Below are 57,671 nucleotides of genomic sequence, written 5' to 3'. Positions count from 1 at the left end.
ACCGGGCTGTATCACAGCCTGCTTGCGCCGACGCTCTTCAGCGACGTGGACGGCCGCTATCGCGGCATGGATCTGAAGATCCATTCGTTGCCCAAGGGTTATCACAACTACAGCACCTATTCGCTGTGGGACACCTACCGCGCACTGCATCCCTTGCTGACCCTGGTGCAACCCGAGCGCGTACCGGACCTGATGCAATGCCTGGTGCGCGGCGCCAACGAATGCCCGGACGGCGTGGGCATCTGGCCGCTGCAAGGCGTGGAAACCGGCTGCATGATCGGCTACCACTCGGCAGTGGTGCTGGCAGAAGCGCATGCCAAGGGTTTCACCGGCATCGACTACAAAGCCGCATGGCCGGCGTACCGCAAGCGCGCGATGGACGACACCACCCACGGTCTTGGCTACTACCGCAAACTTGGTTACATCCCTGCCGACAAGGTGGACGAAGCGGTCAGCCGCACACTGGAATACGCCTACGACGACTGGGCCTGCGCGCATCTGGCGCAAGCCGCCGGTGCCACCGACGATGCACGCGCACTGCGCAAGCGCTCGCGCAATTACCGCAACGTGTTCAATCGCGACAGCGGCTTTGTGCAGGCGCGCCTGGAAGACGGCAACTGGGCCAAACCCTTCGACCCACGCGGCATGGGCCACATCGCCAAGTGGCGCGATTTCACCGAATCCAACGCCTGGCAGGCCACCTTCCTCAACCAGCACGACCTGTACGGCTACATGGATTTGTACGGCGGCCGCGACGGTTTCGTTGCCAAATTGGACGAACTGTTTTCCACCAGCTCGGAACTGCCCGCCGATGCGCCGCCGGATATCGACGGACTGGTCGGCCAGTACGCGCACGGCAACGAACCCAGCCATCACGTGGCGTATCTGTTCGCCTACGCCGGCCAACCGTACAAGACCCAGGCGATGGTGCGCCGGCTGTTGCGCGAGCAGTACCACGACGCGCGCAATGGCCTGTCCGGCAATGAAGACTGCGGACAGATGAGCGCGTGGTTCGTACTCAGCGCGCTGGGGCTGTATGCGGTGGATCCGGTCAGCGGCAACTACATCGTTGGCAGCCCGTTGTTCAAGCGCGCAGAACTCGATGTCGGCAACGGCCATACCCTGCGCATCGTCGCCAACGACACCAGCGCGCAGAACGTCTACGTGCAATCGCTGAAATGGAACGGCAAACCGATCAACCGCGCCTGGCTGCGCCACGCCGATCTGGCCGCAGGCGGCACGCTGGAATTCAGCATGGGCGCAACACCGAACCTGGCCTTCGGTGCCAACAAGGAGGATCTGCCACCGTCGTTCGCGTAAACGACGCACGCTCCAAGCATCTTGCCCCCCGGCAAGCGGGGGGCTTGTTGTTTCCTTCTCCCGCAAGCGGGAGAAGGTGCCCGAAGGGCGGATGAGGGCCAACCCGCACCCCAACCCAAGCAAAACCCCATCCACCACGCGTGTCACCAGTCACTCGTCACCGCCGAGAATCGCCCATGTTGCGCACCACCCTCAGCCCCCTCGTCCTGGCCCTCGCGTTCGCGCTTCCCGTCACCGCCATTGCCGCCGACACCGAGCGCTGGCCCAGCGTCGGCACGCAAGGCACCCAGTTCGTGCGCGACGGCAAGCCGTATCAACTCCTCTCCGGCGCCATCCATTTCCAGCGCATTCCACGCGCGTACTGGAAGGATCGCCTGCAGAAAGCACGCGCGCTTGGCTTGAACACGGTGGAAACCTACGTGTTCTGGAACCTGGTCGAGCCGCAGCAAGGCCAGTTCGATTTCACCGGCAACAACGATGTGGCCGCGTTCGTGCGCGAAGCCGCCGCGCAAGGCCTCAACGTCATCCTGCGCCCCGGCCCCTACGCCTGCGCCGAATGGGAAGCCGGTGGTTATCCGGCGTGGTTGTTCGGCAAGGACAACATCCGCGTGCGCAGCCGCGACCCGCGCTTTCTCGCCGCCAGCCAGGCCTATCTGGATGCCGTGTCCAAACAGGTACAACCGCTGCTCAACCACAACGGCGGCCCGATCATCGCCGTGCAGGTGGAGAACGAATACGGCTCCTACGACGACGACCATGCCTACATGGCCGATAACCGCGCCATGTTCGTCAAGGCAGGCTTCGACAAGGCGCTGCTGTTCACCTCCGACGGTGCCGACATGCTCGCCAACGGCACCTTGCCGAACACCTTGGCGGTGGTGAACTTCGCGCCAGGCGAAGCCAAGAGCGCCTTCGACAAACTGATCAAGTTCCGCCCCGAGCAACCGCGCATGGTCGGCGAATACTGGGCCGGCTGGTTCGACCATTGGGGCAAGCCGCACGCCAGCACCGATGCCAAACAGCAGACCGAAGAACTGGAGTGGATCCTGCGCCAGGGCCACTCGGCCAATCTCTACATGTTCATCGGCGGCACCAGTTTCGGCTTTATGAATGGTGCCAATTTCCAGGGCAATCCCAGCGATCATTACGCGCCGCAGACCACCAGCTACGACTACGACGCCATCCTCGACGAAGCCGGCCATCCCACGCCGAAGTTCGCGCTGATGCGCGATGCCATCGCCCGCGTCACCGGCGTGCAGCCGCCTGCGCTGCCGACACCGATCGCGAGCGCTGCCCTGCCGGACACGCAACTGCGCGAATCCGCCTCGCTGTGGGACAACCTGCCCGCCCCGATCGCCATCGACACCCCGCAGCCGATGGAACATTTCGGCCAGGATTACGGCTACATCCTCTACCGCACCACCGTCACCGGCCCGCGCAAGGGTTCGCTGTACCTGGGCGAGGTACGCGACGTGGCACGCGTGTATCTGGACCAGACACCGGTCGGCAGCGTCGAGCGTCGCCTGCAACAGGTCGCCACCGACGTGGACATTCCGGCTGGCCAACACACCCTGGATGTTCTGGTCGAAAACAGCGGCCGTATCAACTACGGCCCGCGCATGGCCGACGGCCGCGCCGGCCTGGTCGACCCGGTACTGCTGGACAACCAGCAACTCACCGGCTGGCAGGCCTTCCCGCTGCCGATGCGTTCGCCCGACAGCCTGCGCGGCTGGACCCGCAAGCCCGTCGCAGGCCCGGCCTTCCATCGCGGCAGCCTGCGCATCGGCACGCCCACCGACACCTATCTGGACATGCGCGCCTTCGGCAAGGGCGTGACCTGGGCCAACGGCGTCAACCTCGGCCGCCACTGGAACATCGGCCCGCAACGGGCGCTGTATTTCCCCGCACCGTTCCAGCGCAAGGGCGACAACACCGTGGTGGTGTTCGACCTGGACAGCACCGCCAAACCCAGCGTGCGCGGGCTGAAACAGCAGGTGTGGATCAAGCCGACGGAATGACGGCACGGCCGGCACAGCGCGCCGCCGTCGCGTGGATGGCGGCGCACTGTGACGTCAGCCGTGACAGGGCCGGCGCTGTTTCCAAGCCATCGTTCGATGATGACTGCGGCAACGCTACGACGCCGACGATCTGTGCCCGCCCTTCGGTTCGATCGTGCGGCCGGCGTCCTTCGTCCTGAAAACCGTCACGTGTCCGCGCCACGCCGGTGCTGTACCGCTCGAAGCAGTCCCCATGCAGCCCGAACGCCACCGCCGATGCAGCCCCAGCGACAGCGTCATCCAGGTCACTTTGTTCGCTGCCGCTCCCGCCTCCCACCCACTGGCGAGCAGACCCAGGACAGCCACCAGCACGACAGGCCTTCAGACTGGCGCGCGCCCGCCGTTATCTGGACATCCGCTGCCGTGCAGCGTCTGCGACCTGTGCGGTATCGGACGGATCGCATTCCAGGCAAGATCACCGGCTCACGCCGTTGTGGAAGACAGTGGCGCATTCCCGTTGTTCGATGGAGCGACGGTCAGTTCGTGAGTTTCAGGAGCGTTTCATGTCGTCGTCCACCGTCACGCAAGACCTTGTCTCCGCGGTTCCGGAGCAGACCCAGCACGCCTTTGCCGAACACGTTCACAGCAAGCACGCGCCCAGCCAACCGATCGGCAGCATCGAAGCGGCCCACCTGATGACATTCCTGTGCCAGACCCACTCGGCCAAGCAGCCGCAGATCCTGCTGCCGCCGCAGGTGCGCGACGACAACGCGGCCTGAGCGTGACCGGCGCTGCAAGCCAGCGCCGTCACCCGCCAGTCGGGGCGAATGCTCCCACTAAAGAAAGTGCCCCACTGCCGCCACACGAACGTGGCGTACCGAATCGAAACAAACCGCACGCAACGCGCCATCTATCGCCGCACGGCAAGAACGAGACGCACACCGGCGCAAGCGCAAGCAGGCGCTGGTTTCAGCAATCGGATCTGGCTACATCACTATTGCCGCTGCGAAAGAACCGATTAACGCGCCCCAGCTCCGCTATTGAACAACTGGCACTCGCGGATATGCACCGTGCGCGGCGACTGCGGCCGCCTGGGCTAACCTGCGCATATAGTATTTAGAGCAGCTAACAAAACCTGGCGAGCGAGCGCCTCTCAGTGAGTGCAGTGGTTTTGTCGGCCGCATCTTGGTGGATGCAGTCAGAAGTCCAGATCAAACACTGAGTGGGTCGAATGCGCGGTGCCCTCACCGCTGGCGGGACACGCCGTGAATCCATCCCTGGAGGCTCGGTGGCGGCATCCATGCCGCCACACGGTCCCGCAAGCGGCGAGGACACCGCACCAGTGACTCCGCTGGTTGCTTGGTTTAAACCCATGCATGCCGACCATCTCGACTGGTCCTTGCCCGCCCAGCGTCGCGGGACCTTACGCGGCATGGATGCCGCGTAAGCGCTGACAAGGACGTACTTGCAGCGTGTCCCGCGACGCTGGGCGGGCAAGCGCCCTGCAGCCAGGCCGCAGATCAGCCGGCCTGCAGTAGGCTGACGCGAAGTCGTTTTGTTAGCCGCTCTTAATAGATAATCAAGAGGTATCTTTAAAAAATCCGCACAGCACTGGACCCAGATGCATCTGCCTCGTCTGCTGACCTGCCTTGTTGCCAGCGTTGCCGGCTTCGCCGCCCAGGCTGGATCGCCCACGCCGGCACCCTCGCCCATCGTGCTCAGCGAGTTCATCGCCGACCCGGCACCGACGCCGCAGGCACATGCTTCCACGCTGCTGGAAACCCGCAACGGCACGCTGCTGGCAGCCTGGTTCGGTGGCGCGCACGAAGGTGCGGCCGATGTCGGTATCTGGCTCACCCAACGCGGCCCGCAACAATGGCAGCCACCGCGACGCATCGCCGATGGTGCACACGCAGGTCCCGGCGGCACGGCGCTGCCGGCGTGGAATCCGGTGCTGTTTCAGTCCAGCACCGGGCCTGTGCAGCTTTACTACAAGCTCGGCCCCAATCCCCGCCAGTGGTGGGGCCTGCGCATCACCTCATCTGATGACGGCGCGCACTGGTCGCCGCCGCAGCGTCTGCCCGACGGCATTCTCGGCCCGATCAAGAACAAGCCGATACAGCTACCGAACGGCCGCATCCTGTCACCCAGCAGCAGCGAAGACCGTGGCTGGCGCGCGCATCTGGAATGGAGCGACGACGATGGCGCGCATTGGCAACGCGGCATGCCGCTCAACGACCCGGCGGTGATCGGTGCGATCCAGCCCAGCCTATTGGTGCACGCCGATGGCCGCGTGCAGGCACTCGGCCGCAGCCAGAAGAACAAACTTTTCAGCACGTTCTCACATGACGGCGGCCAGCATTGGCAACCGATGCAGTTGCTGGATGTGGAGAATCCCAACAGCGGCACCGACGCCGTGATGCTGCGCGACGGCCGTGCCCTGCTGGTCTACAACCCCGGCATCGCCGGCAAGGACTGGTGGGACGGCCGCGGCACCCTGGCCGTCGCGCTATCGGATGACGGCGTGCATTGGCAGCGCGTGCTCACGCTGGAAGACAGCGCCAAGGACGAATTTTCGTATCCAGCCGTGATCCAGACCCGCGATGGGCTGGTCCACATCAGCTACACCTGGAAGCGCCAGCGCATCAAGCATGTCGTGATCGATCCGGTGCGACTTGGCAGCAACGCGGATGGCAAAACGCCATAGCCACGGCTGCACAGTCCGGAATAAGTCGAGTGCACGGTGTCCTCGCCGCTCGCGGGACACGCCGGGAAGACACAAAACAACCGAAGTTTCGAAGCAAAGCGTTGTTCAGGTGCAGTCAAAAGCTCAGTGAGTCGAGGGCGCGGCGAGGACACCGCACCAGAAAATTTGCTGGCTGCTTTGTTGAAAAACATGCACACCGACCATCTCGACTGGTCCTTGCCCGCTCACCGTCGCGGGACCTTACGCGGCATGGATGCCGCGTAAGAGCTTACAAGGACGTACTTGCAGCGTGTCCCGCGATGGTGAGCGGGCAAGGGCCCTGCAGCAAACTCACAGTGTCGAGGGCGCGGTGCCCTCACCGCTCGCGGGACACGCCGTGAACCCATCCCTGGGGGCTCGGTGGCGGCATCCATGCCGCCACACGGTCCCGCAAGCGGCGAGGACACCGCACCAGAGACTCCGCTGGTTGCTGTGTTTAAACCCATGCATGCCGACCATCTCGACTGGTCCTTGCCCGCCCACCGTCGCGGGACCTTACGCGGCATGGATGCCGTGTAAGAGCTACATGGACGTACTTGCTGCGTGTCCCGCGATGGTGGACGGGCAAGGGCCTTGCAGCCGAGCAGCAGATCTGCCGCTCTAGGCCTCACGTCCCCTGCAACAACCCCACAATCCGCCGCACACGCGCCACATCGGTCTGTTGGTAATCGCCGCCCAGATCGGTGATATAGGCATGCCGCGCATGCACCTGCGCCGCAACCGGCCCACGTGAGGAGGCATGAAATTCGCGCGCACCGGTGTTGGCACGCAGTGCAAGCACATTGCTTTCGGAGACACCGGCGCCCGGCATGATGCTGATGCGCGCGCCCGCCTGGCGCACCAGTGCCGCGATGGTGTCGCTACCTTCCAGCGCGCTCGCACGCGCACCCGACGTCAGCACGCGCTCGCACCCCAATGCGATCGCATCTTCCAGGACACGCGACGGATCGGCACTGACATCGATCGCACGGTGGAAGGTCACCCCGAGCGATCCGGCGGCGGCGATCAACACGCGCATCGTGGCCATATCGACCTGCCCCTGCGGATCCAGCGCGCCCAGCACCACGCCATCGCAGCCCAGCCGCACGCATTGCTCCACATCCCGGCGCATCGCCTCGACTTCGTCGGCATTGAACACAAAGTCGCCCACCCGCGGGCGGATCAACACATACAACGGAATCTGCAAACGCTCACGCACCACCGCCAACGTGCCGTACGAGGGCGTCAACCCGCCGCCATCCAGTCCGCCGCACAACTCCACCCGAAGCGCACCGCCGTCCTGCGCGGCCAGTGCCGACCCCACCGAATCGGCAGCCACTTCCAGTCCCAGCACGCTCACGCGGCAGGCTCGGTGGTGTAGTGGCTTTCGCCGGGCACCAACAGATCCTGACGCTGCGCATCGCATACCGCGTAACTGAAGCCTTTCTGGATTGCGAACGCGCCGACGTCACCGCGCTTGTTCATCGCCAGGAACCCCACCTGCAAGGTGCGGGTGAGTTCGGGCTTGCGACGTATCAGCCGCATCACCACCTCGCGGCAGGCATCGGCAGGTGACTTGCCCTGACGCATCATTTCCACCACCGCAAAACTGCCGACGTTGCGGATCACTTCCTCGCCCACACCGGTCGAGGTCGCACCGCCCACTTCGTTGTCCACGTACAGGCCGGCACCGATGATCGGGCTATCGCCGACGCGGCCATGCATCTTCCACGCCATGCCACTGGTGGTGCACGCACCGGACAGGTTGCCGTGCGCATCCAGTGCCAGCATGCCGATGGTGTCGTGGTTGTCCTTGCCGCCCGGCAATTTGGCATCGCGCCAGGCGCGGTTCTCGATATTGGCTTCCGGCGAATACTTCGAGGTCTTCAACCACTGCTTCCAGGCCGCCTCCGAACTGGGGGTGAGCAGCTTGGTTTTCGGAAAGCCCTGCTCCAGCGCGAACTGGCGCGCACCATCGCCAACCAGCATCACGTGCGGGGTTTTTTCCATCACCGCGCGCGCCACCGAGATGGCATGCACCACATCTTCGAGCGCCGCCACCGACCCGCAGTTGCCGAGGTGATCCATGATGCAGGCATCCAGCGTCACCCGCCCGTCGCGGTCGGGATAGCCGCCCAGGCCCACGGTCGGATTGTTCGGATCTGCCTCGGGCACGCGTACGCCGGCTTCCACCGCGTCCAGCGCAATGCCGCCGGTGCTGAGGATCTTCCAGGCTTCCTGATTGGCCGCAATGCCGAAATCCCAGGTGGAAATCACCCGCGCCCCACCGCGCGGCAGCGCTGCGACCCGGCCGCTGCTGCCGACGCCGACGCCGACGGCCGCCTGCGCGCGTGCGCCCCAGCCAGCCAGACCAGAAGCGAGCGCGCCAAGCGTAGCGCTCTTGAGGAAGTGACGACGTTGGATCATCCGGGCGAACTCCATGACGAAAACGGGTAGCCGCATCACACGGCAGCAGCGCCCATCATGCGACAGCCGCGCGTGCGGATAAACCGCCTTACGGCATCCACCGATGCGGATCCACGCACAACGCAGGCTGTGCCGGCGGCGGAGGATGAAAGGCGTTTCGCCTTCCGGGGCTTGATCGCCTTCATGGCGCGATGCGGTGGAGAGCCGAGATCATGCGAGTGCGCCATTGCATCGCACTTCCACCGCACTGCCATTGCAGCATCGTCGCCGTACGTCCCCGTCACTCGAGCCAGCAACATGCACCGCTCGCTTGCCAGCGGAGCGGCTGCAGGGCGGCACGGCAACGTGACCCGCGCAGCGCTCTACTTCTCGCCGCTCTACTTCTCGCCGCTCCCCTGGTCGTCGTCGCGCAATTTACTGGTCAGCACATGGTCGCGCCAGACGCCATTCAATTGCAGATAGCGACGCGCATGGCCTTCGATCTGAAAGCCCAGCGATTGCAGCACACGCGCACTGCGCAGGTTGTCCGGGACGTACTGCGCCATCACCCGATGCAGGCCGAGCGGGCCGAAGGCGAAGGCGATGCCCTGCGTGGCGGCCCAGCGCACCAATCCGCGCCCCTGATATCCCGCGTCAATGCCGTAACCCATGTGACAGGCCTGAAACGCACCGCGCTGGATCTGGGTCAATCCCACTGTGCCGATGACCTGCTCACCCTGCAGCATCACCAGTTGCAGTTCGCGCTCGCCGGGTACCGCACTGCGGTAGGCGATGCACAGGCGACGCCAGCCGTCGGTGGTATAGAACGCGGGCGGCCGCAGCGGCATCGCATTGGCCAGATGTGTGCGGTTACGCGTGTGGTAATCGGCCATTGCCGCCGGGTCGACCACGGCCAGGTCGCAGAGCACGATGCCATCGGCGTGCCGCAGCGGGGCGAACACGGGGATGCTCACGACGGCCGCAGCCGCGCGTTGGGCGTGTCGTCCGTGCTGCGTGTATCAGGCTGACGCATGCAGATCACGCCCCCGTAAGCGGTCTCCGAAAAGCAGCACATCGTCGCGACCCAGTTGCCGGATCGGCACCGACTGCATGCAGCAAGTGCAGTGGCCACACGCTGCGTGCACCGAGCCAGCCCGACACCCCATCGCATCGCATCCCGACACGACGCGCATGCCCGCTGCGTCGGCGTCCTGTCAGTCGCGCCTAGGCAGCAACCGCCGCAAGCGCCTGCGCCACCTGCGCTTCGATCGCATCCAGATTCGGCAGCAACGCGCTCTGCTCGCCCAGCAGCACACGCATGTGCACGCCGTCGGGCAGCGCCTCTTCGGAGGCGTCGGCCAACAGGCCGTCACGCGGCACCGAGATCAACTGCGGGAACGAAGCGGTCAGCAATGCGAAATACGGCAATGCCGGATTGCCACCCAATGCCTTGAGCACGATCACCTTGTTGTTGAGCGCCGTCGGTTCGTCGCCAAGGCCGCTCAGGCGCGCGAACGACAGCAGCGGCACCTTCCAACCATACCAATCGATGCGTCCCACCACCCAGCGTGGCATGTCGGCCAGCGGCTCGACCGCCACCCGCGACATCACCTCGGCCACCGTGGCATTGGGCAGCAGCACGCGTTCGGTGCCCGCCTGGATCAGGACGCCGCGGATTTCGTCATTGTTGGCGTAGCTCATCGCACCATTCCGATCTGAGAGGGAGCGCCCGGCTTATGCCGGCCAACGCTGTACCAACGCCTGCGCCAAGCGCGCCGGGTCGCCGGTCAAAATGCCTTGTCGGGCCAGACGCGCCGCAGCGGCCGGGTCGTAGCAACCATCGGCGGACTGCCCCGCCAACCAAGCGCCCTGCGCGGCCAGCGCCAGCGCCGCATCCACCAGCGCCTCGTTGGCGCCACTGAGCATCAGCACCGCACTGTCGGCCGGCGGCAGCGCGGCAATCAGCGCTGCGGGATCGGTCAGGGCAACAAAGGCCAGGCTGCCAGCACGCTGCTGCACGCCGACCTCTTCAGGCAGCACATACACCTTGCCGGCAACGATCGCCTGCCCCACTTCGCCCAGCTCGACCGGCAACGCAGACACGCGGCCCATCTGCCGCACCAGGTTGCCGTACTGGCCACCATCGAGCGTCATGCGCACCAGCACCGCGCGCGGAAAATCCAGCGGCAATGCGGCCAATAGACGACGAATCGCATCCGGCCCACCGATGCCGGCCATCACCAGCACCACACCGGTGGTCTCGCCGCTGTGCTCGATTTCCACCAGCGACAGCCCGCCGGTGGACAGCACAGCGATGTCCGGCTCGGCGCGCGGGCGCACCACCACGGCGACCTCATCGACCAGGCCCCAGGTGCTGGAATCGCCCAGCGTCAAACCGGGGGTGTCGTCCACAACGGCCGGCTCGGCAGCGCCGGCGGAGCGCGTGAACAAGGCGTCGTCCGGCATGCGTTCGAAGACATGCGCGGCCGCTTCCAGATGCTGATCCAGTTGCAGATCCGAATGCTGTCGTGGCGCCAGCGCCAGCCCCGGCTCCGGGTGCAGCGACGGTTCGGTTTCGGTGCCCGGCGGCAAGACGTCGGCATGGCCGTGCAGCTTGGCGGCCAGATGGCGCACCCAGCGCTGCGCTTCCCACCCCTCGCGGCGCACGGTCAGCTCGGCCTCGTCGAAGATCACCGTGACGCCGGGCATGTTGAAGGCGGGCTCCAAGGCTTCCAGGGCATCCTCGATCGATGGCTCCAGCGCCACCAGCACCGCGACCGGTTCGACGTCGCGCAGCATCTGCACATCCACCGCCGATGGTTCGTCTTCCAGCACGACCTGCGCGCCGGCCAGGCCGAGCGCTTCGCGCAGCCGCTCGCGTGCTTCACCGGGCCGGCCCAGCAGGACGACCGGCGTCCCCATTGCGCCATTAGTCTCGAACACGGGCGATCCCCAGCAGGTCATACACGTTACGCATCAGATCCAACTCTTGATAAGGCTTGCCCAGGTAACGCTGCACACCGATCTCGAAAGCGCGCTGGCGATGCTTCTCGCCGCTGCGCGAGGTAATCATCACGATCGGCACCGCCTTGAAACGCGGGTCGGCGCGCATGGCGGTCGCCAGCTCGTAACCGTCCATGCGCGGCATTTCGATATCCAGCAGCATCAGGTCCGGCACGCGCTCTTCGAGCAACTCCAATGCCTCGACACCGTCGCGTGCGGTGGACACATCCAGGTTGTGGCGTTCCAGCACGCGGCTGGTGACCTTGCGCATGGTCAGCGAGTCGTCGACCACCATCACCAACGGCACCTGGCGCTGCGTTTCGGCCTGGGTTTCCACCGCCGGACGCGCCGGTTGGGTGAGGTAACGACGCACCAGCGGCGCCACGTCCAGGATCACCACCACGCGGCCATCGCCGGTGATGGTGGCGCCGTAGATGCCCGGCACCGACGCGATCTGCAGGCCCACCGGCTTGACCACGATCTCACGGTTGCCCAGCACCTGATCGATCGCCACTGCCGCACGCAGATCGCCGGCACGCACCAGCAACAACGGCACCTGCGCCTGGCCATCGGCACGCGCAACCGGCTGGCCGACCAGCGAGCCCAGATCGTGCAGCACGTACTCTTCGCCCGCGTAGTGGTAACCACCCTCGCCCGACTCGTAACGGGTCCGCGAGATGCGGCCGATACCGCTGACCGAACCCACCGGCACCGCAAAGGTGGTCTCGCCGATGCGCACGAACACCGCCTGGGTGACCGCCAGCGTCTGCGGCAGGCGCAGGGTGAAGGTGACGCCCTGGCCGCGCACCGAGTGGATGTCCACCGAGCCGCCGAGCTGGCGCACCTCGTTGCGCACCACGTCCATGCCCACGCCACGGCCGGCCAGCTGGCTGACCTGCTCGGAGGTGCTGAATCCGGAGGCGAAGATCAGGCCATCGAGTTCGGCATCGTTGAGCACCTGGCCCGGCTCGATCAGGCCGCGCTGCTCGCCACGGCGACGGATCGCCTCGCGGTCGAGTCCGGCGCCGTCGTCGGCCACTTCCAGCACGATTTCCGAGCCTTCGCGGCGCAGACGGATCGCGATGCTGCCTTCTTCCGGCTTGCCTGCCTCGCGCCGCTGTTCCGGCGTTTCCAGCCCATGCGCCACCGAGTTGCGCAGCATGTGCTCCAGCGGCGCGACCATGCGATCGAGCACGTTGCGATCGAGTTCGCCGTGGGTGCCTTCCAGCGCCAGATTCACCTGCTTACCGGTATCGGTGGCCGCCTGGCGCACCACGCGGCGCAGACGCGGCACCAGGCCGTCGAACGGCACCATGCGCGCACGCATCAAGCCGTCCTGCAGCTCGGAGCTGACGCGCGACTGCTGTTGCAGCAGCCCATCGTACTGGCGCGAAAGATCTTCCAGCACGCCTTGCAAACCGCCCAAGTCGGCGGCCGATTCGTTCAGCGCGCGGCTGAGCTGCTGCAGGGTGGAGAAGCGGTCCAGTTCCAGCGGATCGAAGGTGCGATCGCCCTGGTCCTGTTCGCGCTGATAGCGCGCCACGATCTGCGCTTCGGTTTCCAGATCCAGACGCCGCAACTGGTCGCGCAGACGGGCATTGGTACGATCGAGCTCGCCCATGGCGCCACGGAACGCGCCCAACTGCTGTTCCAGCCGCGAACGGTAGATGGCCACTTCGCCTGCGTGATTGACCAGGCGATCGAGCAGGTCGGCGCGCACGCGCACCTGCTCCTGCTGCACGCGCGGCAGGAAGTCTTCTTCGGTCTGGCCTTCCACCGGGACCGGTGCCGACAGCGGCGCCGGCTCCACCGACGCCTTGGCGATCGCACGCACATCGGCGTCGCTGGGCGGGGCGGCGTTGCGGCCACGGGTACGGGTTTCGAACGCTTCCACCAGGTCGGTGGGCATCGCCACCGCGCGGTGCATGCCGGTGCGGGTCAGCAACTGGTGCAACCGGTCGAAGCCGCGTTCGAACAGGCGTACGTCGTCGCGGTCGATATCGGTGCGGTTGGCCGCCACCGCTTCGAGCAGCGATTCGATCGCATGGCCAAGGTCGCCGATGGCATTGATGCCGGCCATGCGCGCGCCGCCCTTGAGCGTGTGCAGGTCGCGCTGCAGTCCGTTGAGGACCTCGCGGTCTTCCGGTGCTTCGCGCATGCGGGCGATCAGGCCGTCGCAATGGTCCAGCAGGTCGCGGCCTTCATCGACAAAGATATCCACCAGCTCGCCATCGAGCTTGTCGAAGTTGAGCGGGCCGATATCGAGCGCGGCGCCGGCATCGCTGGCAGCGGTGTCGGCCGGTGCGACATCGTCCACCGGCGCGCTGAAGGCCACGGCTGCAGTGTCTTCGTGTTCGCTTGACGCGTCGGCCTGTGCGGCGTCCTGGATCCGGTCGGCGTGCTCGCCGTGTTCGGAAGGCGCGAGGTGATCCATCGCGGCGGTCGCGGCGGCCGTCGCCTCTGCAGCATGGTGCTGTGCGTGGACCTCGGCCTCGGGTTGGACATCTGCATCAGCAACAACGCCCGCATGCAGCTCCGGCGCCAGTTCCGACTGCGGATCGCCGGCCTCTTCGACCTGGTCGGCCACCTGCGCCATCTCGAAAGCCTGCACCGATTCGATGGTGTGCTCGGGGAGCGCGTCGGCAGTCTGCTGCGGTTCCGAGGCGGACTGTGTTTCCACACTGTGCTCGACTGCTGCAGCGTGCTCTGCCTCTGCGGTGTCCTCGGCTTCTGCAGCATGCTCCGCGTAGGCTAGGTGCTCGCCTTCAGCAGGCTGCGCTGCCTCTGCAGCGTCTTCGGCCTGGGCAGCATGTGCGTGCGCTTGTGCATCGGACTGCGCCTGCTCGTTCGAATGGAGGTGCTCTTGCGCTTGCGCAGTTTCGTACGAATGCGCGGGTTCCGGGTCCAGCTGCTCGCCCGAGGTTGCGGGCTCTTCGAAGGACGCTGTCTCACCCAGGTGCGCCGTGTCTTCGGCATGCAGCTGTTCGCCCGCCTGCACGTCGGCAGCGTGCGGCGACGCTGCATCGGTGTGCGGCGCCACCGTGTGGGCAGGCTGCTCACCGTGGTGCGCCTGCGCGTTGGCGTCATCGTGCGATGTGGCAGCACGCTCGTCCTGATCGGTCGATACGCCGTCCAGCAGGCCGGATTCGGGCGTCCAGTCGTCGGCTATCGAGGCCGGCGTCTCGTCGGCCACCGGCGGCTGCGCATGCACCGCTTCCAATGCCTCGGTGGTCTCGACAGGCGCTTGGTCCGTGGACGCTACGCCCTCGATCGACGGCGCCTCGGCGTCGTGCGCCGCTGCAGTGCCATCGCCTTGGTCGTGCTGGTCGTGCACGGTCTCGCGTTCGGTCGGCAATGGCGGCTCGACCTCTGCGCGCTCGGCATCGCCATGTCCGGTTTCCGGCGCGGCAAGCGTCTGCGCGTCGCCCAGCGCGGCTTCCGCAGCAGACAATTCATCCACTGCAACCGGCTCGGCCGCCTCTGCTACATCGCGCGCTTGCTCATCCAACGCGGTGTCGGCAATCCCGGCGTGCTGCAATTCGGTCGCATCCCAGGCGGCGGCGTCGACCACCGGCTCATCGGACGGCGTGTCGTGCGTCTCGACAGCAGGCGATGCAGCAGCGTCTGCGTGCTCGTGCCGGGCCACATTGCCATGCCACGCGTCGGCGACCTGCTCCGACCCGGCATCGGCTGCGACTGCATCAGCGGGTGCTGCGTGTTCGGTCTCGAGCGAATTGCCCCCCTGTTCCTGCTCCAGCGCGGCAGCGTCGGCCGTCTGCTGCCCGTCGTTGTTCGGCACGGGCGCATCCAGCGCGAGCGCCGAGCCGTCACCGGCGTCAGCCTCGGCTTCGGCCAGCTCGTCCACCGCAATCGATGCCTCGACATCGGCATGCGCATCGGCATCCTGCGACGCGGCATCGGCAACAGGTGTCGGCGCGTCGATATCGGTGGCAGTCGATGGCAGCGTGCTCGCGTCCAGGTACTGCGACAGGTCCTGCGCGCCGGTCAGTTCGACCGTCGCTTCGCTGTTGGCTGGCGTCTCGCCGGACGCGTCCAGATCGTCCAAATCATCCAGTTCGTCGAAAGCCACCTGCGGCGGCCACTGCGCTTCGGGCAGCGTGTCCGCCAGCGCACGCAGCCGTTCGGCCAATGGTGCGAACGACGGAATCAGCGGCGCCTCGGCGCGCAGTGCGGTCACGGTCGTGGCGATCGCTGCCGCTGTTGCCGTGATGGCCTCGACACCCTCTGGCGACGGGATGACCGATGCGGCGAGCAGACGCTTGACGTAACTTTCGGCCGGCGTGGTCACCAGGGTGATTTCCGGCACGTCGGTCATCGCAAACGCGCCACTCATGGTGTGCACGGCGCGTAGCAATTCTTCGCTTGCCAACTGCGGTTCGGCCTGGTTGGCCTGCAACCATGCGTTGACGGTTTCCAGGTGCGTGGCGACTTCGGCTTCCAGGATCTCGCGCAGCACGCTGTCCACCGACGCCGGCGTACCGCCGCTTGCGGCAACCCCATCGGCGGCGGCCGGAATGTCGGCCACACCCGCAGCCACCGTCGTCACCGGCGCTGCCAGGTAGTAGGCCTCTTCGCCTGCGGCGACACGTTCGGCAACGGCCTGAATTTCCGGCAGATCGGCGCTGATGCGGCCTTGGTCGCGCAACGCGGCATTGAATTGCGGCAGCACCTCGTACGCCAGTTCCACCATCGCCACGACTGCCGGACTGGCCGGGCGCGAGTTGTCGAGCACGCGGTTGAGCATGCTCTCGATCTTCCAGCTGAACTCACCCAGCACGCTGGCGCCGACCAGGCGACCGCTTCCCTTCAAGGTGTGGAAGACGCGGCGGATCGTGCGCAGGTTGTCGGGGTTATTGGGCGCGGCACGCCACGCCGGCAACAGCTGGCCCAGGTTGACCAGTTCTTCGTCGAATTCTTCCAGGAACACGTCGCGGATATCGTCGTCGATATCGCTGTCGCCGAAGCCGCCGAAGATACCCGCAGCGGCGTTGGCGCCGGCGTGCGCCGGTTCGCTTGCGGACTGCTCGGGCATGGCCTCGGCATCGGTATCGGCAGGCGCAGCAGTGCTCGGCGGCGTCTGTGGTCGGTCCACATCGAACTGCGCAGCGGCAGCGTCGAGCTGGGCCAGGAACGCCGCCGACGTATCGTCCAGCTCGAATTCGCTGACCACCGCCTGCTGCACGCGCGGCGCATCCGGCGCTGCAGTGTCTTCTGCCGGCGGCGCCGGCGGCTCGGGCATGGACTCGACGAACGGGTCGTCCAGTTCCTGCGGCGGCAATGATGGCGGCAACGGCGGCGGCGAAAATGCGTCGTCGATGCTGATCTGCGCACGCTGCGTCTGCGCCTGGGCGATGAAGTCCAACGGTGCTTCGCGTTGATCGGCATCGCCCGGCAGGTCGATCTGCTCGATCTGCAGCGGCGCCGGCTCGGCAACCACCGGCGGTGCAGTATCGTCCTGCTCCAGCGCGCTCAGGTCCACGGTGTAGCTGACCTGCGCGGCATCGGCAGGCACGCCGGCGTCCTGCTCGGCCGACACCGGGTCGAATGCGGAGGTGGCGATCGGTGCAGCCAGCGCACTGGCGTCCAGTTGCCAATCGCCGGGCGCCTGCGCGCCGTCGTCGGACAGGTCCAGCGGTGCGACCGTAAACGGCACATGCGCCTGACCGGAGAGGGTTTCCTCGGCAGCCACCGGGTCGAACGAGAACACCGTGTCGCTGGCGGCAGCGCCAGTGTCGTGCACCACGCTCGCGGCGAACGGCGTCTCGACCACGGTTTCGTTGGCCCATTCCAGCGTCGCGGTGGGTACCAGGTCATCGACTACAGCCGTCGGCATCTGGACGGGTTGGCTCGGGGAAGCAACAAGCGGCGGTGGCTCGACCAGCGTGCCCGGTTGCTCGGCGCCGACCGGCAATTCGGACGGTTCGCCCGACGGCAGCGGCCAGTAACGCAGCGTTTCCAGGCTGTTGCGGGTGATGTCCAGAATCTCTTCGCGGCCGGGACGGCGCTCGCGCAGCGCTTCCAGGTAATACTCCAGGCTGGCCATCGCATCGGCCAGCGTATCGAGCTGACGCCCGCTGGGCACGCGCTGCTTGCCGATCAGCTCCTGATCGACGTAACGCCGCACACCTTCCAGATAATCGGCCGCCTGCGGCAGTTCGAGAATGCGCAACGCACCGCCCACTTCGCCGAGCAGATGCGGCACATCGCTCAGGCGGGAGTGATCCCAATTGGTTTCGATGAAGGCGACGAAATGCTCGCGCGCCGCACCGAAATTGGCGATCGCTTCCTGCGCCAGCACATCCACGGTGCGGCGCACTTCCGAGGAAGTGGCACTGATGCCGGCTTCGTTCCCATCGCCGATGTCGGCGCCAAGGCTGGCAACCTGATCGTCCAGCGAGGCATCCACGTACAGCAGCGCGCCGGCGATATCCAGCAGCACGCCTTCATCCATCTGCACCTGACCATCGACCACGCGCGCCAGCGCATCGCGCTGTTGCACGACGACATTACGCGCCACGCCCAGGCCCATCATGCCCAGGGTGTCGGCAACGCTGCCCAGGTCCTTGACCTGGGTCTGCAGTTCGGCGATCTCGCCGCCGGTACGCAGATGCAGATCCAGCGCGTCTTTCACGCGCAGCAATTCTTCCTTGACCGCGTTGCCGACGGTGTCGAGCAATTCGCGATTGCGCCCGCTCAGACTGCCGCGGGCATGATCCAGCTCGGCTTCGGTGGCCACACCGGCCTGCGGATCGAACGCGAACAGCACGCTTTCGTTCAGACCCGGCTGACCACGGGTGGCGCGGATTTCATTGAGCAATGGCAGCAGCACGATCGGAATATCGCGGTGACCGTTCTGCAGACGCTCCAGATAGTCGGGCAGCAGCACGGTGCCGCGCATCAGCATGGCGCAGGCTTCGTCGCGGTCGGCGACCTCGCCGCCCTGCACGGCCTGGGCCAGCAGTTCCAGCTCTTCGGCCACCATCGCCGGTGCGTAGAGCTCGACCATGCGCAAGGTGCCCTGCACCTGATGCAGATAGCCGGCGCAAAAACGCATCCGACTGGTGTCGGACGGTTCTTCGGCAAAGTATTCGATCTCGTTGCGCGCCTGGCGCAACGTCTCGTCCAGCTCCGGCTTGACCCAGCCCAGTGCGGCGTGACTCATCGCATCGCGAAGCGCACTCATTCCAGCCCCCTGACAACGGCCGATGTACCGCCAGTGCGGCACCCGGTCACTACCTGCATCGACGTAACGCGACTACGCGCCATCTGCAATCCTTTCCCGTTCCGCGTCGTGGTCACGCCGGCAGCTTGAAGTCGGCGACCGAACGGCGCAGATCGGCAGCGAGCTGGGCCAGGTTGCCGATCGACTCGGCCGTCTGCTCCGCACCCTGCGATGTCTGGCTGGTGATCTCACGGATCACGCCCATGGTCTGTGTGATGTCCGTCGCTGCGGCCGACTGCTGGTGCGCGGCGATGGAGATGTTCTTGATCAGGTTGTTCAAGGCGTTGGACACGCGCTCGATTTCGGTCAGTGCGGTGCCGGCGTCTTCGGCCAGACGCGCGCCGGAGACCACTTCGGAAGTGGTCTGCTCCATCGAGCTGACCGCCTCGTTGGTATCGGCCTGAATGGTCTGCACCAGACCTTCGATGCGTCGGGTCGCACCGGAGGTGCGTTCTGCCAGGCGCTGCACTTCGTCGGCCACCACCGCGAAACCGCGACCGGCCTCGCCCGCCGAGGCGGCCTGCACCGCGGCGTTGAGCGCCAGGATGTTGGTCTGCTCGGAAATGTCGTTGATCAGTTCCACGATCGAGCCGATCTCCTGCGAGGATTCGCCCAACCGCTTGATGCGCTTGGAGGTTTCCTGGATCTGGTCGCGGATCTGGTCCATGCCCTGAATCGTCTCGCGCACCACGCCGGCACCTTCGGCCGCGATCACCACCGAGCGCTGCGCCACTTCGGCCGACTCGGTGGAGTTGCGCGAGACCTGTTCGATGCTGGCGGCAATTTCGCTGATGCGCTCGGAGGCAGTGGTGATCTGGTTGGCCTGCTGGCCGGCCGCGTCGGCCAGCTGCATGGCCGTGGCCTGGGTTTCCTGGGTCGATACCGCGACCTTGGCCGAGGTGTCGTTGATCGTGGTCACCAGATGGCGCAGTTCGTCCACGGCGTAGTTGATCGCGTCTGCGATCGCGCCGGTCATGTCTTCGGTCACCGACGCCTTGACGGTCAGGTCGCCCTCACCGAGCGAGCTGATTTCGTCCAGCAACCGCATGATCGCCTGCTGGTTGCGGCTGTTGAATTCCACCTGCGCCTGATAACGCACGTCCTGCTCGCGCGAGCGCACCCGCACCGAGCTCCACACAAAACCGATGATCGCCAGCAACGCCACCAGGCCGGAGACCACGCCCAGCCAGAAATTCGGGAACGGACGCGTGTCGCGCGCCGAACCGAACGCCGAGAACGCGTCGAACAGCTTCTTGCTGTCGTCGAGCATCTTGTTCGAGCCGGCGGTCAGCGCGGCCGCCGCCGACTGCGCAGCGAACAGGTTGCGCGAGCTGGCGAGGATGGCATCGACGTCGGTCTTCATCGTCGCCCACTGCGCCTGCGACTGCTCCAGTGCCGACAGCGCAGCCGGGTTACGCACCGCGGCGATGCCGAGTTCTTCGTTGCCTGCACGCAGGCCCTCCAGCATCTGCGTGAACACCACCGAGTCGCGGGCCAGCGCGTCGCCCGAGGCGGCCGCATTGGCGCCGCCGGCGCGCATTTCGGTCACCCGGCGTGCCATGGTGCCGGCCACCACCACCTGCTGCAGGGTGTTATAGATCTGCGAGGCGGGCGCGCCGCTGACCGTCATTGCGCGCACCACTTCGTTCAACTGCGCCTGCAACTGCGGCACGTTGCCCGAGAAGCGCTCGGCATTGCCGGCCAGGCCGAGCACCGCCGGTTCGCTGGCGATGACCTGATCGGCATTCTTGCTCAGCGGCACCCAGGTGGCCTTGAGTTGCGCCATCGGGCTGGCCACCGTGCCTTCCTGGCCATAGCGGCCATCCAGGTCGCTGACCGTGCTGTCGATGCGGCTCTTGGTCTGCTTGAAGGCGGCAAACGCCTTGGGGTCGCCGGAGACCGCTTCGCGCCCCTGATTGGCCAGCTGCTGCGAGAGCACCTGCAGATCGGCCGCGCCGGTGCCGGCACCGGCCAGGCGACTGCCTTGCCAGGTGGCAACGCCGGTATTGGCGCCGAACACGATCATCGACAACACCAGCAAGCCAAGCCAGAAGCTGGTGCTGACGCTGCCGAGCTTGTTGGTCTTGCGGGCGTCCGGGGCGGTACTCATGGTTCGACCTCGATCTGTAGGGCGTAGCGGGGTCGCGGCTTAGGCCGCGGCCTGCCGGAATTCAGGAGTGCGCGACAGCAACGCCAGGGAAAACACGCCCCAGTCCTGCGTCTCGTTGCGAAAGGCACGGTCGATGAAATGCGCATATCGGCCCTGCGCCAGCTCGCCAGGTTCGACCGCCTGGACCTGCTCGAAACTGCGCTGGCCGTACAGCTCATCGATGGTCAGCGCGACGTCGCCGCCGCTCTGGCGCATGATCAGCACGCGTTGGCCTTCCTGCAGTACCGTGCGCCGGCCCTCCAGAAACTGTTTCAGATCGATCACCGGGAACAGATTGCCGCGCAGGTTGCCCACGCCCAGCAGCCAGGGCTGTGCGCCCGGCACCGGCGTCACCGGCGGCATCGGCACGATTTCCGCGACTTCGCGAAAGTCCGACACCAACCGCCGCGTGCCGACGCGGTAACCGACCCCGCGCCAGATATCGGTGGAGAACTGGCGTTCCGGCAGCGGCGTGGCGTGCGCAAGACTACGGCGTTCGTAGTCTTCGAGAATGTCGAATGGAGAGCGCATCAACGCACCAGTTGTTTAATACGAGCAATCAGATCGTCTTCGCGCGGCGGCTTGACGATGTAGTCGCTGGCACCTTGTCGCAGTCCCCAGGCCTTGTCCGTTTCCATGCCCTTGGTACTGACCAGCAGCACTGGGATGTCCTTGGTGGCCGGGTCGCGCGCCAGCGCACGCGTTGCCTGGAATCCGCTCATGCCGGGCAGCACCACATCCATCAACACCAAGTCCGGCGCCTGGCTGCGAATCAGCTCAAGCCCGTGTTCGGCGTTGTCGGTGGCGACGACCGTATGGCCGGCTTTTTCCAGCCATTGACTGAAGACTGCCCGGTCGGTGGGCGAGTCCTCGATCAATATAATTCGAGCCATGTTGCCTTTCCCCCTGGTCAGGCGTGGACGTACGTGCGAATCGCGCTCAGTAGTTCTTCACGGGTGAACGGCTTGGTCAGATATTGCTCGGAGCCGACGATGCGGCCACGTGCCTTGTCGAACAGGCCATCCTTGGACGACAGCATGATGACCGGCGTCGACTTGAAGAGCTGGTTGCCCTTGATCAACGCGCACGTCTGGTACCCATCCAGGCGCGGCATCATGATGTCGACGAAAATGATCTGAGGTTGCTGGTCGGCAATCTTGGCCAGTGCCTCGAACCCATCGGTCGCTGTTACCACTTCACACCCCTCGCGCTTGAGCAGCGTCTCGGCAGTGCGGCGAATGGTTTTCGAATCATCGATCACCATCACCTTCAGTCCTGCGAGTTCCCCACCCGCAGCAATGTGTTCACTCATGCAAATATCCCCGGACGTGCGACGCTTCTTTCCTGCCGACGTCGCTACGAAACTGCATGTATATCCCAAGACCCGCGCTGACTGTCAAGGGCGCATTGCCGGGGGCCCGCCAGGCGGACGTTCCGACCACGTTTGGGGGTGTCCGGACCGACAAGTCGCGCACTCACGACCCGCCGGACGCGCCATCGCCCGCCGCTTGAAGTTACCATCGGCAGCCTGTTCGAAAGGTTTAGCCTCATGTCGCTCGACGTCGTTGTGGTGATGGACCCCATCGCCTCCATCAAGATCGCCAAAGACACCACCTTTGCCATGTTGCTGGAAGCCCAGCGCCGTGGCCACCGGTTGCAGTACGTGCGTCCAGGCGGGCTCAGCCTGCGCGAAGGACGCGCGGTGGCGCAGGTGGCACCGCTGAGCGTGCGCGAGGACAAGAACGACTGGTTCACCCTGGGCGCGTTCGCCGAGCTGGCATTCGGCACTGGCCAGGTGGTGCTGATGCGCAAGGACCCGCCGGTGGATGCGGAGTTCATCTACGACACCCAGGTGCTGGCCGTGGCGCAACGCGCCGGTGCGCAGGTGGTCAACGATCCGCAGGGCTTGCGCGATTACAACGAGAAGCTGGCGGCGCTGCTGTTTCCGCAGTGCTGCCCGCCGACCCTGGTCAGCCGCGATGCGGCCGCGCTGAAGGCCTTCGTGCTGGAACATGGCCAGGCGGTGCTCAAGCCGCTGGACGGCATGGGCGGGCGCTCGATCTTCCGTAGCGGCACCGGCGACCCCAATCTCAACGTGATCCTGGAAACGCTGACCGACGGCAACCGCAAGCTGACCCTGGCGCAGCGCTTCATCCCCGACATCACTGCCGGCGACAAGCGCATCCTGCTGGTGGACGGGGTGCCGGTGGACTACTGCCTGGCGCGGATTCCGCAGGGCGACGAGTTTCGCGGCAATCTGGCCGCCGGCGGGCGCGGCGAAGGCCGGCCGCTGTCCGAGCGCGACCGCTGGATCGCCGCACAGGTGGGCCCGGAGATGCGCCGCCGCGGCATGCGCTTCGTCGGCCTGGACGTGATCGGCGATTACCTCACCGAGGTCAACGTCACCAGCCCCACCTGCGTGCGCGAGCTGGATGCGCAGTTCGGCCTGAACATCGCCGGGCTGCTGTTCGACGCGATCGAGGCCGGCCCCGCGCAATGAAGGCGGCTGCAGCGCTGCCGACGGCCATGGACGAACGTCGGCGGCTGACCGCGACGCTGGTGGTTTCGCTGCTGCTGCACGGCGCGCTGATCCTGGGCGTGGGCTTCGTGGTCAGCGAAGACGCACCGTTGGTGCCGACGCTGGATGTGATCTTCAGCCAGACCAGTACCCCGCTGACGCCCAAGCAGGCCGATTTCCTGGCTCAGGCCAATCAGCAAGGCGGCGGCGACCACGCCACCGCCCAGCGTCCGCGCGACAGCCAGCCCGGCGTGGTGCCGCAGGACCGTCCCGGGCTGGCGCCGCAGGCACAGCGCGCGACCAGCGTGCAGGCGCCGGACCCCATGCAGACGCGCGTGGTGTCCAGCCGCCGCGGCGAGCAAACCGTCGCGACCCCGCAACCGAATCCGCAGACCGACCCGCTCTCGGCCAACGATGCGCAGCGCGTGCAGCGCGATGCGGAAATGGCCCGGCTCGCCGCCGAGGTGCACCTGCGCTCGGAGCAGTACGCCAAGCGTCCCAATCGCAAGTTCGTCTCGGCCAGTACCCGCGAATATGCGTATGCCAACTATCTGCGCGCCTGGGTGGATCGCGCCGAGCGCGTGGGTAATCTCAACTACCCGGACGAGGCGCGCCGTCGCCGCCTCGGCGGCAAGGTGGTGATCAGCGTGGGCGTGCGCCGCGACGGCAGCGTGGAAAGCAGCCGCGTGCTGATCTCCAGCGGCACCCCGGCACTGGATGCGGCCGCGCTGCGCGTGGTGCAGCTGGCGCAGCCGTTTCCGCCACTGCCCAAGACCAAGGACGATGTGGATATCCTGCAGGTCACGCGGACCTGGTTGTTCCTGCCCGGCGGCGAGCTGCACGACGATCGCTGAGCTGTGACGCGTCCGATCGGGACGCGTTTTCCTGTGGCATGCCTGGCAACCCGGATTGGCCAGTTGCGTCAGGTGCGGCGTTACGCGGCCTGCGCCGCAGCGTAGAGGCGATCGGCCAACGCCACGATCTCGCCCGCATCCTGCACACGCTCGCGCCAGGCGGCGGGAATCCCGTCGATGCCATAGAACGCACCGGCCAGCTGCCCGCAGATGGCGGCGGTGGTGTCGGCATCGTCGCCCAGGTTGGCCGCACGCAGCACCGCGTCGGCGAACGTGTCGGTGGTGGCGAAGCACCAGAGCGCCGCCGATAGCGCATCAACCACATAACCCGTGCCACGGATCTGCGCTGCCGGAACGGCCGCATGATCGCGCATTGCCAGCGCGCGCACTGCTGGTGTCGACAGCGCCTCGCACGGGGTCTGCAGCACCGCCTGACGCGTGCCGCCGAGCAGCGCTGCCCGCAGTTGGAACGCGAACAACCTGCAGGCGTCCACTGCTTCGGCAGCGGCATGGGTGGTGCGCGAGCTGTCGGCCGCGCGCTCGCCCAACGCATCCGGGCGCTGCGCGTAGTACATCGCCACCGGCGCCAGCCGCATCAACGAACCATTGCCGGCCGAACGCGGATCGGTGCTGCCGCTGAAGGCCGGGCCGCCATCCAGATAGCGCTCCAGCGCCTGCCGCACGGTCGCGCCGATATCGAAGCAGGTGCCGGTACTGCTGAGGTAACCGTGCTGGTACCAGTTGCAATAGCGATTCATCTGGTCGGCGGCATCGAAGCCCTGTCGATGCAGCAGGCTGTGCGCCAGGCACAGCGCCATCGAGGTGTCGTCGGTCCACTGCCCGGCGCGCAGCGCGAACGGGCCACCGCCGCGCATGTCGTCGATCGGCGTGAAACTGCCAGGCGCGCAGAATTCCAGCGTGGTGCCGAGCGCATCGCCGACCGCCAGTCCAAGCAGGCAGCCGCGAAACCGCGCGCGTTGAAGAGCGTCGGTCATGGCGCGCCACCCGCCAGCTTGGCGGCGCGTGCGGCCTGCTGCTCGACCAGGGTCAAGGCAACGTTGTCGCGCAGATACGCAGGCTCCACCCGCTCCGGCGCCACGCCTTCTCCACGCAGCAACGCCGGCACCGCGAGCGTGAGCAGATCGGCCGCGTGCGGCAATGCAGCCGCATCCACGCTGGTCAGTTGCGCTGCGAAACGGTGTTGCAGCACTGCATCGGCGGCAGCGAATCCGCTGCCGACCCCGGCAAGGTTGTGCAGCGTGCCGGGCAGCACCCATGCCTCCGGTGCACAGACCCGTTCCGGCGACAGTTCCAGCAGGGTGTCGCCACGGCGCTCGAACATGCCGGCATACACCTCGCCCATGCGCGCATCGATGCAGGCCAGCACGTGCGTGGCCTGTGCCGGCGCACGCAAGGCCAGCACCTGCAAGGTGGAGACCGCCAACACCGGCAGATCCAGGCCCAAGGCAATGCCTTGCGCAATGCCGATCGCCAGACGCACGCCGGTAAACGCGCCCGGACCACGCCCCACCGCAATCGCATCGAGTTGCCGCCGCGTGATGCCCGCCTCGGCCAGCAACTGCTCGGCCCATGGCAGCGCCAGTTCCGCGTGGCGACGCGGCGCCACCTCGAAGCGCTCGAGCACGCGGCCCTGCACGTGCAGTGCGACGGAACAGGCTTCGGTGGAGGTCTCGAATGCGAGAACGTTCATGGCAGGGCCGCAGGCAGGAAGGAGAAGATCACGCGTCGCCGAACGGCAACGCCAGGACGCCATTGTCGCCCACCGGCTCGGCGACGCCAAAGAACGCGCGCACGTCGGCGATGTCGCGGGTGCGTGCGAATGGCGGCAGCGAGTTCATAAAAGTGCGGCCGTAGCCCTTGTTCAGCAGCCGCGGATCGCACAGCACCAGCACGCCGCGATCGGTCTCGCTGCGGATCAAGCGGCCCACGCCCTGCTTGAGCGCGATCACCGCCTGCGGCAGTTGTTCGTCGCGGAACGGGTTGCCGCCGTCGCGGCGGATCGCATCCAGGCGTGCTTCGAACACCGGGTCGTCGGGCGCGGCGAACGGCAGCTTGTCGATCACCACCACGCTCAAGGCATCGCCGACCACGTCCACGCCCTCGCGGAAGCTGGCCGACCCCAGCAGCACGCCGTTGCCGGAATCGCGGAAGCGCTGCAGCAAGGTCGCGCGCGGCGCTTCGCCCTGTACGAACAACGGCCACGGCGCGCCGCGCAACGCTTCGGCCGCTTCACGCAGCGCGCGGTGCGAGGCGAACAACAGGAAGGCGCGGCCGTTGGAGGCGTCCAGTACCGGCGTCAGTGCCGCAATCAACGCGGTTCCGAAACCGCGTGCGGCCGGATCGGGCAGATGCGGCGGCAGATAGCACAGCGCCTGGCGCGCCCAATCGAACGGACTGGGCTGCAGCAAGGTCACCGGATCGCTCAGCCCCAGGCGCTGCGCGATGTGATCGAACTCGCCGCCCACCGCCAGCGTGGCCGAGGTGAACACCCAGGCCGCATGGGATTTTTCGCGGTGTTCGCGCAGCGGGCCGGAGACATCCAGCGGCGTGCGCTGGCAACGGAATCCGCGCGGGCTCAGCTCGTACCAGAGCACATCGTTGTCGACGGTGTCGGGCAGGTCCTGCTCGAAATCCAGCACCGGCGCGTCCTCGCCCAGCCAGCGCGACAGCCGTGCAAGCGCTTCGCGCGCGCGCGCAGTGCAGCCATCGAAGCCCGGCGATGCCTCGCGCAACGGCAGCAAGGCGTCGCCCAACCGCGCCAGCGACGACAGCACCGCATCGAAGCCTTCGCGTACCTGCGGCTTGGACAGCGCGCGCCATTGCGTGCCGCGCGACGGCAGCCCTTCCATGCCCGCGCGCAGACTGCGCAAGGCTTCGTCCAGGGCCAGGATCGGCGCTTGCAGGCTGGCCTGCGCGCCGGCGACCAGACGCGCTTCCACCATGCAATCGCGTGCCAGCTCCTGCCATGGCCGCATGCCGAAACTTTCGCCGAAGAAATTGGCCGCCAATTCCGGCAGCTGATGCGCTTCGTCGATGACGAAGGCCTGCGCACCGGGCAGGATCTCGCCGAAACCTTCCTGCTTGAGCGCCAGATCGGCCAGCAGCAGATGGTGATTGACCACCACCAGATCGGCCGCCTGCGCACGCTGGCGCGCCTGCACCACGAAGCATTCGCTATAGAACGGGCACTCGGTGCCCAGGCAGTTGTCGACGGTGGAAGTCACCAGCGGCAGCAGCGGCGAGTCGTCCGGCAAGGCTTCCAGCTCGGCCATGTCGCCGAACTGGGTGCGTCCGCTCCAGGCGACGATGCGCTGGAACTGCGAGACCTGTTCGGGCGTGGCAAAACGCGGCTCGCCACGCGCCTGCTGGGTGCGGTATTTGCACAGATAATTCGCGCGCCCCTTCAACAGCGCGCTGCGCAAGCCGATGCCGAGCGCGGCCCGCACGCGCGGCAGATCGCGATGGAACAACTGATCCTGCAATGCGCGCGTGCCGGTCGAGACGATGGTCTTCAGGCCCGACAACAATGCCGGCACCAGATAGGCGTAAGTCTTGCCGGTACCGGTGCCGGCTTCGGCCAACAGCACGTCGCGCTGCTCGAACGCCTCGGCGATGGCGCCGGTCAGGCGTAACTGCGCGGCACGTGGCGCGAACGCGTCGAGCTGACGCGCAAGCGCCCCGCCCTCGCTGAGCGCCTCGATGCTGGCAGTGGCAAGTTGGGACATGAGAGCGGACGAAAAGCGGGCAAGAAGCGCGACAGCCTAGCGCGTGTGCGGCGATGCTGCCTTGATTGCGCTTGGCGGACTGCCGAACGTTGCCGAAGCGCCAACGCTCGGCTGTTGCATCCGACGACGTACCGTTGTGTCGTCGGCAAGCGCACATGCGGCGCGCCATGCATCGCCGCCGTGGCTGACGCACGTCGCGCCGCGAGGTCGGTCTGGGATGGACGAAGCGCTCTGCAGCGCTGCACGCACGAGGCAGCCCTGTCGCACAGCGGTCGCGTCCGGCGGCTGCCGGGCACGGTCGTGTTGAAGGCTCCGCTCAGCCGGTCGCCTCAATACCGCTTCACGCCCGGCACCGTGCATCCGGCGATCTGTGACTTGGCCGAGGCGGCGTTTTCCTTCTCGCCACGCGCAAGCCTGGATTGCTCGATGGTTGCCCAGTGCCGGCGGCACAACGGGCCGGTCTTGGAGCCCAGCTCCACCGCCTGATTGGCGAAGCGCTCAGCCGCAGGCCAATCGCCCTGCAGCACGGCCACTTCGGCGCGTTCCTGCAGGATGGCCGGATCGCCGGAGACCAGGCCCAGCGCCTGATCCAGCGCGGCGGCGGCGGCGGCCAGATCGCCGGCCTGGCGCTTGGCCTTGGCGGTCTCGCGCAGATCGTCCACCTGCGGGTCGCGCAATGGCTGTACCGACAGCTCGGTGTCGTCGACGCCGGCCTCGCGTTCGATCAAGGCCAGCCGTTGCGCGGGCGTGGTCGGGTCCACCGGTGTCGGCGGCGGCGCGGGCGGCGCACTGACGCAGGCGGTGAGTGCGGCGAGCACGCCGGCAACAACAAGCAAACGGTGCAGTCGGTTCATCGGGTCACTCCGGTTCAACGCGCGGGTGGAGGTGAGGCCGGCGCGGGCGCAGGCTCTTGCGGCTTCTTTTCCAGACCGAAGAAGCGACGCCAGCCGCCGCCGCTGGATTGCTCGGCAGGGGCGGACGTGTCGGCGGGAACGCCTTCGATCGAGGGGGCATTGCCGGCACACGGGGCATGGGCCGGGGTGAACCCGACCACGAACGGGAACTGGCGCGCGCCCGGGCAACCGGGATCGGTCACGCCGGTGCCGGCCGCCTCCACCCATTGCCAATCCAGGCCCTTGCCGCTGACCTTCAACGGCGCAGTCGGCAGCCGGGCAAAGATGCTCGACCACACCCGCATCGCGCCGGTGGCGCCGTACAGGCCGGTCTGTTCGTTCTGATCGTTGCCCATCCAGATCACTGCCAGATGGTCGCCGGTATAGCCGGCATACCAGCTGTCGCGGCCATCGTTGGACGTACCGGTCTTGCCGGCGGGCGAGAGCCGTCCCAGGCCGTCGCCGAGCAACTGCCGCGCGGTCCCGCCGCTGACCACCTGCTGCAGGCCGATGCTGATGAGGTTGGCGGCCACCGAATCGCCTTCCTGCGCCGGCGCCGGGGTCTTGTCGTAGCGCTTGAGCAGCTTGCCCTGCGGATCGAGCACGCCGCGCACCGCATGCAGCGGCTGGATTTCGCCACCGGCGGCCAGGAACTGATACAGCTGCGCCATGCCGTACGGACTCTGATCGGTCGCCCCCAGGATCAGCGAGGGATTGGTGTCGGCCTTGATGCCGGCCAGTACCTGGATCAACTGCGCGATGCGCTCCGGGCCGACCTGCATGCCCACGCGCACCGTGGCCTGGTTGTAGGAATGCGCCAGCGCATCGATCAGCCGCACCGTGCCATGGCTGCGGTTATCGGAATTGCCCGGCGACCAGGTCTTGCCACGACTGAGTTGCACCGTGACCGGTGAATCGTCGACAAAGCTCGACAAGGCCCAGCGATCCGGGGAGGCCAGCGCCAGCAGATACACGAACGGCTTGAGCAACGAGCCGACCTGCCGCTGCGCTTCGACTGCGCGGTTGAAACCGGGCTTGGCCACATCGCGGCTGCCCACCACCGCCAGCACGTCGCCGTTATGCACGTCGGTGAGCACCAGGCCAGCCTGCAACGGCGGGCGTTTCTTGTTGTCCAGGCGCTTGATGGTGCCGGTGACCGCGCCTTCGGCGTAGGCCTGCGCGGACGGCGACATGCCGGTCAGCACGCTCATGCCGGCGCCCTGCAGCACGCCTTCCGGGTAATCGTGCGCCAGCTGGCGCCGCACCAGGTCCACATAGGCCGGGAAGCGATTGGCCGCGACCAGGCCGGGCTCGGTCGGCACGCCCAATGGTGCGGCCAGGGCGCGCTTGTATTCGGCTGCGTCGATCAGGTTGTTTTCGTGCAGCTTGGCGAGCACGAAGTTGCGCCGATCCAGCGCGCGTTCCGGGTTACGCCGCGGGTCGTAATACGACGGCCCCTTGACCAGCCCGATCAGCAACGCGATCTGCTCGGTGGTCATCGAATTGAGTTCGCGCCCGAACCACAGTTCGGCACCGGACGACACGCCGTGGATCGCCTGCCCGCCGCGCTGGCCCAGATACACCTGATTGAGATAGGCCTCCAGGATGGTGCGCTTGTCGTAACGCGCCTCCATGATGACCGCGTACAAGATCTCGTTGAACTTGCGCGTGACCGTCTGTTCCTTGCCGATGCCGAGCAGGCCGCTGCGCGCCAGCTGCTGGGTCAAGGTGCTGGCGCCCTGGCGAACCTGGCCGCCGGAGCGCGCCATGATCCAGGCCGCGCGCACCATGCCGCTGAGATCGATGCCGTGGTGGCTGTTGAAGTCGCGGTCCTCGACCGCCTGCAGCCCGGTGACCAGCAGCTCGGGCACTTCTTCCATGCGCACCAGACGGCGCTCTTCCTGCTTCTGCCCGTACAGCGTGGCGATGCGTGCCGGATCCAGGCGCGCCGTCTTCAATGCCTTGCGGTCGCCGGCATCGCGCAGGCTGGCCACACGTCCGCCGGACAGGCTGACCTCGACCCGCCGCGCGGGCACGCGCCCGTCCACATCGATATAGCCGCGGCTGGCGATGGTGAAGCGGTTGCCGTCCTGCTGGTAGGTCCCGGCCAGCGTGGCCTGTCCGTCGTCGCGGTAGGACGCCGCGTCCAGCTCGGTCTTCAAGGTGGCCGCATCCAGCGCGTTGCCCGGCGCCAGCACCAGCGGCCGCCCATATACGCGGGTCGGGATCTGCCAACGCAGTTCGCCGAAGCGCTGGGTGACCTGCTTGTTCAGATACACCGTGTACGGAATCAGAAAACCGAGCGCCAGCGCCAACGCGGCAAAGCCCCAGACAATCAGTCTGCGTTGCCAGCGGGAGCCTTGCTCGGTGGAATCGTCCTCGAAATCGTCGGGAGCGTCGTGGTCGTGGCGTCGGGGCACAGGGATGCGAGAATGTAGGGTCCGGCGAGTCTAGCGCAGCGCTGCGGTGGCTGCGGCATGCCGGGCTCCCTTGACTTAGCGCCTGTTATGGACTTCGCGGCGGGTGCGAAGTCCATAACGCGCTCAAAGCGCGGCCGACGCAATTATTGCGGCATGCAGCGTCACGCCGACGCGCACCGCGCTCGGAATCGGCAGGGACCGCTCGTACACTGCGGTTCCTGCGCACCGTCCAGGCTACCGGACATCCGCCCGCTCCATTTCATTCGCCGCTCTACGTTGGAGTTCCACCGCAATGTCGATGTCCTTGGCCGACGCACGCTATCTGTTCAATCGCGTGCTTGGGCTGATCCACCGCAGTGTGGCGAGCATGCGCACACGCGGCTGGCGCGCCACCTGGCAGCGCATTCGCGTGCACACGCAGGCGCCGCCGGTCGCGCTTGGCGCGCCGTTGTGGCTGCCCGACAACACACCGTTTGCCGCGTTTTGCGTGCCGCACAGCGAAGCGCCGCACGTCACGCTGGTGATTCCGGTCTACAACCACATCCAGCACACCGTGGCGTGCCTGCGCGCATTGGCGGCACATCCGCCGCAGCTGGACGTGGAGATCGTCGTGGTGGACGACGGCAGCAGCGATGCCACGCAAGCGCAGCTGCCGCAGGTGCAGGGCCTGCGCTATCACCGCCGCGCGAGCAATGACGGATTCGTCGCCGCCTGCAACGACGGCCTCGCGCTGGCGCGTGGCGAGTACGTGGTGCTGCTCAACAACGACACCATCCCGCAACCCGGTTGGCTGGATCGGCTGATCGCCACCTTTGCGCAGCATCCACGCGCCGGCTTGGTCGGCGCGCAACTGGTGTATCCGGACGGACGCCTGCAGGAGTCCGGCGGAGTGGTCTTTGCCGATGGCAGCGCCTGGAGTTACGGCCGCTTCGAATCGGTCGACGACCCGCGGCATGCGTACGTGCGTGCCATGGACTACTGCTCGGGCGCGGCGATCGCGCTGCCGCGCGCATTGCTGCAGACACTGGGCGGGCTGGATCGTCGCTACATGCCGGCGTATTACGAAGACACCGATCTGGCGTTCGCGGTGCGCGCGGCGGGCCATCAGGTGCTGGTGCAACCGGCCAGTGTGGTGGTGCACGACGAAGGCACCAGCAATGGCACCGATACGCGTACCGGGGTGAAGGCGTATCAGGTGCGCAACCAGCGCGTGTTCGCCGAAAAATGGCAGCAGGTGCTGGCCACGCAGTTGCCGGCCGGCAGCGTGCCCGCGCCTGCACTGCTGCATCGCGGCCAGCGCCAGGTGCTGATCCTGGACGAATGCGTGCCACAACCGGATCGCGATTCGGGATCGTTACGTCAGTTCAATCTGATCCGCCTGTTGTGCGAAGAAGGCGCGCATGTGGTGTTCGTGCCCACCCGCCGCGAACATGCGGGGCGGCACACGCAGGCGCTGCAGCAATTGGGCGTGGAAGTCTGGTATGCGCCGTTTCTCGACGGCATCGGCAGCTGGTTGCGCACCCATGGCCCGCGCTTTGCGGTGGTGCTGCTGGTGCGTCACCACGTCGCGCATGCCTGTCTGCCGTTGCTCACACGCTATGCGCCGCAGGCGCGCACCTTGTTCGACACCGTCGACCTGCACTACCTGCGCGAACGCCGCGGCGCCGAGTTGGCTGGCGATGCCAATCTACTGCGGAGCGCCGAGCGCACCCGTCTGCGCGAGTTGGAGATCATGGCCGCCACCGACGTCACCGTGCTGGTCTCGGCCGCCGAACAAGCGCAATTGCAGGCGGATGCGCCGCAGATCCGCACCGCCCTGCTCTCCAACCTGCATGAAGTGGCCGGCAGCGGCCATTCCTTCGCGCAGCGCCGCGACCTGGTGTTCGTCGGCGGCTTCCGGCATCCACCCAATGCGGATGCGGTGCAATGGTTCATCAGCGCGATCTTTCCGCAGGTGCGTGCGCAGTTGCCGGAGGTGATCTTCCACTGCATCGGCGCGGACATGCCGGATGCGCTGAGATTGCTCGCCGACCAATCCCCAGGCGTGCAGGTGCACGGGCATGTGCCGGATCTGGTGCCGTTTATGGAGACCGCACGCATCGCCGTGGCGCCGCTGCGCTTCGGTGCCGGCGTGAAGGGCAAGATCAATCTGAGCATGGCACACGGGCAGCCGGTGGTCGGCACTTCCTGTGCGGTGGAAGGCATGCATCTGCGCGATGGCGAGGATGTGTGCGTGGCCGACGACGCTGACGCGTTCGCCACTGCGATCGTGCGGCTTTATCAGGACCCAGCGCTATGGCAACGCCTGGCCGATCACGGATTACGCAACGTGGCCCGGCATTTTTCGCTGGATGCAGCGCGTGACACGGTGCGTGCATTGTTTATCAAGGGTTGAGTGTGGCGCGAGCGCGTGAGTCGCGCGCGGCGGCGGGGCAGCCGACCTGTTGCTGCGTGCCTCAACGTTGCTCGGCCACGGCCTTGACCCGACGGGTGAACTCGACCAATTCCGGCAATCCCGGATCCAGTTGCTGCGCCTCGTCCTGCGCACGCCGGGCAAACGCCGCATCCTCCTGCCCCAACCGTTCGCTCCCCACCGCGACCCAGCGTTGCGCCAGGCGACGACGCGCGCCGACCAGCGCATCGCCATTGGGCGTCAGCGCCTGCCATGCATCCAGACAACCGCGCGCAGCACGCAGTCGGTTATTGCGTAGCTCCTCCTCGAAACAGCGCTGGCTAGCCGGTGCCACGCGGGCGGCCGCCTGCAATACCCGCGGATCGCGCGGTGCCAGCGCCTGCGCTGCACGTACCGCGTCGTAGGCACTGGCGCCGGGCGGGGTCATCCATTGCCGCTGCGTTTCGGCATCGGCCACGCGTTGCAGCAGCGCGCGCAGGCGGCGCTCGCGGGCGTTGCGCGACAAGCCGGTTTCGGGGCCGCGCTGTGCGTCGCGGGCACGCGCAATCGCCTGTTCGGCCTGTGCGATCGATGCGGCGCCAGGGACCAGCGTGCGTGCTTCCTGCAGCGACTGCAGTGCGGCGTCGAATTGAAAGTCGGCGGCCTGACGGCCGGCCTGCGCGGCGTATTCGCCTGCCACCTGTTCCAGCCCGCGCTGGGCGCCTGCATCGTCTGGCTCGGCGGCCAGCAGCGCATTGAAATCGCGCGCCGCCGGTGCCAACCGGCCGCGTCGCAGCAAGGCCAGCGCGCGCTGCCGTCGCTGTTCCAGCGCGCGGTGGTAATGGCCCTCGGTCAGCGGCATGTCCACATGCCCCGCATCGTAGCGTTTGGCGGCGGCCAGCAACGCCGCCGCATCGGCGAGCGCATCGCATGCCAGCGCATGGCGTGCCTGCGCCAGCAGATCGGTCAATGCATCCTCGCGCCCTTCCAGCGCATCGGTGCGGTCCGGCGCCAGGGTCAGGATGCGCTGGTACAACGGCAATGCGCTATCCGGGGTGCCATCCAGCTGTCCGTGTTGCTGGGCGGCCACGGCTTGTGCGAACAAGGCGTCCAACCCGGCGCGTTCGGCCTGCAAGGTGCGCAAGCGCAACGCCACCGGCGCGATCTGCGCCTGCGGTACTTGCAGCGCGTTGGCCAGTGCCACCGCACGTTGCGCAGCGGCAGCGTCGCCGGCCGCGATCGCCGCTCGCGCCTGCACGACTGCCGCAGCGCCGGTGCGCGCCAGCCCGGCGCGGGCCTCGCTGCGATCGCTGTCCAATGCCAGGGCGGCCGCGAACAGTTCGCGCGCACCGTTGCCATCGACTGCGCTGAGGCGACCGCGCGCCAAGGCCGCATCACCGCGTTGCAGCAGTCGCTGGATGCGCGTGTCCGGCCACAGCCAATCGGCCAACGGCTTGCGCAAGACGACCGTGGTCAGCAACAGGCATGCGCACAACGCCAACGCCACGCGCCACAACGCACGGCTGCGCAATGGCGCCCAGAGGCGGGGCGATCGGGCCCAGCGCGGAAGCGGAAACATGCGGTGGCGTCCATCCTTGGTGCGACCTGACGGGGGCGCGTTCACCGCATCATGTTAGCTGGCTGTCCTGCGAAGGCGACGTGGGGATGGAGAATCGTCAGGCGAGCACACCCTGCCTGTTCAGACCCGACCACCGGCGCGCTGCGGCGCAATCACCCCAGGCGTCGCACCTCGTTGACGCCGGGCAAGGCGTCCAGCTTGCCAAGCAGGCTGGACAGCTGGTCGTAATCGCTGACCTTCAAGCGCAAGCGCAATTGCGCGCGGCCGGTGTCGCGCACGTTGTCGCTGTTGATTTCCAGCACGTGCGCGTCCTCCTGCGCGATCAGGTTGGTGATGTCCTTGAGCAGCCAGCGGCGATCGACTGCGCGCACCTGCACATCCACCTCGTAGCCGCTGCCGGCCTGCCCCCACTCCACCGACAGCACGCGCTGCGGATGCGCGGCTGCCAGACGTGCCAACGCGGCGCAATCGGTACGATGGACCGTCACGCCCCGGCCACGGGTGAGATAGCCGGCGATCGGCTCGCCCGCCACCGGCTGGCAGCAGCGCGCCAGCTGCACCAGCAGATTGCCCACGCCCTGCACGGTGAACTTGGACTTGCCCAGGCCCTCGCGGCGCGCCGTCGGTCGCGGCGGTGCCGGCACGACCGGCTGCGAGGCGGCCCGCTCGGCCTCCAACAAGGCACGGCTGACCTGGTTGGGCCCGGTATCGCCCAGCGCTACCTGGATATACAGATCGTCGATATTCTCGGCGTGGAATTTGCGCGTGGCCACGCTCAGGTCGGAGTGCTGCAGCCCCAGGCGCTTGAGCTCGCGATCGAGCAGGTCCTTGCCGGCCTGCACATTGCGCGCGCGGTCGAGCTTGTGGAACCACGCACGCACCTTGTCGCGCGAACGCCCGCTGGCCAGAAAGCCATTGGACGCCAGCAGCCAGTCGCGGCGCGGGTCGGCTTCCTTGGCGGTCATGATCTCCACGCGGTCACCGCTGCGCAGCCGGTAGGTGAGCGGCACGATGCGGTCGTTGACGCGCGCGCCTCGGCAGCGATGACCGACCATCGTATGCACGTGATAGGCGAAATCCAGCGGCGTGGCGCCTTGCGGCAAGTCGATGACCTCGCCCTTTGGCGTCAGCGCGTACACACGATCTTCGATCAGCTCGGCATCCAGCGCACCGGCGAGCTCGCCGTGGTCGCCTTCCTGCACTTGCTCCAGCAGCTGGCGCATCCACAGGATCTTGCGGTCGAACGCCTTTTCGGCACCCTTGCCGCCTTCCTTGTACTTCCAGTGCGCGGCCACGCCGAGTTCGGCCTGCGCGTGCATCTCGTGGGTGCGGATCTGGATTTCGATGGTGCGCCCTTCCGGGCCCAGCACTGCGGTATGCAGCGAGCGGTAGTCGTTGGCCTTGGGCCGGGCGATGTAATCGTCGAACTCGCTCGGCACCGGCGCCCACAGCGAATGCACCGCACCCAGCGCGGCGTAGCAGGCCGCCACGTCGTCGACCATCACCCGCACCGCGCGGATGTCGTACAGCTGATCGAAGGACAGGCGCTTTTTCTGCATCTTCCGCCAGATGCTGTAGATGTGCTTCGGCCGCCCGCTCACGTCCGCATGCAGGCCCTGCTGGGCCAGCGTCGTCGACAAGGTGCGTTTGACCGCTTCCAGATAGCGCTCGCGTGCGACGCGGGTTTCGTCCACCTCGCGCGCGATGCGGCGGTAGGTCTCCGGCTCCAGGTGCCGAAACGCGAGGTCTTCCAGCTCCCATTTCACCTGCCAGATGCCCAACCGGTTGGCCAGTGGCGCATGGATGTCGCGGGTGAGCTGGGCGAGCGCGCGGCGCTCTTCTTCGTTCTGCCGGTCGGCCACGCGCATGCGCGCCAATTGCCGCGCCAGCAGGATCGGCACCACCCGCAGGTCGTGGATGATCGACAGCAGCAACCGCCGCAAGCCTTCGCTGTTGCGCCCGGCTTCACGCCCGGCGTGCAGCGCCCAGACCTGGTCGGCGGCATCCAATCCTTCCAGCAAGCCCTCCACCGCCACCCGCCGCTCGGCCGGCTGCCACGGCAAGCCTGGCACCGAGGCGCGCAACACGGGCAGGTCGAACAGCAACGCCGCGATCAAGGTGGCTTCGTCGGCTGCCAGCAGCGCCAGCGCATCCAGCGTGTCGGCCAGCAGCGTCCACGGCACGTCTTCGGCCTGCGCTGATGGCAATTGCTGCCAGGCCTGCGCCAGCGCCTCACGCAATGCGGGCGCGATCGAGGCGATGGCAGGACGCTGCAGCAAGGTCTGCAGACGGTCGACAGAGGAACTGGTCACAGCAATGGACACGGGCGATGGGCAACACAAGTGGTCTGATCGCTACGGTAACGTGCGCGTTACCTTCTTCACAACGCGCGATTGCAGTGCGCGCGCGGCGCATCGACACGGTTGCGCTTAGCGTCGATTCACCCGCCAACGCCTTGATTCGCAACCGCTGTGCGGCGCAGATCACACACGGGTTCAAGCAACCCGCACGCAAACACCGGTTTTTACATGCCCTTTACAACTCGGCCCAGGCGGCTGCCTATGCTGCAGTGGCGTCCTCGCTGCGTACTTGCGTACTGCAGTGGCGACGTCCTCTCAATCAACTGCGAGATAGCCGATGAAGACCTGGAAGAAGCCTGTCGTTCGTGAAGTCAATTGTGGCGCCGAGATCAACTGCTACGTCTCCGGCGAATTCTGAGCTCAACTGCCGCCCTTCCTCCCGATGCATAACCGGCTGCTGCCGGCAGATTCAGGTAACAGTTCTCCATGCGCATCATCGTTCTGGGATCGGCGGCCGGCGGTGGGCACCCGCAGTGGAATTGCCACACACCCGCAAGTCAGCGCGCGTGGCAACAAGCAGACGGTGCCCAACGTCGTACCCAGGCCAGCATCGCCGTCAGTGCCGATGGCCACCGCTGGGTCCTGATCAACGCCTCTCCCGATTTTCGCCAACAGGTGCTCGCGACACCAGCGCTTTGGCCGCAGCACGGCCTGCGGCATTCGCCGATCGAAGCGGTGCTGCTCACCAGCGGCGAAATCGACCACATCGCCGGTTTGCTGTCGATGCGCGAAAGCCAGCCCTTCTCGCTGCATGCCAGCAGCCGCGTGCTGGACCTGCTCGCGCAGAACCCCATTTTCGACGCGGTCAATCCGCAGCACGTGCAGCGCCAGCCGTTCGCGCTCGACACGCCCCTCTCCTTGTTGGGCCTGCAACTGACGCCCTTCTCCGTGCCCGGCAAGGTGCCGTTGTTCATGGAATCGCGCAGTGGCGGCGACCTGGCCGGTTCCAACGAAGAAACCCTTGGCCTCACCATCGACGACGGCCGGCACCGCGTGCACTACATTCCGGGCTGCGCGGCGATGACCGACGCCCTGCGCACGCGCCTGCGTGGCGCCGAGCTGGTGTTCTTCGACGGAACGCTGTGGCGCGACGACGAAATGGTGCAGCTCGGCGTCAGCCAGAAGACCGGCCAGCGCATGGGCCATATGAGCATCGACGGCCCGGACGGCACCATCGCCGCGTTTGCACCGCTGGAGGTAGCGCGCAAGGTGTTCATCCATATCAACACCACCAATCCAGTGCTCGATAGCCACTCGCCGGAATACGCCAGCGCGCGTGCCAGCGGCTGGGAGGTCGCGCACGACGGCCTGGAGATCACCCTGTGACCGCCCTGCTCACTCCCGACCAGCTGGAAGCGGACCTGCGCGCCATCGGCGCGCGTCTGTATCACGACCAGCATCCCTTCCACGCGCTGTTGCACGACGGCAAGCTCGATCGCGGACAGGTGCAGGCATGGGCCCTGAACCGCTTCGAATACCAGCGTTGCATCCCGTTGAAGGACGCCGCGATCCTGGCCCGCATGGAAGACCCGGCGCTGCGGCGGATCTGGCGCCAGCGCATCCTCGACCACGATGGCAATAGCGCCACCGATGGCGGCATCGCGCGTTGGCTGCATCTGACCGATGCGCTGGGGCTCGACCGTGGCCTGGTCGAATCCGGGCGCGCGCTACTGCCCGGCACGCGCTTCGCGGTACAGGCGTATCTGCACTTCGTCCGCGAAAAAAGCCTGCTCGAGGCGATCGCCTCCTCGCTGACCGAACTGTTCGCACCCAACATCATCGGCCGACGCGTGGCCGGCATGCTCAAGCACTACGACTTCGTTTCGCCCGAAGCGCTGGCCTATTTCGAGCATCGCCTGACCGAAGCGCCACGCGATTCGGACTTCGCGCTGGATTACGTCAAACAGCACGCCGATACCGTGGAGCGGCAGGAGTTGGTCAAAGCCGCGCTGCACTTCAAATGCTCGGTGCTGTGGGCGCAGCTGGATGCATTGCATGTGGCCTATGTCAGCCCGCGCATCGTGTGGCCGGATGGCTTCGTGCCGGACCGCGACGCCGGCCGGGTAGCGGCGTGAGCGCCATCACCCGCGACAGCCAGCCCGCCCTGCGCGCAGGCGTGCGCCTGCAGCACGATCGCGCACGCAGCCAATGGGTGCTGCTGGCGCCCGAGCGGGTGGTCGAGCTGGACGAGATCGCATTGGTGGTGGCGCAACGCTACGACGGCACGCGTTCGCTGGCGCAGATCGCGCTGGAACTGGCGGCGGAATTCGATGCCGATGCGGCCGATATCGAAGTGGATGTGATCGAGCTCACCAACACCCTGCATCAGAAGCGCCTGCTGCGGGTATGAGCATCGCGCCGCCGCCCCTGTCGGTGTTGCTGGAGCTGACCCATCGCTGCCCGTTGGCGTGCCCGTACTGCTCCAACCCGATCGCGCTGGCCGCACTGCGCGAGGAAATGGACACTGCCGGCTGGCGCTCGCTGCTGCAGCAGGCTGCCGACATGGGCGTGCTGCAGGCGCATTTTTCCGGTGGCGAGCCGATGCTTCGCAAGGATCTGCCCGAGCTGGTGGCACATGCACGCGCGCTCGGGCTGTACAGCAACCTGATCACCTCCGGCGTGGCCGGCGGCGAACCGATGCTGGATCAATTGCAGGCCGCCGGGCTGGAGCATGTGCAGCTGAGCGTGCAGGACGTCGACCCGGCCGGCGCCGACCGCATCGCCGGCTATCGCAACAGCCTGTCGAAAAAGCGCGAATTCGCTGCCGCCGTGCGCGCGCGCGGCCTGCCGCTGACGCTCAATGCAGTGCTGCATCGGCATAACGCCGAGCGCGTGCCCGGCATGATCGCGCTGGCGCTGGAATGGCAGGCCGAGCGCATCGAAGTGGCGCACACCCAGTATTACGGCTGGGGCCTGCGCAATCGCGCCGCGCTGATGCCCAGTCGCGCGCAGCTGATGGCCACCATCGACGCGGTGGAGACCGCGCGGCGCGACCTTGGCGACCGCCTGGCGATCGACTTCGTCACCCCCGACTATTACGCACGCCAGCCCAAACCGTGCATGGGCGGCTGGGGCCAGCGCTTCGTCAATATTTCCCCGCGCGGCGACGTGCTGCCCTGCCATGCGGCCGAAACCATCGACGGCATGCGCTTTGACAATCTGCGCGAGCGTTCGCTGGCCGACATCTGGAACAACGGCGAGGCGTTCGTGCGCTTTCGCGGAACTGCGTGGATGCCGGAGGTCTGCCAGGGCTGCCCCAAGCGCGAGATCGACTGGGGCGGCTGCCGCTGCCAGGCTCTGGCGCTCAGCGGCGATGCCGCCACGCTGGACCCGGTCTGCGAACGTTCGCCGGCACATGCCCAGGTGCGCGCCACCGCCGAACGCGAAGCCGCAGCGCCGGCACCGGACTTCATCTATCGCCGTCCAGGCCGCCCCGAGCGCGCAGCCTCTGCCGCCGCAGACGCGCTGCGCATCGACAGCGAATAGCCATCTGCGGCGGGCGCCGGCTAGCGTCTACACTAGTTGCCTCTTCTGATCGGATGGCTTCCATGTCGCTTGCGCGCCGCATTCCCCTGCTGGTCTGCCTGATCCTCGCCTTGAGCGCCACCCCAGCCCTTGCGCAGCGCGCAGTGCACGGCGACCTGCAGTCGCAGATGAGCGCCGAGCAGTTCAAGGCCGCCGGCCTGGACAAGCTCGACGCCAACGAACTGGCCGCGCTCAACGATTGGCTGCAGGGCAAGGTCGCCAAGGAAGCGGCCGTGGTGGTCGAACAGGCCAAGGAAGCCGGCCGCCAGGAAGTCATCGTCAAGAACCGGGGTTTCTTCGATTTCGGCAGCAACGAGCCGATCGAAAGCACCATCGTCGGCGAGTTCAAGGGCTTTTCGAAGGGGCGCGTCTATACCCTGGCCAATGGCCAGGAATGGGAGCAGACCGACAGCGCCAGCTTGGCAGGCGTGCGCAAGAATGCGCCCAAGGTCAAGATCAAACCCGGCCTGGTCGGCGTGTGGTATCTGCAGATCGAAGGGTACAACTCGCCGGCCAAGGTCCGCCGGATCAAGTAAGCGCAGCGATCGACACTGTCTGTCGCCACCGCGCGGGCGCAGCCGACGCCCAACACCGCACACGTGAGTGAGCCGACAAGATCGATCCAACCCGGCCGGACCATTGACACCGTTGTCACCAACTTCGACACAAGCTCTACCCGCTGACCGCTTCGGCCGATCAGACGACCACAAAGGACCGCCCGTGGCTGCGACGTCGTACTCTGCTCTTGCTTCCACCTCGCCCACCGCTCCGATCGCCGCCAGTTTCATTGCGGCCGACGTGGGAGGCACGCATGTGCGGGTCGGCCACGTGACGCGAACGGGCGACGCGGCGATCGCGCTGTCGCACTACCGCACATATCGGTGCGCAGAACACACCAGCCTGGATGCCATTCTTCTCGACTTCCTGCAGCAGGTGCGCGGCGTCGATGCAGTGGTGATCGCCAGCGCCGGGGTCGCGCTGGACGATGGCAGCTTCATCAGCAACAACCTGCCGTGGACGATCTCGCCCAGCCATCTTCGCACCGCGCTGGACATGCCCAGGGTGCACCTGGTCAACGATTTCGAAGCGGTGGCCTATGCCGCACCGCAGATGGACCAGCGCGCGGCCCTGCAACTGAGCGGACCGACGCCGCGGCATGCACGCAGCGCTGGCCCGATCCTGGTGGTCGGCCCCGGTACCGGGCTAGGTGCTGCGGTATGGATCGACGCAAAACCTCGCCCGGTCGTACTTGCCACCGAAGCCGGCCAGATGGCACTGGCCAGCACCCACGACAGCGAACTGCAGCTGCTGCAAATCCTGCTGCGCAAGCAGCCTTATCTGTCGCTTGAGCATGTGCTCTCCGGCCCCGGGCTGCTGAGTCTCTACGGTGCCATCTGCACGCTGCATGGCACCACGCCACGCCATCGACTGCCTGCCGGGATCACCCATGCAGCGCTATACGAAGACGATGCGCTGGCGCGCGATTGCCTGCAGACCTTCTGCGCCGTGCTGGGGAGTGCGGTGGGCGACATGGCGCTGGCCTACGGTGCGACCGGCGGTATCTATCTGGCGGGGGGCATCCTGGCAACCATCGGGCCCTTCCTGCATGAGAGCGCCTTTCGCGAACGCTTTCTGGCCAAGGGGCGGATGCGCGCAGTCCTGGAACGCATTCCGGTCAAGTTGGTCGAGCACGGGCAACTGGGCGTACTCGGCGCAGCCAACTGGTATCTGCAACACCACGCCGAGGTGGCGTAAGCGCACCATTACGCGCTCACCGCGCGCTCACTGCGAGCGCGCGCAAGACCAGCACACTGCGCACACGCCAGCTCTCCGTCCATCGGTGTGGGTGATGCGGAGAGGCACCATGAGCTACCGCACCACCCTGCTGTGCAGCGCGATCGCGTTGTCGCCGGCATTGGCTGCGCAAGGCCAAGACGCCGGTGCCCGACCGGCGACCGATCTTGATGCGTCGCAAGGGGTCGGCATCGCTGCCGGCCTGGAAATCGCTCGACTCCCGAGGCACCGGCACCGGTCTTGCCGAAGCGATCACCGCCGATGACATCGGCAAGTTTGCCAGTCCCAACGTCGCCGAAGCGCTGTCGCAGATTCCCGGCGTCAGAGCGGCCAACGGATGTCGTGCGCATGGATCAGTGCGCCAAGGAGGACGGCAAGCCATCATCCTTGGCATATCCAGCGCCACTCACGTACGCAACGCAGCCGCCCGCTGCGACAACTTCTTCGCCGACACACCCGACTTTGCGCCCAGCTCCTGCGCAAACACCGATACGCGCAATTCCTCCAGATCCCAGCGTAGCGACTGCCACTCATCGCGTTGCTGCAAACCACGCGCCGCCGCCTCGTCCAACGCATCTACGAACGGCTTGAGTTCGAGCATGCGCGCCTGGTCGCGGGCCGGATCGCGTTTGGCGCGCTCGGTCCGCAGGATCATCGCCTTGAGATAGCGCGGGTAATTAGCCAGCGCCTCGGCCGGTGTGTCGCGCAGGAAACCGGCATGCACCAGCGCACGCAGCTGCTGCTCCATATCGTCCAGATTACCGCGCGCCCAGCCCATCAACGGTGCTTCCAGCAAGGGCTTGAGCTCGGCCACGGCGCCGAGAATGCTTTCGGCCAGTTTCAGTCGCTCCATCGCCTCGCCGAACAGGCGCTTGATCGCCTCGTCGCGGCGCTGCGCAAAGCCGCCAGGGTCACGAATCGCGCCCAGGCCATCGGCCAGTACCGCGTTGAGCGCGGCATCGACCAGATCGCCACGCAGGCGCTCCTGCGATTCGATCGCCGCGTACAGCAGACCGGTCTTGGGCGACACCGGCAGCTGCTTGCGCGCCTGTTTGATCTTGTCGGCCAGCGCGATTTCCAGCAGCCGGCGCACGCCGCGTGGGTGCGCCTGCGCCGCTTCTTTGCGATCGGCAAAGATGCGCAGCGCTGCGTCGTCGCCTTGATCCACCAACGCCGGATACGCCGGCACACCGGCTTCGCCGGCGACCTGTTCGGGAATCGGCGTGGACGGAAAATCGCGCAAGCCCTCGGCCGCCAGGGCACGGCCTGCGCGCGCGGCAAAGGCCTGGCCCGCACGCTCGCCAAAGCGTGCGCGCAATCCGTCCAGATCGCGCGACTCGGCCAATACCTTGCCGTCGTCGTCGCGCAGGCGCAGGTTCATCAGCAGATGCGTGTCCAGCGACTCTTCGTCGAAATCCAGCGCCGCCACCTGCGTGCCGGTGGCCTTGGTCAGAAAGCGCGCCAGCTCGCCCCGGATATCGTCGGCCGAGGCGATGCTGTAGGCCTCGTAGAACGCGCGTCCGAAATCCGGCGCCGGCACATAGTTGCGCCGTTGCGCCTTGGGCAGGCTGCGGATCAACGCCGATGCCTTGTCGGCAACGAAGCCCGGCGCCAGCCATGACAGCCGCGCCGGATCCAGCGCATTGAGCAGGTGCAGCGGCACATCCAGCGTCACGCCATCATCGATGGCGCCCGGCTCGAAGCGGTAATGCAGCGGCAGCCGCGCATCGCCCAGCGGGAAGTACTTCGGAAACCGATCGGCCTCGCTGCCTTCGCCCGGCAACAGATCGTTCAACGTCCAGTGCAGGCTGCGGCGCTTGTCCGGCGGCAAGGTCTTCCACCAGGCATCCAGCCCGCTGGCCGAATGCAGTTCGGCCGGAATGCGATCCAGATACCAGCGCGCCTGCCAGTCTTCGTCTGCAACGATGCCCGCGCGACGCAGCTTGGCTTCTTCTTCGCGCGCCTGTTCCAGCACCTTGAGGTTGTCGGCGATAAACGCCGCACGCGTAGTGATCTCGCCCGTCACCAGGCCCTGGCGCACGAACAAGTCATGCGCGGCGGGCGGGTCGATCTTGCCGAAATGCACCGGCTTCTTCGGCGCCAGCACCAGCCCGAACAGGCTGATCTGCTCGGAGGCGACCACCTGCCCCTGCGCACGCGACCAGTGCGGGTCGAAATGCTTGCGCGCCAGCAGATGCCCCAACTCGGCGATCGCCCAATCCGGCTCGATCGCGGCATTGGTCATGCCCCAGACTTTTTGCGTATCCAGCAGCGTGGCAGCCAGCATCCACGGCGGCGGCTTGCGCGCCAAGGCCGAGCCGGGGAACGGCACGAACCGGCGTTGGCGCGCGGCGAGAAAGTCGCCTTTTTCGGTGCGATGGCCGATCTGCGTGGGCAGGCCGGCCAACAGCGCGCGATGCAAGGCCTGATACGCCGCCGCGCGTTCGCGCTCGCTGGTGCGCGCCGACGCCTCGGCAGCTTCGGCCTGCTTGCTGACAGCGGCAGACGTGTGCTGTTGTGCAGGTGACGCGTTCGGATCCGGCTTGCCTTCGCGCGCCAGCCGCGCAGCGCGATGCAACTGCCCGCGCGTCGGCCGGTTGGCGTTGTGGCCGTCCTCGCGCGCAGGCGCGCTGGCACCGGCCAGCAATGGCGCCAGCATCGCAGCGGCCGGCTCCTCGCTCCAACCCAGTTCTTCGCACAACAGGCGCAGCTGCCGATGCAGCTCACGCCATTCGCGCATGCGCAAAAACCCGAGGAAATGCCGGTTGCACCAGTCGCGCAACTTGGACTGGGTGAGATCTTCGTGCACCTGTCGGTACGCCTCCCACAGGCGCAGGATGCCGACGAATTCCGAGCGTGCATCGGCAAACAGCGCATGCGCGTTGTCGGCTGCTTCACGTGCTTCGGGCGGGCGCTCGCGCGGATCCTGGATGCCCAGGAACGAAGCGATGATGATCATCTCGCGCAGGCAGCCGTGCTGCTGCGCCGCCACCAGCATGCGCGCCAGTTTGACGTCCACCGGCAGGCGCGCCATCTGGCGGCCGATGGCGGTGAGACGGCGCTCGCCATCGATCGCGCCGAGCTCCAGCAGCTGCTGCCAACCATCTGCCACCGCGCGTTCGTCCGGCGCTTCCAGAAACGGGAAATCCTCGATCCGCCCCAGCCCCAGTTGCAGCATGCGCAGGATCACGCCCGACAGCGACGCGCGGCGGATTTCCGGGTCGGTAAACGCCGGGCGCGCGGCAAAATCCGCTTCGGCATACAGGCGGTAGCAGATGCCTTCGGCGATACGCCCGCAACGGCCCATGCGCTGGTTGGCGCTGGCCTGCGAGACCGGTTCGATATGCAGGCGATCCAGCTTCTGCCGCGGGCTGTAGCGCTTGATACGCGCAAAGCCTGGATCCACCACATAGCGGATGCGCGGCACCGTCAGCGAGGTTTCGGCCACATTGGTGGCCAACACCAGGCGCCGACGCGGGCCCGGATTGAACACCCGGTCCTGGTCGGCCGCCGACAGCCGCGCGTACAGCGGCACCACTTCGGTTTCGCGGTACTTGCGTCGTTCCAGCGACTGGTGCGCATCGCGGATCTCGCGTTCGCCCGGCAGGAACAGCAGCACATCGCCGCGCGGGTCGATGCGGGTGATCTCGTCGATCGCTGCCACGATCGCATCGTTGACGGTGCGTTCGCCATCGCGCCCATTGTCTTGTGCGCTGTCGCCGCTGTCGCCCGCATCGCCTTCCAGCGGGCGGTAACGCACCTCCACCGGGAAGGTGCGGCCTTCCACATTGATCACCGGCGCATTGTCGAAATGCTGCGCGAAGCGCTCGGTGTCGATGGTGGCCGAGGTGACGATCAACTTGAGATCCGAGCGCTTCTGCAGCAGCTGCTTGAGATAGCCGAGCAGGAAATCGATATTGAGGCTGCGCTCGTGCGCCTCGTCCACGATGATGGTGTCGTAGGCCGACAACCAGCGGTCGCTGGCGATCTCGGCCAGCAGGATGCCGTCGGTCATGAACTTGATCCGCGACTGCTCGCTGACCCGGTCGGTAAAGCGCACCTGGAAGCCCACCGTGGTGCCCAACGGCGTCTTCAACTCCTCGGCCACACGCGCAGCCACCGCACGCGCCGCAATCCGGCGCGGCTGGGTGCAGCCGATCATGCCGGCCGCACCGCGCCCGGCCGCCAGACACAGCTTGGGCAGCTGCGTGGTCTTGCCCGACCCGGTTTCGCCGGCGATGACCACGACTTGATGGTCACGGATCAGCGCGATGATGCGCTCGGCCTCGCGCGCGATCGGCAGTTGCGTATCCAGCGTGATCGCCGGCTGCTGCTCGGCACGCGCCTGGCGCTGCGCCTGCGAGGTGGCCAGCGCCTGCTCGAACGCCTCGCGCACCTGCAGGTTGCCGGGCTTGCCCTGCCAGCGTGACCATAGACCCAGCAAACGACCACGGTCGCGGCTCATCGCGCCATCGACGGCGCGGCGGCGCTCACGCAAGGTGTTGGCAAGATCGGTATCGATAGCGCTCATTGATGGAAAAATGTGAAAGATTGAATGACAGATGATCCTTTAGCTTGTCTATTGTGACGCCATATCAGTTCCACCAGATATCTGTTTCCTCAGGAGAACCATCCCATGTCCAAGAAGAAGAACGCCAACAAGCCCGTCGTCGTCAACGACGCATTGCCGGTTGCCGCTGCATCCGCACCTCACATCGATATCGGGATCAAGGACAGCGATCGCAAGCGCATCTCCGACGGCCTGGCCCGCTACATGGCTGACGCCTTCACGTTGTACCTGAAGACCCACAACTTCCATTGGAACGTCACCGGGTCGATGTTCAACTCGCTGCACACCATGTTCGAAACCCAGTACACCGAGCAGTGGGCCGCGCTGGACGAAGTGGCCGAGCGCATCCGCGCCCTGGGCTACAACGCGCCGGGCTCCTACAGCGAGTTCGTCGCCCTGACCTCGATCCCGGAAGAACAGGGACTGAGCGACAGCGCCGACTGGCGTGAGATGGTGCGCCAACTGGTCAGCGGCAACGAAGCGGTCTGCCGCACCGCCCGCAAGGTGCTGGGCACCGCCGACGACGCCGGCGACGACCCGACCGTGGACCTGCTGACCCAGCGCCTGCAGACCCATGAAAAGTACGCCTGGATGCTGCGCTCGCTCTTGCAGTAAGGCGCTGTGCGCTACTGGGCGATGGATTGCCCGACCAGTCAGTTGTCAGGTGCAAGGTAGCAAGTCTCTCCCGCCTGCGGGAGAGCGCAACTGTCTTGATCGCCCGGCGGTGATGGCTGCCCCCATCCGCTTGGGCACCTTCCCCCGCAAGCGGGAGAAGGCAGGCAATCGAGCATCGCGGTGGGCAGGCAGTCGGCGGGCAGGCAGTCAATCGCTGCGATGGGGAGCCCCTCTCCCGCCTGCGAGAGAGGGTGCCCGAAGGGCGGGTGAGGGTACGCCAACGCAGCCCTGATCGTGACAACCGCATCGGCTGCCTGGCATCTCCCGCGCCGCACGACCTGCGTCCAGCGCATCCGCCAGGCGGTGTTCGCCACGTCGACCACATCGCGGCGTTCCCCGATACCGCATTGCGCAACACCGTCGGCATGACACCGGCCAGGGCTTGACCTGCGCGGTATCCTAGAGCGATGTCTTCTCCCGCTCACGAACTGCTCAGCCGCGTCTTCGGTTACGACGATTTCCGTGGTCCTCAACAGGCCATCGTCGAACACGTCGCCGCTGGAAACGACGCACTGGTGCTGATGCCTACCGGTGGCGGCAAGTCGCTGTGTTACCAGGTGCCGGCACTGCTGCGCGATGGCATCGGCATTGTCATCTCGCCGCTGATCGCGTTGATGCAAGACCAGGTGGAAGCCTTGCGCCAGCTCGGTGTGCGCGCCGAATTCCTCAACTCCACACTGGACGCCGAAAACGCACAGCGGGTCGAGCGCGCCCTGCTGTCCGGCGATCTGGACCTGCTCTATGTCGCGCCGGAACGGCTGCTGACGCCGCGCTTCCTGTCGTTGCTGGAACGCAGCCGCATCGCGCTGTTCGCCATCGACGAGGCGCATTGCGTGTCGCAATGGGGCCACGACTTCCGCCCCGAATACCGCCAGCTCACCGTGCTGCACGAGCGCTGGCCGCATATCCCGCGCATGGCGCTGACCGCCACCGCCGATCCGCCGACCCAGCGCGAGATCGCCGAGCGGCTGGACCTGGTCGACGCGCGCCATTTCGTCAGTTCCTTCGACCGCCCCAACATCCGCTACACCGTGGTGCAGAAGGACAACGCGCGCAAGCAGCTGCAGGAATTCCTGGGCCGACATCGCGGCTCGGCCGGCATCGTCTATGCGATGTCGCGGCGCAAGGTCGAAGAAACCGCGCAGCATCTTTGCTCACAAGGCTTCAATGCCCTGCCCTACCACGCCGGCCTGCCAGCCGAGGTGCGCGCGCAGAACCAGCGCCGTTTCCTGCGCGAGGACGGCATCATCATGGCCGCCACGATCGCCTTCGGCATGGGCATCGACAAGCCGGACGTACGCTTCGTCGCGCATGTGGACCTGCCCAAATCGCTGGAAGGCTACTACCAGGAAACCGGCCGCGCCGGCCGCGATGGCGACCCCGCCGAAGCCTGGCTCTGCTACGGCCTGGGCGACGTGGTGCTGCTCAAGCAGATGATCGAACAGGGCGAGGCGGCCGAAGAGCGCAAGCGTCTGGAGCGCGCCAAGCTCGATCACCTGCTCGGCTACTGCGAATCCATGCAATGCCGCCGCCAGGTGCTGCTGGCCGGCTTCGGCGAGACGTATCCCAAGCCCTGCGGCAACTGCGACAATTGCCTGACGCCGGCCGCCGCCTGGGACGCCACCGTGGCCTCGCAGAAGGCGCTCAGTTGTGTGTACCGCAGCGGGCAGCGCTTCGGTGTCGGCCACCTGCTCGACATCCTGCGCGGCAGCGAGAACGAGCGCATCAAGCAGCTTGGCCACGACCAGCTGAGCACCTACGGCATCGGCCGCGACCTGGACGAGCGTACCTGGCGCGGGGTGTTCCGCCAGCTGGTGGCCGCCAGCCTGCTGGAGGTCGACAGCGAAGGCCACGGCGGCCTGCGCCTCACCGACGCCAGCCGCCAGGTGCTCAAGGGCGAGCGCCAGGTGATGATGCGGCGCGAGAACCCGGCAGCCGGACGCGAGCGCGGCGCGCAACGTACCGGCCTCCCGGTGCAGCCGCAGGATCTGGTGCTGTTCAACGCCTTGCGCGGCCTGCGCGCGGAACTGGCCAAGGAACAGAACGTGCCGGCCTTCGTGATCTTCCACGACAGCACGCTGCGCAACATCGCCGAACAACGGCCCACCAGCATCGATGCGCTATCGCGCGTGGGCGGCATTGGCGGCGGCAAGCTGGCCCGCTATGGCGCGCAGCTGATCGAGATCGTGCGCGAGCAGGGCTGATGCAACAGCGCGTGGTATCGCAGTGGCGGCGCTGGCACAAACAATCCGCACAATCGACAGCGCGCATTCAATCAGCCGTTGCTAGTTTCACAAGGCGATCTGGCACGCGCTGTCAGTCCCTCTTAGTAGAGTCCAACCGATGAAACGCAGCCTGCTTCTTCTGGCAACTCTGTTCGCTGCCGGCAGCGCACTCGCCCAGGCCGGCGATGGCCGTGCCGAGCCCGGCACGGCACGCGCGCTGGACCTGAGCATTCCGCAGGCGCCGATGCAGTACCGCTCGGACCCTGAATACAGCACCGACCCGCCGGGCACCTTCTATGGCGACAAGACCGGCCCCAAGCCCGCCTTGAGCGTACCCAGTGCCGCCTCGATCGCTGCCGAACGTGCGGAGCAGTGCCAGGGCAAGCTGCATGGTGCCGTAGAGACCGGCATCGGCTACTCCAACCGCGGCGGCAACAGCAATTGGCAGGCGGTCAATCTGAACTCCTGCAAGACCTACTACGACGACGACGGCAAAGCCCATCAGATCGGCGTCAGCATCAGCGTCGGGCGTGGCGAAGGCCCGGTCTTCGGAACTCGCTACGGGCCTGGCGGTTACGGCCCCGGCCCGTTCGGCTGGTAACCATACAGCCCCGTCTGCATTGACAGAGGGTTCACTGCCGCATCGCTGAAAATGAGGCCTGCCTCACGAGACATGCGCATGCCACAGAACAAGGAACGGCCGATTGTATTCGTCGTCGAAGACGGCGACGGTACACGCCAACTCAGTTGCCTTGTGCTGGAGAGCTATGGTTTCACCTGCCGCAGTGCCGGCTCGGTTGAAGAAGCCTTGCGCTTGATCGAAAGCGACCCGCGCGTCGATGTACTGTTTTCCGACATCCATTTCCCTGGCGGTCTGACCGGCGTGGACCTGGCCGTCAAGACCGCGCACGCGCCGTACAACCTGCCGGTGTTGCTGACCTCGGGCCTGGCGGTCGAATACGTGGAAGAGATCCTGCCCGATGGTGTGGCGTTTCTGGAAAAGCCTTACACGCCCGAGCAATTGCTGACCGCGATTCGCAGCGTGATGGCAAAGCACCGGGTGCTGTCGACTCCGGTTGCGTGATGCTGGTGATGGCGCCTTGATGCAGGTCGTGGTGATGGATATCGGCGTCTTCGCTATGGCCGAGGCATGTCGTTTCAACGCCATGTAGACACCGATCACGCGCGCGTTGGTCTGAATTGCATCGGCGCAGCGCTAGAACCTCTTGTCCCATGTCCGGTTGTAACGGGCGCGCATCGCTGTGCATGGACGCACGCCGCCTGCACTGCAACCCCTCGATCGCAGCGAGCTGGCACCACAAGCATCGCCTCGCGTTTGAAGCTCGCATCAGTCGACGCTGCGAGGATCTGCGTGCAAGGCATTAGCGATGACCTCGCGTGCGTCATCAGCAGCTGTGTCGCAACGACACCCCCACGCGCATCGCTGATGCATTCGGTAGTCCGCATACCTGCTATTTCACGCGATCAAGCAGATCGCTCGCTAGGCTAGTTCGAATGCAGCTTTTCGCTGCACAAGAATTCAGGAGATTTCCATGGGCGACAATTCGTTTCTGTCACCGGCGTTCGTCATCTTGGTCGTTGCGATCATCGGCGTGGTTTTCTGGCTGGTAACCCGGGCCAAGAAAAAGCGCAACAAGAAGTAAGGATCAAGCGCCGCAACGACGGTGTGCGCATGCACATCCTCGCCAGGTTGCAATCCACTGGCGAACGGACCGCGTTGGTGAGCTCATCTCGGGTCACGCATCGCCGCTGTGTGCGCCTGCACATACAGAGCAGACAGGCATCAAGTGCGGTTGCGGCAGCTGCGCCAGGCACTACAGCAGTGCCGAGCGTTCTTCCTCATTTGCTTGCAGCGGCCTGCGCGCGCGCCACGGCAATCAGAAGCGCTCACCTGCCGGCAGATAGCGCCATTGCCCAATGGCGAGCTTGCCAAGCGACACGCGACCAACCCGCAGACGTCGGATGTTGACCGCCTCCAGCCCGACCTCGCTGCACATGTGGCGCAATTGGCCGGGGTGCACATGCTTGATCGCGAACCGTAACCGCTCTTCGTTCTGCCAACTGACCTTGCACGGCGACAGGCTGCGTCCTTGGTAGACCAGCCCGTGCGCAAGGCGCGCCATTCCATACGGACGCAACTCGCCACGCACTTCGACCAGAAATTCCTGCTCGATCGCGCTGGCATCGGCGCTGAGCCTGCGCAACACGCGACCATCCTGGCTCAGCACCAGCAACCCACTGGCTTCGTCTTCCACCGGTAACGGTGTAGCCAAGCGCAGGAAGTGCCGCTTCAGCACACGCGTGCCGGACTGGTCCAGGTCGCTGCGGGCAGCCGGTGTCGCCAGTCCCAAGGCAGCTTCCGCAGTCATCCCTGCCGGCTTGTGCAACAGCAGGGTGGCGGGCTCGGCCGGCTCGAGCACTGCATCCGGGGCCAGTGTCACCTGCGCTGCAGTCGCCAACGCTTGCGGCTCTTCGACCACCACACCGTCCACACTGACCCAGCCGCCCTCGATGTACTGCTGGGCCTCGCCGCGCGAGCAGCCGAACAGCGCGGCAACGCATTTATCGAGACGGATCGGATCGGACATCGGGGCGGCTCTGCATCGGGCCCGGCAGTGTACGGGCGATAGCGCACAATGTGCTTCTGCGCCGCCTATCGACGTGGGAAAATCGGCGTTCACCCAGGAGACCCCACATGTTCATCAAGTTCGGCACGACCCGGATCCGCCTCGCCCACATCTGCGTCGTCAACGATCCGTTCAACGCCGGGGAAAACTTCGGCTCGTACTGCCACTCGGTCCGGGTGGGAATGCTCTCGGGCGAAGAAGTCATCGCGCGCTTCAACAGCGAAGCAGCCGCCGAACAGCTGCACGCCGAGGTCCTCGCTGCGTTGGAAAGCTGACCCCGAACCGGTCTGCGGGTGCGCCTGCGCAAGCCTGGGTGCTGAGCACCAGGGCGCTCGCAATGGCGCACGCCGACAGCGCAGTGCGATGCCGCGTTACGCAGGCTCTATCGCCTCGGCCAACGACGGCGCGCGCAGGCTGCGCCGTCTCATTCAGGCGTGAGCGACGCCGATGCGATCCCACGCAGAGGCTCCAAGATGCGCGCTGGTGCGTGCGGCGGAACTGTAGCAACCTGAACCGCACTCGGCATCACGGCAGATTCCTTGAATGAATCACAAAATATTCGCGTGAATTGGGTTCTTAATAGCGCAACCACTGATACGCAATTTTTTCATACGTCATAACGCGCAGTGGTTTGCCACGGTCCGTCCGTGCCGTTGGACCATCGCCACATCAGCTGGAAGAACGCGTTGCCGGGGAATCGGCGCGGACTGCCCAGACCCGGAACAGAAGACACCCGTAGCACCCTAGGTCCCTGCATTCGCCATCGCGACTGCGGGGAATCGCTGTGTCTGCGTCCAGCCGTCTTGCCTCCCGCCGGACGTGCCGTGCCGGTCGAACACTTCCCATCAACGCGACACGGTCGCTCCGGACGCATCTGCCACGCAGATGTAGCGGTGGCCGCTACCAGTCAGGACGCAGACCATGAATCCAAGAATGAAACTATTGCCGTTGATGCTGCTCGCCGTCAGCCACGGAGTGCTCGCCCAGCAGTTGCCTGGAGCGGGCAGCCAGCTGCGCCAGCTGCCGACACCAACGCCTCCGCAGCAAACGTCGCCCCAGATCCGTATCGAGGACGGCACCGCTGCGGTCGCGACCGCAGCCGCCGATGCTCCCAGCGTCGTGATCGACCAGCTACGGGTCACCGGCGCTAGCGCGTATCTAGACGCCGAGCTGGTCGCCCTTACCGGTTTCACCGCAGGCACCCGGCTGACGCTGGCGCAGATGCAGGCCATGGCCGCGCGCGTCACCAAGCATTACCGCGACCATGGTTACTTCGTCGCACGCGCGTATCTTCCGCCGCAGGACGTCACCCTGCATACGCTGACCATCGCGGTCAGCGAAGGGGTGCTCGGACAAGTCGTCCTGCGCAACCACAGCGGCCTGGCCGACGACGTGGCCAACAGCCGCCTGGCCGGGCTGGAAAGCGGCGCTCCGCTCACCATCAAGCCGATCGAAAACCGCCTGCTGCTGCTATCGGACATCCCCGGCGTTGTCGCGCAGTCGACGATGGCACCAGGCCAGGCGCCGGGCAGTTCCGACCTGATCGTGGACATCGCCCCGGGCCGGCGTGTCACCGGCAGCGTCGATGCCGACAACGCCGGCAACCCGTACACCGGGGAGTACCGCGTCGGTGGCACGGTCAACCTCAACAATCCGCTGGGACGCGGCGACGTGGCCTCGTTGCGCGTGCTGACCTCCGGCTCGGGCCTGACCTACGGCCGCGCTGCGTACCAGATGCCGTTCGGCCGGGTCACCGCAGGCGTGGCGTACAGCAGGCTCGACTACGAGCTGGGCGAGCAATACAAGGGCCTCGGCGCGCACGGTACTGCCGACATCGCCAGCATCTTCGGTTCGGTTGCGCTGATCCGTTCGCGCGACACCAATCTCTACGCGGGCCTGATGTACGAACACCGGACCTTCGAGGATCGAATCGACCTGATCAACTCGGTGGTCGACAAGAAGGCGCAAGTCGCCACCGCCAGCCTGTACGGCAACCATTACGACAATGTCGGCGGCGGCGGCGCCAATACGTTCTACCTTGGTCTGTCCGTTGGCACCCTCGACATCCAGACGCCGGCAGCGCGCACGGCCGACGCGGCCACCGCACGTAGCCAGGGCGGTTACACCAAGCTGGCCTTCAACGCATCGCGCCTGCAGCGGGTCTCCGAGCTGGTTTCGCTGTATGCGGCGATCGGCGGACAGATCGCATCGCGCAACCTGGATCCCTACGAGAAGATCGTGCTGGGCGGAATCGACGGCGTGCGCGCCTATCCGCAGGGCGAAGGCTTCGGCGACGAAGGCCTGCTGCTCAACCTCGAAGCGCGCCTGCTGATGCCGGGGCTGAGCGAGCGCGTGCCCGGTCAGGTTCACCTGGTCGGCTTCATCGACGCCGGCCGGATCACCAGCAACCGGGATCCGTGGTTCGCCGGGTCCAACGACCGCACCCTGAGCGGTGCAGGCGTCGGCGCCATTTGGGAGATGCAGGGCAACTTCGCGGTCAGAACCTACTACGCACGCAAGCTGGGCGGCGAAGACGCGGTTTCCGCGCCGGACAAGTCCGGGCGCTTCTGGATCCAGGCCATCAAGTATTTCTGATCCTCGCCTTTTCGCCGCATTCGCTTCATCCAGACATTCGAAGGATCACCCATGAACCTTGTCCAAGCTTCAAGCCAGGCCACCGGCCCGGCAACCGCCAACGCGCACCGCCGCGGGCTCGATCGCATGGTCACCCATGCACTGTCGGCAGCGCTGCTGCTGGCGCTGGCTCCATCGCTGCATGCAGCGCCGCCGTCGGGGGGCGTGGTGACCACCGGCACGGCCACCATCGATCAGTCCGGCGGGAACACCCGCATCACCCAGACCACGCAGAAGGCGTCGATCAACTGGCAGGACTTCAGCATCGGCTCCGGCGAATCGGTGCAGTTCGTGCAACCTGGCGCCAGCTCCATCGCGCTCAATCGCGTGCTCGGGGCGAACCCGTCGCTGATCCTTGGCAACCTCTCCGCCAACGGTCAGGTATTCCTGCTCAATCCCAATGGCATTCTGTTTGGCAAGGGTTCGTCGGTGAACGTCGGCGGACTCGTGGCCTCGACCATGAACATCAGCGACGCCGATTTTCAGGCGGGACGATACGCCTTCACCGGCGCAGGTTCCGGCTCGGTGGTCAACCAGGGCAACATCACCACCGGTGATGGCGGCTACGTGGCACTGATGGGCAGGAGCGTCAGCAACCAGGGGCTGATCGTCGCCCGGCTGGGCACGGTGGCGCTGGCAGCAGGCGAGGCCGTCACCCTGGACATGGCCGGCGATGGACTGTTGAACGTGGCGGTGTCGGCGGGCGCAATGAATGCGCTGGCCGAGAACGGCGGGATCGTCCGCGCCGATGGCGGCCGCGTACTGATGACGGCGCAGTCCGCCGACATGCTGATGCACACCTCGGTCAACAACACCGGCGTCGTCCAGGCGCGAACCATCGAGCAACGCAACGGCACCATCCTGCTGCTGGCAGACATGCATAGCGGCACGGTCACGGTCGGTGGCGTGCTGGACGCCAGCGCACCGAACGGTGGCGACGGAGGCTTCGTGGAGACCTCGGCCGCCAAGGTCAGCGTTGGCGCAGGCGCCCGCATCACCACCGCTGCGGCCGCTGGCAGGAACGGTCGCTGGCTGATCGATCCGCAGGACTTCACAGTGGGCAGCGCACCCGGCGACAACATCGCCGGCTCCACGCTGTCTGCCCAGTTGGTGACCAACAATGTCGAGATCACCACCAGCGGAGCGGGAACCGAAAACGGCGACATCTTCGTCAACGATGCAATCGTCTGGTCAGCCAGCGGCGGCCCCACCACGCTGACGCTGACCGCCAACCGCAACGTCGACATCAATGCGCCCATCAACGCCACCAACGGCAACTTGGCGGTGTGTTGCGGCCAGGACGTCAACGTCAACTCCGCCATCACCACCACCAACGGCAGCGTGCTGCTCAGCGCAGGCCGGGACATCAACCAGCGTGCGTCGATCACGGTGACCGACGGCAACCTGATGATGTGCGCGGCCAATAACGTCAACATCAGCGGTGCCATCACGCTCACTCGCGGCACCAACGATCCTACCCGCAGTCTGGGCTTGCCGCTGGGCGTGACCCTGAGCGCGGACACCGACGGCACCGGCCCTGGCATCGAAGGCGGCACAGTCGTGTTCGACGCACTCGCGCCGCCCGCTGCAGTCACCGTTGCTCCAGTGAGGATCTACTACAACCCCGTCTCGTACACGACGCCGACCGACTATTCCACCCGCTTCACGCTGACCCAGGGTGCCGCGCTGAGCCAAGCGATGCTGGTGTTCGCAAACGGCGGTGACAAGGCCTTCAACGGCACCACCGCGACCACGCTGTCCGGGCTGAAAGGCAATCCCGATGGGGTGGTCCTGGTCGCCGGCCCGGGCGCCAGCGCCAATTTCGACACCGCCGATGCGGGCAGTGGCAAGGGCATCAGCTTCACCGGCTATACCCTGGCCGGAACCAACGCCGGGGCGTTCGCACTGCCGTTGAACTGCTGCGGCACGGTTGTCGCGCATACCACGGGCACCATCACCGCCTTGGTGCCGACGCCTACCACGCCGACTATCCCT

40 protein-coding genes, 1 other RNA gene and 1 pseudogene (2 of these 42 cut by a window edge) are annotated in these 57,671 nt (G+C 66.4%); 23 read left to right on the top strand and 19 right to left on the bottom strand.

Annotated features, from left to right (window positions below; genetic code table 11):
• The 4 genes from GGR61_RS07635 to GGR61_RS07620 all read left to right on the top strand — a co-directional run.
• A protein-coding gene (locus tag GGR61_RS07635; RefSeq protein ID WP_184621016.1) for a GH92 family glycosyl hydrolase crosses the window boundary here: on the top strand, window positions 1–1,320 show its 3' portion. Its footprint begins 1,023 nt before the window's first position; the window shows 1,320 of its 2,343 coding nt (coding positions 1,024–2,343); its start codon lies off the left edge, out of view; the stop codon is at window positions 1,318–1,320.
• A 176-nt stretch (window positions 1,321–1,496) separates the two neighbouring features.
• A complete protein-coding gene (locus GGR61_RS07630; RefSeq protein ID WP_184621015.1) occupies window positions 1,497–3,338 on the top strand; it encodes a beta-galactosidase family protein in 1,842 nt (613 codons plus the stop codon).
• 542 nt (window positions 3,339–3,880) lie between these two features.
• Entirely contained in the window at window positions 3,881–4,096 is a 216-nt protein-coding gene (locus GGR61_RS07625) for a hypothetical protein (RefSeq protein WP_184407137.1), read from the top strand.
• A gap of 842 nt (window positions 4,097–4,938) precedes the next feature.
• Entirely contained in the window at window positions 4,939–6,024 is a 1,086-nt protein-coding gene (locus tag GGR61_RS07620; protein WP_184621014.1) for a sialidase family protein, read from the top strand.
• 646 nt (window positions 6,025–6,670) lie between these two features.
• Here the strand turns inward: GGR61_RS07620 and GGR61_RS07615 are convergent.
• The 10 genes from GGR61_RS07615 to pilG all read right to left on the bottom strand — a co-directional run bounded on the left by GGR61_RS07615 (window position 6,671) and on the right by pilG (window position 22,155).
• The gene (locus GGR61_RS07615) at window positions 6,671–7,393 is read right to left on the bottom strand and encodes a copper homeostasis protein CutC (protein WP_260287276.1); all 723 of its coding nucleotides are present in this window, start codon (window positions 7,391–7,393) and stop codon (window positions 6,671–6,673) included.
• 5 nt (window positions 7,394–7,398) lie between these two features.
• Entirely contained in the window at window positions 7,399–8,469 is a 1,071-nt protein-coding gene (locus GGR61_RS07610; protein WP_184621012.1) for a N(4)-(beta-N-acetylglucosaminyl)-L-asparaginase, read from the bottom strand.
• Window positions 8,470–8,846: 377 nt separating this feature from the next.
• Entirely contained in the window at window positions 8,847–9,422 is a 576-nt protein-coding gene (locus GGR61_RS07605; RefSeq protein ID WP_184407141.1) for a GNAT family N-acetyltransferase, read from the bottom strand.
• 250 nt (window positions 9,423–9,672) lie between these two features.
• Window positions 9,673–10,149 (bottom strand): chemotaxis protein CheW, encoded by a 477-nt coding sequence (locus tag GGR61_RS07600; RefSeq protein ID WP_184407142.1) that lies wholly within the window; start codon window positions 10,147–10,149, stop codon window positions 9,673–9,675.
• Between the two features lie 33 nt (window positions 10,150–10,182).
• Window positions 10,183–11,370 carry a chemotaxis protein CheB gene (locus GGR61_RS07595; protein WP_184621153.1) on the bottom strand — a complete coding sequence of 396 codons (1,188 nt, stop codon included), beginning with the start codon at window positions 11,368–11,370 and terminating at the stop codon, window positions 10,183–10,185.
• Between the two features lie 7 nt (window positions 11,371–11,377).
• On the bottom strand, window positions 11,378–18,655 hold the full coding sequence (locus GGR61_RS07590; RefSeq protein ID WP_184621011.1) for an Hpt domain-containing protein: 7,278 nt from the start codon (window positions 18,653–18,655) through the stop codon (window positions 11,378–11,380).
• A gap of 112 nt (window positions 18,656–18,767) precedes the next feature.
• Window positions 18,768–20,804: a methyl-accepting chemotaxis protein gene (locus GGR61_RS07585; protein WP_184621010.1), complete on the bottom strand. Its 2,037-nt coding sequence runs from the start codon at window positions 20,802–20,804 to the stop codon at window positions 18,768–18,770.
• A 39-nt stretch (window positions 20,805–20,843) separates the two neighbouring features.
• The gene (locus GGR61_RS07580; protein ID WP_184407145.1) at window positions 20,844–21,374 is read right to left on the bottom strand and encodes a chemotaxis protein CheW; all 531 of its coding nucleotides are present in this window, start codon (window positions 21,372–21,374) and stop codon (window positions 20,844–20,846) included.
• Window positions 21,374–21,736 (bottom strand): response regulator, encoded by a 363-nt coding sequence (locus GGR61_RS07575; RefSeq protein WP_184621009.1) that lies wholly within the window; start codon window positions 21,734–21,736, stop codon window positions 21,374–21,376. The genes GGR61_RS07580 and GGR61_RS07575 overlap by 1 nt, the downstream gene beginning before the upstream one ends.
• Before the next feature lie 17 nt (window positions 21,737–21,753).
• Complete coding sequence (gene pilG, locus GGR61_RS07570) at window positions 21,754–22,155, bottom strand: twitching motility response regulator PilG (protein ID WP_023904776.1); 402 nt, start codon at window positions 22,153–22,155, stop codon at window positions 21,754–21,756.
• A gap of 237 nt (window positions 22,156–22,392) precedes the next feature.
• On the opposite strand from pilG, the gene gshB reads away from it, so the two are divergent.
• Both gshB and GGR61_RS07560 read left to right on the top strand, forming a co-directional pair.
• A complete protein-coding gene (gshB, locus tag GGR61_RS07565) occupies window positions 22,393–23,343 on the top strand; it encodes a glutathione synthase (protein ID WP_184621008.1) in 951 nt (316 codons plus the stop codon).
• Complete coding sequence (locus tag GGR61_RS07560) at window positions 23,340–24,215, top strand: energy transducer TonB (RefSeq protein WP_184621007.1); 876 nt, start codon at window positions 23,340–23,342, stop codon at window positions 24,213–24,215. The genes gshB and GGR61_RS07560 overlap by 4 nt, the downstream gene beginning before the upstream one ends.
• An 80-nt stretch (window positions 24,216–24,295) precedes the next feature.
• Here the strand turns inward: GGR61_RS07560 and GGR61_RS07555 are convergent, their stop codons facing one another.
• The 5 genes from GGR61_RS07555 to mrcB all read right to left on the bottom strand — a co-directional run bounded on the left by GGR61_RS07555 (window position 24,296) and on the right by mrcB (window position 31,274).
• Entirely contained in the window at window positions 24,296–25,210 is a 915-nt protein-coding gene (locus GGR61_RS07555) for an ADP-ribosylglycohydrolase family protein (protein WP_184621006.1), read from the bottom strand.
• Window positions 25,207–25,926: a tRNA (adenosine(37)-N6)-threonylcarbamoyltransferase complex dimerization subunit type 1 TsaB gene (gene tsaB / locus GGR61_RS07550; RefSeq protein ID WP_184621005.1), complete on the bottom strand. Its 720-nt coding sequence runs from the start codon at window positions 25,924–25,926 to the stop codon at window positions 25,207–25,209. Before tsaB ends, GGR61_RS07555 begins: the two co-directional genes overlap by 4 nt.
• A 28-nt stretch (window positions 25,927–25,954) precedes the next feature.
• Window positions 25,955–27,961 carry an ATP-dependent DNA helicase gene (locus GGR61_RS07545; RefSeq protein WP_184407151.1) on the bottom strand — a complete coding sequence of 669 codons (2,007 nt, stop codon included), beginning with the start codon at window positions 27,959–27,961 and terminating at the stop codon, window positions 25,955–25,957.
• 329 nt (window positions 27,962–28,290) lie between these two features.
• Complete coding sequence (locus GGR61_RS07540; RefSeq protein WP_184621004.1) at window positions 28,291–28,815, bottom strand: tetratricopeptide repeat protein; 525 nt, start codon at window positions 28,813–28,815, stop codon at window positions 28,291–28,293.
• Window positions 28,816–28,829: 14 nt separating this feature from the next.
• On the bottom strand, window positions 28,830–31,274 hold the full coding sequence (gene mrcB, locus GGR61_RS07535; protein WP_184621003.1) for a penicillin-binding protein 1B: 2,445 nt from the start codon (window positions 31,272–31,274) through the stop codon (window positions 28,830–28,832).
• Window positions 31,275–31,467: 193 nt separating this feature from the next.
• Between mrcB and GGR61_RS07530 the strand changes: the two genes are divergently transcribed.
• Both GGR61_RS07530 and GGR61_RS07525 read left to right on the top strand, forming a co-directional pair.
• Window positions 31,468–31,542: non-coding RNA, sX9 sRNA (locus GGR61_RS07530), on the top strand.
• Between the two features lie 24 nt (window positions 31,543–31,566).
• Complete coding sequence (locus GGR61_RS07525) at window positions 31,567–33,669, top strand: glycosyltransferase (RefSeq protein WP_184621002.1); 2,103 nt, start codon at window positions 31,567–31,569, stop codon at window positions 33,667–33,669.
• 61 nt (window positions 33,670–33,730) lie between these two features.
• Here GGR61_RS07525 and GGR61_RS07520 read toward each other — a convergent pair whose 3' ends face one another.
• Entirely contained in the window at window positions 33,731–35,245 is a 1,515-nt protein-coding gene (locus tag GGR61_RS07520; RefSeq protein ID WP_184621001.1) for a hypothetical protein, read from the bottom strand.
• Window positions 35,246–35,397: 152 nt separating this feature from the next.
• Entirely contained in the window at window positions 35,398–37,587 is a 2,190-nt protein-coding gene (locus GGR61_RS07515; protein WP_184621000.1) for a bifunctional (p)ppGpp synthetase/guanosine-3',5'-bis(diphosphate) 3'-pyrophosphohydrolase, read from the bottom strand.
• 295 nt (window positions 37,588–37,882) lie between these two features.
• Here GGR61_RS07515 and pqqA point away from each other — a divergent pair, with 295 nt between their 5' ends.
• From pqqA to GGR61_RS07475, 8 genes and pseudogenes are all read left to right on the top strand, one after another.
• On the top strand, window positions 37,883–37,963 hold the full coding sequence (gene pqqA / locus GGR61_RS07510) for a pyrroloquinoline quinone precursor peptide PqqA (protein WP_002812057.1): 81 nt from the start codon (window positions 37,883–37,885) through the stop codon (window positions 37,961–37,963).
• 68 nt (window positions 37,964–38,031) lie between these two features.
• The gene (gene pqqB, locus GGR61_RS07505) at window positions 38,032–38,931 is read left to right on the top strand and encodes a pyrroloquinoline quinone biosynthesis protein PqqB (RefSeq protein WP_184407157.1); all 900 of its coding nucleotides are present in this window, start codon (window positions 38,032–38,034) and stop codon (window positions 38,929–38,931) included.
• On the top strand, window positions 38,928–39,680 hold the full coding sequence (gene pqqC, locus GGR61_RS07500; RefSeq protein WP_184620999.1) for a pyrroloquinoline-quinone synthase PqqC: 753 nt from the start codon (window positions 38,928–38,930) through the stop codon (window positions 39,678–39,680). The genes pqqB and pqqC overlap by 4 nt, the downstream gene beginning before the upstream one ends.
• Window positions 39,677–39,955 carry a pyrroloquinoline quinone biosynthesis peptide chaperone PqqD gene (pqqD, locus tag GGR61_RS07495; protein ID WP_184407159.1) on the top strand — a complete coding sequence of 93 codons (279 nt, stop codon included), beginning with the start codon at window positions 39,677–39,679 and terminating at the stop codon, window positions 39,953–39,955. The genes pqqC and pqqD overlap by 4 nt, the downstream gene beginning before the upstream one ends.
• Window positions 39,952–41,091: a pyrroloquinoline quinone biosynthesis protein PqqE gene (gene pqqE, locus GGR61_RS07490; RefSeq protein ID WP_184407160.1), complete on the top strand. Its 1,140-nt coding sequence runs from the start codon at window positions 39,952–39,954 to the stop codon at window positions 41,089–41,091. The genes pqqD and pqqE overlap by 4 nt, the downstream gene beginning before the upstream one ends.
• Before the next feature lie 62 nt (window positions 41,092–41,153).
• A complete protein-coding gene (locus tag GGR61_RS07485; RefSeq protein WP_184620998.1) occupies window positions 41,154–41,666 on the top strand; it encodes a hypothetical protein in 513 nt (170 codons plus the stop codon).
• A 184-nt stretch (window positions 41,667–41,850) separates the two neighbouring features.
• Window positions 41,851–42,885, top strand: a complete 1,035-nt coding sequence (locus GGR61_RS07480; RefSeq protein WP_184620997.1) for a glucokinase family protein — start codon at window positions 41,851–41,853, stop codon at window positions 42,883–42,885.
• Between the two features lie 109 nt (window positions 42,886–42,994).
• Window positions 42,995–43,247 (top strand): annotated as a pseudogene (locus tag GGR61_RS07475) (hypothetical protein); the annotation flags it as partial.
• Window positions 43,248–43,330: 83 nt separating this feature from the next.
• On the opposite strand, the gene hrpA reads toward GGR61_RS07475, so the two are convergent.
• On the bottom strand, window positions 43,331–47,455 hold the full coding sequence (gene hrpA / locus GGR61_RS07470; protein ID WP_184620996.1) for an ATP-dependent RNA helicase HrpA: 4,125 nt from the start codon (window positions 47,453–47,455) through the stop codon (window positions 43,331–43,333).
• 105 nt (window positions 47,456–47,560) lie between these two features.
• On the opposite strand from hrpA, the gene GGR61_RS07465 reads away from it, so the two are divergent.
• The 4 genes from GGR61_RS07465 to GGR61_RS07450 all read left to right on the top strand — a co-directional run bounded on the left by GGR61_RS07465 (window position 47,561) and on the right by GGR61_RS07450 (window position 51,478).
• Window positions 47,561–48,109 carry a Dps family protein gene (locus GGR61_RS07465; RefSeq protein ID WP_184407165.1) on the top strand — a complete coding sequence of 183 codons (549 nt, stop codon included), beginning with the start codon at window positions 47,561–47,563 and terminating at the stop codon, window positions 48,107–48,109.
• Between the two features lie 467 nt (window positions 48,110–48,576).
• Entirely contained in the window at window positions 48,577–50,373 is a 1,797-nt protein-coding gene (gene recQ, locus GGR61_RS07460) for a DNA helicase RecQ (protein WP_184620995.1), read from the top strand.
• A gap of 139 nt (window positions 50,374–50,512) precedes the next feature.
• Window positions 50,513–50,995 carry a hypothetical protein gene (locus GGR61_RS07455; protein ID WP_184620994.1) on the top strand — a complete coding sequence of 161 codons (483 nt, stop codon included), beginning with the start codon at window positions 50,513–50,515 and terminating at the stop codon, window positions 50,993–50,995.
• Between the two features lie 78 nt (window positions 50,996–51,073).
• A complete protein-coding gene (locus GGR61_RS07450) occupies window positions 51,074–51,478 on the top strand; it encodes a response regulator (protein ID WP_184407168.1) in 405 nt (134 codons plus the stop codon).
• 814 nt (window positions 51,479–52,292) lie between these two features.
• Here GGR61_RS07450 and GGR61_RS07445 read toward each other — a convergent pair.
• Window positions 52,293–53,003, bottom strand: a complete 711-nt coding sequence (locus GGR61_RS07445; RefSeq protein WP_184407169.1) for an rRNA pseudouridine synthase — start codon at window positions 53,001–53,003, stop codon at window positions 52,293–52,295.
• 107 nt (window positions 53,004–53,110) lie between these two features.
• Here GGR61_RS07445 and GGR61_RS07440 point away from each other — a divergent pair, with 107 nt between their 5' ends.
• The 3 genes from GGR61_RS07440 to GGR61_RS07430 form a co-directional block, all read left to right on the top strand.
• Window positions 53,111–53,317 (top strand): hypothetical protein, encoded by a 207-nt coding sequence (locus GGR61_RS07440; RefSeq protein WP_184407170.1) that lies wholly within the window; start codon window positions 53,111–53,113, stop codon window positions 53,315–53,317.
• 658 nt (window positions 53,318–53,975) lie between these two features.
• Window positions 53,976–55,637: a ShlB/FhaC/HecB family hemolysin secretion/activation protein gene (locus tag GGR61_RS07435; protein ID WP_221237321.1), complete on the top strand. Its 1,662-nt coding sequence runs from the start codon at window positions 53,976–53,978 to the stop codon at window positions 55,635–55,637.
• Window positions 55,638–55,688: 51 nt separating this feature from the next.
• Window positions 55,689–57,671: the 5' portion of a filamentous hemagglutinin N-terminal domain-containing protein gene (locus GGR61_RS07430; protein WP_221237320.1), read on the top strand. 357 nt of this gene lie beyond the right edge of the window; only the first 1,983 of its 2,340 coding nucleotides appear in the window; its start codon is at window positions 55,689–55,691; its stop codon lies beyond the right edge, outside the window.

The organism is Xanthomonas sp. 3058 (assembly GCF_014199765.1).
GTDB lineage: Bacteria > Pseudomonadota > Gammaproteobacteria > Xanthomonadales > Xanthomonadaceae > Xanthomonas > Xanthomonas campestris_B.
The sequence above is the reverse complement of the archived record's forward strand: the minus strand, read 5'-3'. Positions and strand labels throughout refer to the sequence as shown.

Bases quoted from the DNA above. Each gene is read 5' to 3' on its own strand.
- GGR61_RS07630 (WP_184621015.1), top strand. From the start codon at position 1,497: ATGTTGCGCACCACCCTCAGCCCCCTCGTCCTGGCCCTCGCGTTCGCG.
- GGR61_RS07625 (WP_184407137.1), top strand. From the start codon at position 3,881: ATGTCGTCGTCCACCGTCACGCAAGACCTTGTCTCCGCGGTTCCGGAG.
- GGR61_RS07620 (WP_184621014.1), top strand. From the start codon at position 4,939: ATGCATCTGCCTCGTCTGCTGACCTGCCTTGTTGCCAGCGTTGCCGGC.
- GGR61_RS07610 (WP_184621012.1), bottom strand. From the start codon at position 8,469: ATGATCCAACGTCGTCACTTCCTCAAGAGCGCTACGCTTGGCGCGCTC.
- GGR61_RS07600 (WP_184407142.1), bottom strand. From the start codon at position 10,149: ATGAGCTACGCCAACAATGACGAAATCCGCGGCGTCCTGATCCAGGCG.
- GGR61_RS07595 (WP_184621153.1), bottom strand. From the start codon at position 11,370: ATGGGGACGCCGGTCGTCCTGCTGGGCCGGCCCGGTGAAGCACGCGAG.
- GGR61_RS07590 (WP_184621011.1), bottom strand. From the start codon at position 18,655: ATGAGTGCGCTTCGCGATGCGATGAGTCACGCCGCACTGGGCTGGGTC.
- GGR61_RS07585 (WP_184621010.1), bottom strand. From the start codon at position 20,804: ATGAGTACCGCCCCGGACGCCCGCAAGACCAACAAGCTCGGCAGCGTC.
- GGR61_RS07580 (WP_184407145.1), bottom strand. From the start codon at position 21,374: ATGCGCTCTCCATTCGACATTCTCGAAGACTACGAACGCCGTAGTCTT.
- GGR61_RS07575 (WP_184621009.1), bottom strand. From the start codon at position 21,736: ATGGCTCGAATTATATTGATCGAGGACTCGCCCACCGACCGGGCAGTC.
- pilG (WP_023904776.1), bottom strand. From the start codon at position 22,155: ATGAGTGAACACATTGCTGCGGGTGGGGAACTCGCAGGACTGAAGGTG.
- gshB (WP_184621008.1), top strand. From the start codon at position 22,393: ATGTCGCTCGACGTCGTTGTGGTGATGGACCCCATCGCCTCCATCAAG.
- GGR61_RS07560 (WP_184621007.1), top strand. From the start codon at position 23,340: ATGAAGGCGGCTGCAGCGCTGCCGACGGCCATGGACGAACGTCGGCGG.
- GGR61_RS07555 (WP_184621006.1), bottom strand. From the start codon at position 25,210: ATGACCGACGCTCTTCAACGCGCGCGGTTTCGCGGCTGCCTGCTTGGA.
- tsaB (WP_184621005.1), bottom strand. From the start codon at position 25,926: ATGAACGTTCTCGCATTCGAGACCTCCACCGAAGCCTGTTCCGTCGCA.
- GGR61_RS07545 (WP_184407151.1), bottom strand. From the start codon at position 27,961: ATGTCCCAACTTGCCACTGCCAGCATCGAGGCGCTCAGCGAGGGCGGG.
- GGR61_RS07540 (WP_184621004.1), bottom strand. From the start codon at position 28,815: ATGAACCGACTGCACCGTTTGCTTGTTGTTGCCGGCGTGCTCGCCGCA.
- GGR61_RS07525 (WP_184621002.1), top strand. From the start codon at position 31,567: ATGTCGATGTCCTTGGCCGACGCACGCTATCTGTTCAATCGCGTGCTT.
- GGR61_RS07520 (WP_184621001.1), bottom strand. From the start codon at position 35,245: ATGTTTCCGCTTCCGCGCTGGGCCCGATCGCCCCGCCTCTGGGCGCCA.
- pqqA (WP_002812057.1), top strand. From the start codon at position 37,883: ATGAAGACCTGGAAGAAGCCTGTCGTTCGTGAAGTCAATTGTGGCGCC.
- pqqB (WP_184407157.1), top strand. From the start codon at position 38,032: ATGCGCATCATCGTTCTGGGATCGGCGGCCGGCGGTGGGCACCCGCAG.
- pqqE (WP_184407160.1), top strand. From the start codon at position 39,952: ATGAGCATCGCGCCGCCGCCCCTGTCGGTGTTGCTGGAGCTGACCCAT.
- GGR61_RS07485 (WP_184620998.1), top strand. From the start codon at position 41,154: ATGTCGCTTGCGCGCCGCATTCCCCTGCTGGTCTGCCTGATCCTCGCC.
- hrpA (WP_184620996.1), bottom strand. From the start codon at position 47,455: ATGAGCGCTATCGATACCGATCTTGCCAACACCTTGCGTGAGCGCCGC.
- GGR61_RS07465 (WP_184407165.1), top strand. From the start codon at position 47,561: ATGTCCAAGAAGAAGAACGCCAACAAGCCCGTCGTCGTCAACGACGCA.
- recQ (WP_184620995.1), top strand. From the start codon at position 48,577: ATGTCTTCTCCCGCTCACGAACTGCTCAGCCGCGTCTTCGGTTACGAC.
- GGR61_RS07455 (WP_184620994.1), top strand. From the start codon at position 50,513: ATGAAACGCAGCCTGCTTCTTCTGGCAACTCTGTTCGCTGCCGGCAGC.
- GGR61_RS07450 (WP_184407168.1), top strand. From the start codon at position 51,074: ATGCCACAGAACAAGGAACGGCCGATTGTATTCGTCGTCGAAGACGGC.
- GGR61_RS07445 (WP_184407169.1), bottom strand. From the start codon at position 53,003: ATGTCCGATCCGATCCGTCTCGATAAATGCGTTGCCGCGCTGTTCGGC.
- GGR61_RS07440 (WP_184407170.1), top strand. From the start codon at position 53,111: ATGTTCATCAAGTTCGGCACGACCCGGATCCGCCTCGCCCACATCTGC.
- GGR61_RS07435 (WP_221237321.1), top strand. From the start codon at position 53,976: ATGAAACTATTGCCGTTGATGCTGCTCGCCGTCAGCCACGGAGTGCTC.